44 protein-coding genes and 1 other RNA gene (2 of these 45 cut by a window edge) are annotated in these 57,671 nt (G+C 66.1%); 28 read left to right on the forward strand and 17 right to left on the reverse strand.

The window, feature by feature from the left end:
* Nucleotides 1–1,469: the 3' portion of a serine/threonine-protein kinase gene (locus AC1KVG_RS08805; RefSeq protein WP_481094151.1), read on the forward strand. 1,060 nt of this gene lie to the left of the window's left edge; only the last 1,469 of its 2,529 coding nucleotides appear in the window; its start codon lies off the left edge, out of view; the stop codon is at nt 1,467–1,469.
* A gap of 85 nt (nt 1,470–1,554) precedes the next feature.
* Here AC1KVG_RS08805 and AC1KVG_RS08810 read toward each other — a convergent pair whose 3' ends face one another.
* Nucleotides 1,555–1,836, reverse strand: coding sequence for a DUF2782 domain-containing protein (locus AC1KVG_RS08810; RefSeq protein ID WP_095575361.1), 282 nt, complete (start codon nt 1,834–1,836; stop codon nt 1,555–1,557).
* Nucleotides 1,837–1,913: 77 nt separating this feature from the next.
* Here AC1KVG_RS08810 and polA point away from each other — a divergent pair, with 77 nt between their 5' ends.
* Complete coding sequence (gene polA / locus AC1KVG_RS08815) at nt 1,914–4,715, forward strand: DNA polymerase I (protein WP_481094152.1); 2,802 nt, start codon at nt 1,914–1,916, stop codon at nt 4,713–4,715.
* 425 nt (nt 4,716–5,140) lie between these two features.
* On the opposite strand, the gene hemF is transcribed toward polA, so the two are convergent.
* From hemF to AC1KVG_RS08835, 4 genes are all read right to left on the reverse strand, one after another.
* On the reverse strand, nt 5,141–6,040 hold the full coding sequence (hemF, locus tag AC1KVG_RS08820) for an oxygen-dependent coproporphyrinogen oxidase (protein ID WP_481094153.1): 900 nt from the start codon (nt 6,038–6,040) through the stop codon (nt 5,141–5,143).
* A gap of 667 nt (nt 6,041–6,707) precedes the next feature.
* Nucleotides 6,708–7,283 carry a hypothetical protein gene (locus tag AC1KVG_RS08825; RefSeq protein ID WP_481094154.1) on the reverse strand — a complete coding sequence of 192 codons (576 nt, stop codon included), beginning with the start codon at nt 7,281–7,283 and terminating at the stop codon, nt 6,708–6,710.
* Nucleotides 7,280–7,996: a hypothetical protein gene (locus tag AC1KVG_RS08830; RefSeq protein WP_481094155.1), complete on the reverse strand. Its 717-nt coding sequence runs from the start codon at nt 7,994–7,996 to the stop codon at nt 7,280–7,282. The genes AC1KVG_RS08825 and AC1KVG_RS08830 overlap by 4 nt, the downstream gene beginning before the upstream one ends.
* A 311-nt stretch (nt 7,997–8,307) precedes the next feature.
* Nucleotides 8,308–10,668 carry a S9 family peptidase gene (locus AC1KVG_RS08835; protein ID WP_481094258.1) on the reverse strand — a complete coding sequence of 787 codons (2,361 nt, stop codon included), beginning with the start codon at nt 10,666–10,668 and terminating at the stop codon, nt 8,308–8,310.
* A gap of 407 nt (nt 10,669–11,075) precedes the next feature.
* Between AC1KVG_RS08835 and AC1KVG_RS08840 the strand changes: the two genes are divergently transcribed.
* Nucleotides 11,076–12,419, forward strand: coding sequence for an AMP-binding protein (locus AC1KVG_RS08840; protein ID WP_481094156.1), 1,344 nt, complete (start codon nt 11,076–11,078; stop codon nt 12,417–12,419).
* Between the two features lie 78 nt (nt 12,420–12,497).
* On the opposite strand, the gene AC1KVG_RS08845 is transcribed toward AC1KVG_RS08840, so the two are convergent.
* Together AC1KVG_RS08845 and AC1KVG_RS08850 are read right to left on the reverse strand one after the other, a co-directional pair.
* Nucleotides 12,498–13,505 carry a chorismate transformation FkbO/Hyg5 family protein gene (locus AC1KVG_RS08845; protein WP_481094157.1) on the reverse strand — a complete coding sequence of 336 codons (1,008 nt, stop codon included), beginning with the start codon at nt 13,503–13,505 and terminating at the stop codon, nt 12,498–12,500.
* Complete coding sequence (locus AC1KVG_RS08850) at nt 13,502–14,848, reverse strand: NAD(P)/FAD-dependent oxidoreductase (protein ID WP_074056421.1); 1,347 nt, start codon at nt 14,846–14,848, stop codon at nt 13,502–13,504. Before AC1KVG_RS08850 ends, AC1KVG_RS08845 begins: the two co-directional genes overlap by 4 nt.
* A 341-nt stretch (nt 14,849–15,189) precedes the next feature.
* Between AC1KVG_RS08850 and xanC the strand changes: the two genes are divergently transcribed.
* From xanC to fabG, 10 genes are all read left to right on the forward strand, one after another.
* Nucleotides 15,190–15,459 (forward strand): xanthomonadin biosynthesis acyl carrier protein XanC, encoded by a 270-nt coding sequence (xanC, locus tag AC1KVG_RS08855; protein ID WP_006451937.1) that lies wholly within the window; start codon nt 15,190–15,192, stop codon nt 15,457–15,459.
* Between the two features lie 37 nt (nt 15,460–15,496).
* Nucleotides 15,497–16,180, forward strand: a complete 684-nt coding sequence (locus tag AC1KVG_RS08860; protein ID WP_006451936.1) for a COG4648 family protein — start codon at nt 15,497–15,499, stop codon at nt 16,178–16,180.
* 53 nt (nt 16,181–16,233) lie between these two features.
* Nucleotides 16,234–16,983, forward strand: a complete 750-nt coding sequence (locus AC1KVG_RS08865) for a lysophospholipid acyltransferase family protein (RefSeq protein ID WP_481094158.1) — start codon at nt 16,234–16,236, stop codon at nt 16,981–16,983.
* 71 nt (nt 16,984–17,054) lie between these two features.
* Nucleotides 17,055–17,282, forward strand: coding sequence for an ApeI family dehydratase (locus AC1KVG_RS08870; RefSeq protein WP_225306916.1), 228 nt, complete (start codon nt 17,055–17,057; stop codon nt 17,280–17,282).
* Entirely contained in the window at nt 17,279–18,253 is a 975-nt protein-coding gene (locus tag AC1KVG_RS08875; RefSeq protein ID WP_481094159.1) for an LpxL/LpxP family acyltransferase, read from the forward strand. The genes AC1KVG_RS08870 and AC1KVG_RS08875 overlap by 4 nt, the downstream gene beginning before the upstream one ends.
* Nucleotides 18,177–18,824: a LolA-related protein gene (locus AC1KVG_RS08880; RefSeq protein ID WP_481094160.1), complete on the forward strand. Its 648-nt coding sequence runs from the start codon at nt 18,177–18,179 to the stop codon at nt 18,822–18,824. The genes AC1KVG_RS08875 and AC1KVG_RS08880 overlap by 77 nt, the downstream gene beginning before the upstream one ends.
* The gene (locus tag AC1KVG_RS08885; protein ID WP_481094161.1) at nt 18,821–19,048 is read left to right on the forward strand and encodes a hypothetical protein; all 228 of its coding nucleotides are present in this window, start codon (nt 18,821–18,823) and stop codon (nt 19,046–19,048) included. The genes AC1KVG_RS08880 and AC1KVG_RS08885 overlap by 4 nt, the downstream gene beginning before the upstream one ends.
* A complete protein-coding gene (locus AC1KVG_RS08890) occupies nt 19,038–21,404 on the forward strand; it encodes an MMPL family transporter (protein ID WP_481094162.1) in 2,367 nt (788 codons plus the stop codon). The genes AC1KVG_RS08885 and AC1KVG_RS08890 overlap by 11 nt, the downstream gene beginning before the upstream one ends.
* Nucleotides 21,391–21,831, forward strand: a complete 441-nt coding sequence (locus tag AC1KVG_RS08895; protein ID WP_481094163.1) for a hotdog family protein — start codon at nt 21,391–21,393, stop codon at nt 21,829–21,831. The genes AC1KVG_RS08890 and AC1KVG_RS08895 overlap by 14 nt, the downstream gene beginning before the upstream one ends.
* Before the next feature lie 170 nt (nt 21,832–22,001).
* Complete coding sequence (gene fabG, locus AC1KVG_RS08900; RefSeq protein ID WP_481094164.1) at nt 22,002–22,739, forward strand: 3-oxoacyl-ACP reductase FabG; 738 nt, start codon at nt 22,002–22,004, stop codon at nt 22,737–22,739.
* An 827-nt stretch (nt 22,740–23,566) separates the two neighbouring features.
* Here fabG and AC1KVG_RS08905 read toward each other — a convergent pair.
* From AC1KVG_RS08905 to AC1KVG_RS08920, 4 genes are read right to left on the reverse strand one after another with little or no spacing between them, the layout of a single operon-like run.
* Nucleotides 23,567–25,189 carry an NAD(P)/FAD-dependent oxidoreductase gene (locus tag AC1KVG_RS08905; RefSeq protein WP_481094165.1) on the reverse strand — a complete coding sequence of 541 codons (1,623 nt, stop codon included), beginning with the start codon at nt 25,187–25,189 and terminating at the stop codon, nt 23,567–23,569.
* Nucleotides 25,186–26,007, reverse strand: a complete 822-nt coding sequence (locus AC1KVG_RS08910; protein ID WP_481094166.1) for a glycosyltransferase family 2 protein — start codon at nt 26,005–26,007, stop codon at nt 25,186–25,188. The genes AC1KVG_RS08905 and AC1KVG_RS08910 overlap by 4 nt, the downstream gene beginning before the upstream one ends.
* On the reverse strand, nt 26,004–26,777 hold the full coding sequence (locus tag AC1KVG_RS08915; protein ID WP_481094167.1) for a beta-ketoacyl synthase chain length factor: 774 nt from the start codon (nt 26,775–26,777) through the stop codon (nt 26,004–26,006). Before AC1KVG_RS08915 ends, AC1KVG_RS08910 begins: the two co-directional genes overlap by 4 nt.
* Entirely contained in the window at nt 26,777–27,973 is a 1,197-nt protein-coding gene (locus tag AC1KVG_RS08920; protein WP_481094168.1) for a beta-ketoacyl-[acyl-carrier-protein] synthase family protein, read from the reverse strand. Before AC1KVG_RS08920 ends, AC1KVG_RS08915 begins: the two co-directional genes overlap by 1 nt.
* 218 nt (nt 27,974–28,191) lie before the next feature.
* Between AC1KVG_RS08920 and AC1KVG_RS08925 the strand changes: the two genes are divergently transcribed.
* The 5 genes from AC1KVG_RS08925 to zwf all read left to right on the forward strand — a co-directional run bounded on the left by AC1KVG_RS08925 (nt 28,192) and on the right by zwf (nt 35,807).
* Complete coding sequence (locus tag AC1KVG_RS08925; RefSeq protein WP_115040239.1) at nt 28,192–28,452, forward strand: YcgL domain-containing protein; 261 nt, start codon at nt 28,192–28,194, stop codon at nt 28,450–28,452.
* The gene (locus AC1KVG_RS08930; RefSeq protein WP_481094169.1) at nt 28,445–31,765 is read left to right on the forward strand and encodes an ankyrin repeat domain-containing protein; all 3,321 of its coding nucleotides are present in this window, start codon (nt 28,445–28,447) and stop codon (nt 31,763–31,765) included. The genes AC1KVG_RS08925 and AC1KVG_RS08930 overlap by 8 nt, the downstream gene beginning before the upstream one ends.
* 26 nt (nt 31,766–31,791) lie before the next feature.
* Nucleotides 31,792–32,121 carry a low molecular weight protein tyrosine phosphatase family protein gene (locus tag AC1KVG_RS08935; RefSeq protein WP_205394971.1) on the forward strand — a complete coding sequence of 110 codons (330 nt, stop codon included), beginning with the start codon at nt 31,792–31,794 and terminating at the stop codon, nt 32,119–32,121.
* A gap of 63 nt (nt 32,122–32,184) precedes the next feature.
* Nucleotides 32,185–33,984: a glycoside hydrolase family 15 protein gene (locus tag AC1KVG_RS08940; RefSeq protein WP_481094170.1), complete on the forward strand. Its 1,800-nt coding sequence runs from the start codon at nt 32,185–32,187 to the stop codon at nt 33,982–33,984.
* On the forward strand, nt 33,981–35,807 hold the full coding sequence (gene zwf, locus AC1KVG_RS08945; RefSeq protein ID WP_481094171.1) for a glucose-6-phosphate dehydrogenase: 1,827 nt from the start codon (nt 33,981–33,983) through the stop codon (nt 35,805–35,807). Before AC1KVG_RS08940 ends, zwf begins: the two co-directional genes overlap by 4 nt.
* Nucleotides 35,808–35,941: 134 nt before the next feature.
* On the opposite strand, the gene AC1KVG_RS08950 is transcribed toward zwf, so the two are convergent.
* The gene (locus tag AC1KVG_RS08950; protein ID WP_481094172.1) at nt 35,942–37,753 is read right to left on the reverse strand and encodes a monovalent cation:proton antiporter-2 (CPA2) family protein; all 1,812 of its coding nucleotides are present in this window, start codon (nt 37,751–37,753) and stop codon (nt 35,942–35,944) included.
* A 557-nt stretch (nt 37,754–38,310) separates the two neighbouring features.
* Here AC1KVG_RS08950 and mgtE point away from each other — a divergent pair.
* Nucleotides 38,311–39,678 carry a magnesium transporter gene (gene mgtE, locus AC1KVG_RS08955; RefSeq protein WP_481094173.1) on the forward strand — a complete coding sequence of 456 codons (1,368 nt, stop codon included), beginning with the start codon at nt 38,311–38,313 and terminating at the stop codon, nt 39,676–39,678.
* A 91-nt stretch (nt 39,679–39,769) separates the two neighbouring features.
* Here mgtE and AC1KVG_RS08960 read toward each other — a convergent pair whose 3' ends face one another.
* The 3 genes from AC1KVG_RS08960 to AC1KVG_RS08970 form a co-directional block, all read right to left on the reverse strand.
* On the reverse strand, nt 39,770–42,109 hold the full coding sequence (locus AC1KVG_RS08960; RefSeq protein WP_481094174.1) for a TonB-dependent hemoglobin/transferrin/lactoferrin family receptor: 2,340 nt from the start codon (nt 42,107–42,109) through the stop codon (nt 39,770–39,772).
* A 143-nt stretch (nt 42,110–42,252) separates the two neighbouring features.
* Nucleotides 42,253–43,164, reverse strand: coding sequence for an EF-hand domain-containing protein (locus tag AC1KVG_RS08965; protein ID WP_481094175.1), 912 nt, complete (start codon nt 43,162–43,164; stop codon nt 42,253–42,255).
* A 141-nt stretch (nt 43,165–43,305) separates the two neighbouring features.
* On the reverse strand, nt 43,306–44,091 hold the full coding sequence (locus tag AC1KVG_RS08970) for a DUF4198 domain-containing protein (protein WP_481094176.1): 786 nt from the start codon (nt 44,089–44,091) through the stop codon (nt 43,306–43,308).
* Between the two features lie 203 nt (nt 44,092–44,294).
* Here AC1KVG_RS08970 and AC1KVG_RS08975 point away from each other — a divergent pair, with 203 nt between their 5' ends.
* The 9 genes from AC1KVG_RS08975 to AC1KVG_RS09015 all read left to right on the forward strand — a co-directional run bounded on the left by AC1KVG_RS08975 (nt 44,295) and on the right by AC1KVG_RS09015 (nt 55,940).
* On the forward strand, nt 44,295–47,003 hold the full coding sequence (locus AC1KVG_RS08975) for a bifunctional acetate--CoA ligase family protein/GNAT family N-acetyltransferase (RefSeq protein ID WP_104552089.1): 2,709 nt from the start codon (nt 44,295–44,297) through the stop codon (nt 47,001–47,003).
* A 106-nt stretch (nt 47,004–47,109) separates the two neighbouring features.
* The gene (locus tag AC1KVG_RS08980) at nt 47,110–48,150 is read left to right on the forward strand and encodes a DUF475 domain-containing protein (RefSeq protein WP_006449433.1); all 1,041 of its coding nucleotides are present in this window, start codon (nt 47,110–47,112) and stop codon (nt 48,148–48,150) included.
* A 1,367-nt stretch (nt 48,151–49,517) separates the two neighbouring features.
* Entirely contained in the window at nt 49,518–52,019 is a 2,502-nt protein-coding gene (locus AC1KVG_RS08985) for a ribonucleoside-diphosphate reductase subunit alpha (RefSeq protein ID WP_481094177.1), read from the forward strand.
* 178 nt (nt 52,020–52,197) lie between these two features.
* Entirely contained in the window at nt 52,198–53,241 is a 1,044-nt protein-coding gene (locus AC1KVG_RS08990; RefSeq protein WP_006448529.1) for a ribonucleotide-diphosphate reductase subunit beta, read from the forward strand.
* A gap of 213 nt (nt 53,242–53,454) precedes the next feature.
* Nucleotides 53,455–53,940: a flavodoxin gene (locus AC1KVG_RS08995; RefSeq protein WP_104552092.1), complete on the forward strand. Its 486-nt coding sequence runs from the start codon at nt 53,455–53,457 to the stop codon at nt 53,938–53,940.
* Nucleotides 53,912–54,238: a thioredoxin family protein gene (locus AC1KVG_RS09000; RefSeq protein ID WP_104552093.1), complete on the forward strand. Its 327-nt coding sequence runs from the start codon at nt 53,912–53,914 to the stop codon at nt 54,236–54,238. Before AC1KVG_RS08995 ends, AC1KVG_RS09000 begins: the two co-directional genes overlap by 29 nt.
* A gap of 386 nt (nt 54,239–54,624) precedes the next feature.
* Nucleotides 54,625–55,032, forward strand: a complete 408-nt coding sequence (locus AC1KVG_RS09005; protein WP_481094178.1) for an acyl-CoA thioesterase — start codon at nt 54,625–54,627, stop codon at nt 55,030–55,032.
* Nucleotides 55,033–55,142: 110 nt separating this feature from the next.
* Nucleotides 55,143–55,799, forward strand: coding sequence for a single stranded DNA-binding domain-containing protein (locus AC1KVG_RS09010; RefSeq protein ID WP_481094179.1), 657 nt, complete (start codon nt 55,143–55,145; stop codon nt 55,797–55,799).
* 65 nt (nt 55,800–55,864) lie between these two features.
* Nucleotides 55,865–55,940: non-coding RNA, sX9 sRNA (locus AC1KVG_RS09015), on the forward strand.
* 66 nt (nt 55,941–56,006) lie between these two features.
* On the opposite strand, the gene AC1KVG_RS09020 is transcribed toward AC1KVG_RS09015, so the two are convergent.
* Nucleotides 56,007–56,522 carry a hypothetical protein gene (locus AC1KVG_RS09020; RefSeq protein WP_043889539.1) on the reverse strand — a complete coding sequence of 172 codons (516 nt, stop codon included), beginning with the start codon at nt 56,520–56,522 and terminating at the stop codon, nt 56,007–56,009.
* Between the two features lie 242 nt (nt 56,523–56,764).
* Nucleotides 56,765–57,671 carry the 3' portion of a 2-dehydropantoate 2-reductase gene (gene panE / locus AC1KVG_RS09025; protein WP_481094180.1) on the reverse strand. It continues 38 nt past the right edge of the window, so only the last 907 of its 945 coding nucleotides appear in the window; its start codon lies beyond the right edge, outside the window; the stop codon is at nt 56,765–56,767.

Genomic DNA, 57,671 nt, shown 5'->3' on the forward strand with positions numbered 1-57,671 from the left:
ATGCGTCGGTATCGGCCTTGCTGGACGAGTTGCAGCGTTGGCTCGACGGCTACCCGCCGCGCGCGTTGCAGGCGGGCCGGTGGTTGCGGTTGCGCAAGTTCGCCCAACGCCATCGCAGTGGCGTGCTGGCCGCCGGTCTTGTGTCGATCGCGCTGATGGGTGGTCTGGGCGCCACGCTGTGGTCGCTGCAGCAAGCCGCGCGCGATGCGCAACGCGCGCAGGTCACCGGCGATTTCATGAGCTCGGTGTTGTCCAGCGTGGACCCTGGCATCGCGCAGGATCTGGACAAGACATTGATGCTGCGCGTGCTGCAGCAGGCCTCGCAGCGCGCCGCGCGCGAGCTGGCCGATCAACCGGATGCACGCACCGAGGTGGAACTGACGCTGGGCCGCACGCTGATCGCCTTGTCGGACTATCCGCAGGCGGTCGCGCATCTGCGCACCGCGCAGGCGCTGGCGCAGCAGAGCACGGGTGCCGGTAGCACGCCTGCGCTGGAAGCGGCCTCCATGCTGGGCCAGGCGCTCAGTGGTGCTGGTCAATCGCGCGAGGCCGAGCGCGTGCTGCGCGCCGGCATGGCGCAGGCCGCGCGCGGCAATGCGAAGCAGCAGAGCCTGGGTAACGACATGCGTGCCCGGCTGGCATGGGCGCTGCGCGATCAAGGCCGCATGCTGGAGGCGCTGGCGGAAAGCCGGCATGCCTACGTCGCCGCATTGGCCAACGTGGCCACCACCGCAGAACGCCGCATCGATGCCGGCAACAGCTACGCCGGCATGCTGGCCGAGAATGGGCAGCTGGCACCGGCCATCGCCTTGCAGCGCAGCCTGCTGCGCGAGCGCATTGGCGTGCGTGGGCCAGAGCATCCGCTGGTGCTGTCAATGCGCAACAGCCTGGCGGTATTTTTGCTGATGCAGCGCGAGTTTGCCGCTGCTGAGGCCGAACTCGCCCCGCTGCTGCGCATTACCCGCAAGCTGTACGGCGACAACGCCGCCGATACCTTGATGGTGGAAGGCAATCTCGCCGACACCTTGCGTCAGCAAGGCAAGCTGGCCGAAGCCGGCCCGCACTACCGCGCTGCGATGGAGCGCGCACGCGCCGCCTTCGGCGACGATGCGCGGGCCACGATCACCTACCGCAGCAACCATGCCTTCTGGTTGCTGGATGCCGGGCAGGTGCAGGCATCATTGGTCGAACAGCGCGCTTGCCTGGCCTCGTCCTTGCGTGTGTTGGGCCGTGCGCATCCACAGACCGCCGAGATCCTGCGCGGCATGTCCGAGGCCGAGCGCAGGCTTGGCCAGATCGCCGCTGCGCGCGACCACGCGCAGCAAGCGCTGCAGATGTTGACCGGCATCTACGGCAATGCCGAAGAACCGCTGCTTGCCGCACGCCAGACCCTGGCGCTGGCCGCAGCGGCCAAGGCAGTGCCGGCCACCTCAAGCGCAGAGACCACCACCGCGGTTGCGCAACGCTGATACGAAGTTGGCACCGGCACCAGCGGCCAAAGAGCCGCTGCGCTTACGCTCTACGAATCCCGAATCCCGAATCCCGAATCCCGAATCACCAGCTATACAACTTCCAATACACCTTGTTGACCTTGTCCTTTTCCGCATCCGTATGGCCGTCGTGATCGCGGTCGTACAGGAAGTAGGGCGCACCGCGCGCGGGCGTCACCCGCACCATTTCCAGCTGGCCGTTGACCCGGTACTCGTCGACCTTGTCGCCGTTGCCCATGGTCTTGCTGGTGACATCCGCGCCGGCCGGCACGTTGCCGCTGGCGCCGCTGGTGGCGCAGCCGCCGAGCAGCAGTAACGGCAGCAGCAAAAGACTTGCTCTCATCATCGTCGTCATCCGTTCTAGGTCGTTGCTCAGTATGCGCTGGGCGGCGTGGGGTGAGCGTGCAGCGGTAGAATTGGCCGATGAGCAAATTAGTCCTGATCGACGGGTCCAGTTACCTGTATCGCGCGTTCCACGCGCTTCCGCCGCTGACCAATGCCCAGGGCGAGCCCACCGGTGCCTTGTTCGGTGTGGTCAACATGCTGCGCGCCACCTTGAAGGAACGCCCGGCCTATGTGGCGTTCGTGGTGGATGCGCCTGGCAAGACCTTCCGTGATGACTTGTATGCCGACTACAAAGCCAATCGCCCGTCGATGCCCGACGACCTGCGCGCACAGGTGCAGCCGATGTGCGACATCGTGCATGCGCTGGGCATCGACATCCTGCGCATCGACGGGGTGGAAGCCGACGATGTGATCGGCACCCTGGCCCTGCAGGCCGCTGCCGATGGCCTGAGCGTGACCATCTCCACCGGCGACAAGGACTTCGCGCAGCTGGTGCGCCCGGGCATCGAACTGGTCAACACCATGAGTGGCAGCCGCATGGATTCGGACGAGGCGGTGGTCGCCAAGTTCGGCGTGCGCCCGAATCAGATCGTCGACCTGCTGGCGCTGATGGGCGACACCGTCGACAACGTGCCCGGCGTGGACAAGTGCGGCCCCAAGACCGCCGCCAAATGGCTTGCCGAATACCACTCGCTCGATGGCGTGATCGCCAACGCCGACAAGATCAAGGGCAAGATCGGCGAGAACCTGCGCGCCGCATTGCCGCGGCTGCCGCTCAACCGCGAACTGGTCACCATCAAGACCGACGTGACCCTGGCCAGCGGCCCGCGCGCGCTGGACCTGCGCGAGCCCAACGCCGAAACGCTGGCGGTGCTGTACGCACGCTACGGCTTCACCCAGGCGCTGCGCGAACTCGGCGGCGCCGCTGCCCAGGCCGGCCTGCTGACCGAGCCGATGCCATTGGGGGCCGCTGCAGCCAGCGCCCGCACCGAACCCGGCCGCGCGCGCGGCACCGGCTTCGTGTCCGGCCCGGTCAGCGCCCCGGTGGAAGTGGACCCGGCGCTGTCGGCGCCCGGCCAGTACGACACCATCCTGACCCAGGACCAGCTCGACAACTGGATCACCCGCCTGCGCGCGGCCGGCCAGTTCGCCTTCGATACCGAAACCGACAGCCTGGATCCGCTGCAGGCCGACCTGATCGGCCTGAGCGTGGCCGCCGAGCCTGGCCAGGCGGCGTATCTGCCGTTCGGCCACAACTTCCCCGGCGCTCCGGCCCAGCTCGACCGCAGCCAGGCGTTGGCCCAACTGGCACCGCTGCTCACCGACCCCGCCGTGCGCAAGCTCGGCCAGCACGGCAAGTACGACCTGCACGTGATGCGCCGCCACGGCATCGCCCTGGCTGGCTACAGCGACGACACCTTGCTGGAGAGCTTCGTGCTCAATTCCGGCAGCGCCCGTCACGACATGGACAGCCTGGCCAAGCGCTACCTGGGCTACGACACCGTCAAGTACGAAGACGTCTGCGGCAAGGGCGCCAAGCAGATCCCGTTCGCCCAGATCAGCCTGGAAGACGCCACCCGCTACGCCGCCGAAGATGCCGACATCACCTTGCGCCTGCACCACGTGCTCGGCCCCAAGCTGGCCGCCGAGCCGGGCCTGGAGCGCGTCTACCGCGAGATCGAGATGCCGCTGGTGGAAGTGCTCGCCCGCATCGAAGCCAACGGCGTGTGCGTGGACGCGGCCGAACTGCGCCGCCAGAGCGCCGACCTGTCCAAGCGCATGCTCGCCGCCCAGCAAAAAGCCACCGAACTGGCCGGGCGCACCTTCAACCTGGATTCGCCCAAGCAGCTGCAGGCGCTGCTGTTCGACGAGCTCAAGCTGCCCGCCGTGGTCAAGACGCCCAAGGGCCAGCCCTCCACCAACGAAGAGGCGCTGGAGGCCATCGCCGACCAGCACGAGCTGCCGCGGGTGATCCTGGAATACCGCGGCCTGACCAAGCTGCGCAGCACCTACACCGACAAGCTGCCGGAGATGATCCACCCGCAGTCCGGGCGCGTGCACACCAGCTACCACCAGGCCGGCGCGGCCACCGGGCGGCTGTCTTCGTCCGATCCCAACCTGCAGAACATCCCGATCCGCACCGAAGACGGCCGCCGCATCCGCCGCGCCTTCGTCGCCCCGGCCGGGCGCAAGCTGATCGCCTGCGACTACTCGCAGATCGAGCTGCGCATCATGGCGCACCTGTCCGGCGACCCCGGCCTGGTCGGCGCGTTCGAGTCCGGCGCCGACGTCCACCGCGCCACCGCCGCCGAAGTCTTCGGCCGCACCATCGACACCGTCAGCAATGACGAGCGCCGCGCCGCCAAGGCGATCAACTTCGGCCTGATGTACGGCATGAGCGCGTTTGGCCTGGCCCGCCAGCTCGGCATCGGCCGTGGCGAGGCGCAGGACTACATCGCGCTGTACTTCAGCCGCTACCCGGGCGTGCGCGACTTCATGGAAACCACCCGCCAGCAGGCGCGCGACAAGGGCTACGTGGAAACGGTGTTCGGCCGCCGGCTATACCTGGACTTCATCAACGCCGGCAGCCAGGGCCAGCGTGCCGGCGCCGAGCGCGCCGCGATCAACGCACCGATGCAGGGCACCGCGGCGGACATCATCAAGCGCGCCATGGTCAGTGTGGACGGCTGGATCGCCGACCACGCCGAGCGCGCGCTGATGATCCTGCAGGTGCACGATGAACTGGTGTTCGAAGCCGATGCCGACTTCGTCGACACGCTGCTGGGCGAGGTCACCGCGCGCATGTCTGCCGCTGCAGAATTGCGCGTGCCGCTCGTGGTCGACTCCGGCGTCGGCGATAATTGGGATGAGGCGCACTGACCCAGCAGATAACGCTGATATGCTGAATGCGCAGACCAGACATTATGCGGATTAGGCCTGCGTCGATGGAATGAATAACCGCTAAATTCTACATATTTTTAACAGTTATCTTCACGATCCATCAATGTAGAAAATGTTGTTATATCCCTCGACGGGCGCAACGCCTGTCGGCAGATCTCTCCCATCCCCTGGAGCAGATCTCGGAGCGGAAACTACTCCCCAAGTTTCCGTTCCCTGGCCCCGCCGACCTCCCCCTGGTCTGCGGGGCTTTTTATTTTCAGGCTTGAATTTTGCTCCGCAACATAACCGGCTCATTGCGTAAGGCGAATGAGTCGGTTGCGCCGGCAATCACAAATTTAAACGGGCTTAATTAAATCAAGTAATCAACACAGCGTTTCATTCAACGCCGTGTTTAATCAGCCTGTTCAGCCTAGCCAATCGCGCGGCACCAGATAGTCCATCAGACGCGCCTCGGCACTGCCCGGTTCCGAGGTGAATCCGTATTCCCAACGCACCCGCGGGGGCAAGCTCATCAGGATGCTCTCGGCGCGCCCGCCGCTCTGCAGGCCGAACAGGGTGCCGCGGTCGTAGACCAGGTTGAATTCCACATAGCGGCCGCGACGGTAGAGCTGAAACTCGCGCTCTCGCTCGCCGTACGGCGTGTCCTTACGGCGCTCGACGATTGGCAGGTAGGCATCCAGAAAGCCGTCGCCAACCGCGCGCTGATAGGCAAAATCGCGTTCGAAGTCCTTGTCCAGGTCGTCGAAGAACAGCCCACCCACGCCACGCGTCTCGTTGCGGTGGCGCAGGAAGAAGTATTCGTCGCACCAGCGCTTGTGCGCGGCATAACGCTCTTCGCCAAATGGGGCGCACAGCGTCTGCGCGGTGCGGTGCCAATGCAGCACGTCTTCGTCGACGGGGTAGAACGGGGTGAGATCGAAGCCGCCACCGAACCAGGCCGCCACCACGTCGCCATCGCGCTCGGCGCGGAAGTAGCGCACGTTGGCGTGGGTGGTGGGAATGTGCGGATTGTGCGGATGGAACACCAGCGAGACACCGCAGGCGCGCCAGGTCGCCCCGGCCAGCTCGGGCCGATGCGCACTGGCCGAAGGCGGCAGGCGCGAGCCGGACACATCCGAAAAGCCGATGCCGGCCTGCTCGAACACTGCGCCATCGCGCAGGATGCGGGTGCGCCCACCACCGCCTTCTTCACGCTGCCAGAGGTCTTCGGCAAAACGCGCGCTGCCATCGATGGCTTCCACGGCAGCGCAGATACGGTCCTGCAAGCCGGTCAAATAATCGCGTACACGGTCGAATTCGTTCATGCCCCGATTCTAAGCGGTGCATCCTGGTTCGTGCATCGGGGCGAACGCGCCCGTTTGTCGCAGGGCGAGGCAATGCTTCGCTTGGGCAGCTAGCGGACGGGCACGGGGGCCGACCAACTAGGCTGCTGACCTGTGTTCTTGCACTCCATCTCAACGTCGTTACGACCCGAAATCTCGGTTGTCCTGGAGTGGTTGAGCAGCGCGGATAGATCAGTTGTATAGATCAGTTGTAGAGCGGCTGATCTGCCGATTTGCAGCAGGGCCCTTGCCCGCCCACCGTCGCGGGACACGCCGCAAGTACGTCCGTGTAGGCTCTTACGCGGCATCCATGCCGCGTAAGGTCCCGCGACGGTGGGCGGGCAAGGACCCGTCAAGATGGTCGGTGTGCATGGTGCAAGCAGTGCATGACTTGCGTCGTTTGAGTAACGGCGCGCCCGATCAGCTTTGCAACGCAGCGCGATCAGTAGGCAGGCTTTCAACAAAACAACCTACAAACGTTCTGGTGCGGTGCCCTTACCGATTGCGGGACCGTGTGGCGGCATGGATGCCGCCACCGAGCCTACATGGACGTACTTGCGGCGTGTCCCGCGAGCGGTGAGGGTATCGCGCCCTCGACGCGACTGGCACGCCCTCGAAGCTGTCCACGCAGATCAAACGCAGCGAACGATCAAACCTCGCGCGATGCAGCAAATTCAGCGCGCACGGCCGGCGTACACAGCCGCCACGCCAGCGCCGCGTGGATGCAGCCGAGTGCCAGGACGCCCGCGCCGGTCAGCAGCAATGCGAACTGGCGCGTCGCCTGCAGGCGCGCCTGCAACTGCGGCCACTCCGGGCTGTGCAGCACGTCGGCGGGCAGCATGGCCTGCACACCCTCGAACAACGGCCCGATCAGCGCCAAGCCGCCGAAACTGAGTAGCCCTGTCACCAGCAACACCGCCACAAACCCGACCCGCGCCCACTCGCGTCGCTGCAGCAACGCCCAGCTGAGCCACGCAAACGCGGCCGATAGCACTGCACCTGCAACCGACAACGACAGCGCATGATCGATCAGCCATTGCCACGACGCCGGCAGTGTCATGCCGTCGGGCAATCCCATCGACGTCGCGTCCGGCATGATCGCGATCATCATGATCTGCAGCAGATTGCCCATCGCGCTGACCAGCCCGAGCAGCAACGATACCCATGCCAGCGGTGTGACAAAGCCGCCATGCGACTGCGATGACGGTGGCAGCGGTGCGTTCATTGCAGCGAGGCGATATGTGCGGCTACCGCAGCCTGGCCATCAGGATCCAGCGACGGCTGCAGTTGCGCGTACCAACCCGGCAGCGCATCGGCCGGCAGGCACTCGCGCAACAACGGCGTGCTGCGCTCCAGGAATGCTTCGAAAAACGGTAGCCCGCGCACGTAGAGGAAATGGCTGTCGGTGATCGACATTCCTGCGTACGCCTCGCGCAACCACTCCAGATGCGGCAACGCGTGCGCACCATGGCCGGCGCGGGTCAGCGCGGTGAGGAAGCTGGTGCGTGCGGTGGCCGGTGAGGTGGAGCGCTCTTGCGCGTTCAAATCGTCGAAGGTCAGCAGCCACTGCTCGCCACGATCGATCTCGTTGCACATTACCGAGGTGGTCGCCAACTGCAGCGCGTTGTGTGCGGTGGGCTCCAGCTCGTACAGCGCCAGCCAGTGCGGGTACGCCTCGCGATAGCGGTCCAGCGCGCTCAATGCCAATGCACACAACCGCTGCGCATCGGCGCCCAGGTGCAGCTGCGCTTGTGCGGCGTTGTAGGCACCCACCTGATCGCCGCGCTGGAACAGGCTCAGCGCTGGCAACAATGCGGGGTCGATCTCGGCTTCGGTTTCCGTGTCGTCGGCTGCGGTGGCCGGCGCCACTGTCGGTTCGGCTCGTGGCGTCTTTGCCGCCGGGGTCTTGCGTCCAAACAATCGGTCCCACAGGCCCATCGCGATTACCTTCTGCGCGCCGGTCGGTGAATGGAAAGCCGCTGCGGTGCCGGCGGCGCTCCGGTCGGGCGGCAGACCGATGCAGAGGGGAGCGCGATGCGCCAGCGATCTGCCGATCCTGCGTCAAGCTTAGAGCCAGTTGCGTACGTGGAGGTGAGTGCCAGGCACGTTGTTGCGGGGCGATGCGTACGCGACACCAAGCGTGCAAGGCGCGCTACCCGCTGCTTGCCGCAAGAGCCGGATGCTGCCGCTGCATGACATGTCATCGGCCGGGCGACGCAGCACGCATCGCCCGGCCGCAATCGCATGCCTTACGGCTTCACCTGCTCATTGAACAGTTTGAGGATGCGCTTGTATTCGTCCAGCCACGAATCGGCACGCGTAAAGCCGTGGCGTTCCAGCGGATACGGTGCCACCTGCCAGTTGTCCTTGTGCAGCTCAACCAGTTTCTGGGTCATGTCGACCGAGTCCTTGAAGAACACGTTGTCGTCGATCATGCCGTGGGCGATCAGTAGATGGTCCTGCAGCCCGTCTGCGTAGTTGATCGGCGAGGAGATCTTGTAGGCCTGCGGATCGAGCTCGGGGGTGTTGAGGATGTTGGAGGTGTAGTCGTGGTTGTACTGCATCCAGTCGCCCACCGGCCGCAGCGCTGCGCCGGCCTTGAAGGTGCCGGGGCTGCGGAACAGCGCCATGTAGGTCATGAAGCCGCCGTACGAGCCGCCGTAGATGCCGGCGCGTGCACGGTCGCCCTGTTTGGTGGCGACCAGCCAGTCCAGGCCGTCCAGATAGTCTTCCAGCTCCGGATGTCCCATGTTGCGGTAGATCGCGGTGCGCCAGTCGCGGCCGTAGCCTTCCGAGGCGCGGTAATCCAGGTCCAGCACGATGTAGCCCTGCTGCACCAGCAGGTTGTGGAACATCTGCTCGCGGAAATACGGTGTGTAGCGTTGAGAGACGTTTTGCAGATAGCCGGCCCCGTGCACGAACATCACGATCGGATACTGCTTGCCGGGCTCGGGATTCTGCGGCCCGTAGTACTTGCCCCAGACCGTACCGGCGCCATGTTTGGACGGCACCTGCACATACTGCGGTGCGATCCACGGCTGCGCTTTGAAAGCGGGTGTACGCGTATCGGTGAGCACCGTGGCCTGACCGCCCGCCGCCGGCACCACCGCCAGCTGCGGCGGCAGATAGGCGCCGGAGTAGCGCACTAGCAACTGCTGCCCATTCGGCGACAGGCTGAAGCCTTCCACACCGTTCAAGGCTGTCACTTCGGTGAGCTGGTCGGTGCGCAGATCCAGCTTGCACACCTCGTAATCGCCCGGCCATTTCTGATTGCACAGGAAATACATGCCGCTGCCATCGGCGCTGGGCACCGGCATCGACACTTCCCACTTGCCACGGGTGCGCTGGCGCGGCTTGCCGTTGCCTTCCACCGTGTACAGCTGCGAATAGCCGGATTCTTCCGAGAGCAGCCACAGCGTGCGGTTGTCTGGCAGCCAGCCGAAATCGTTGAAGTCCCAATTGATCCAGGCGCTATCGCTCAGCCGATGACGCGGCTGCAGTTTGGCCGCATCCAGATCCACGCTGGCGATCCAGCGGTCCTTGTTGTCCACCGCGCGGATTTCCACCGCCACGTTGCGGCCATCGTCGCTCCAATGCACCGCCGGGCCGTTGCCGTCGCCATCGCTTTCCACGCGCACCGCGCGGTTGCCCTTGAGCGGGTCGCGCTTGGCGGCCTTGCGCAATGCGGCCAGTGGGTCGGTGGCGATGCCGGGCAGCGCGTCGAAAGACAGCTGGCGCGCGCTGCCTGCGATCACGTCGACCAGCCACAGCGTGTGTGCGGCTGGCATGTTGCGGCCGACGCGGGGGCGGGTTTCCTGGAATTCTTCGTAGCCGGATTCGGTCACGTACTTGGGCATCTTGCCGGCCTGGCCTTCGTCGGCATTCTTGGCCTGGGTCATCACCAGCAGATGGCGGCCGTCCGGCGACAACGCGCTGTCGACGATCTCCACCTCATCGCCCAGATACACCGGTGCAGTGGCACGCGTGGCGTCGGCGCGTCGCCAGGTGTCTTCCTGCGTGCGCAGCGCCTCGCGCTGCTCGCGGTCGCGGCGCAGCGTGGCCAGCATGGCAAGTTGCTGCTCGCGCAACACATCGGCCTTGGGCGCGGCATCGGGATCGCGTTCGGCCTTGACCACCGCCACCTGCGCGGTGCCGCCATCGGCGCGCCAGTGATACCAGTTGTTGCCCGCACGCCAGATCGCACCGCCATCGCTGGCAAATTGCGGACGCGATTCGACCTCGTTGCTGCGGGTCAGCTGGGTCAGCGCGCCCGAGCGCAGATCACGCAAAAAAATGTCGCCATTGCGCGCGAACAGCATGCGCTGGCGCGTCGCGTCGTAGCTGGGGTTGGCCGCATCCAGGCCGGCGCGGGCGTTATCGGCCACACGCTCACCCGCTGCACCGCCGGTGCCCTGGCGATAGGTGTCGCGCACCGGGCTGCCCTCGCGTTTGAGCAGGTATTGCACCTGTTTGCCATCCCACTGCCACCAGGCCTGATCCACCGATGGCCCGATCCAGTCCGGATCGGCCATCACCTGTTCGATGGTGAGCGGTGCGGCGGACTGCGCATGGGCAGTGGCAGCCAGCAAGAGAAGGCATAGCGGCAACAATCTGGGCATCGGGAACGACTGGACGCAACGAAAGAGCGGCCAAGCCTAGCAGCTCGCTTCGACCGGGGGCTTGGGCCACAGGTCATGCGCGGGGCGGGTGGTGGAGTGTGCCGTCGAAGCGGCGGGGTCTGTGCCAGTGGCGAGCTCGACCGGATGCGCCCTGTCGGTAAATGCGCAGTCCGCGCACGGCAGCACGCGCGACCTGGCCGATCTCCCCGCATCACTTTCAATATCAGTTTCAATGCATTCCACCTCGCGATGCGCAGCTGCCACAACGCCAAGGGTGCTCCACCACGCCAGCGGCGACGCTGCGAACATCCGGCAGTGCGGCGTAGCCACAAACCCTGCGACTTGCCAGCAGCCCAGGTGGCGCCCAAGCTAGCGCGCTTTTGCGACTGTCGGTTCACATGTCCAGCCTGCCCGCCTTTGTTGTTTCCCACCCGATGGCCGTTGGCGTGCCCGGCCGGCCGTTGGCCTGGCGGGCAGGGCAGTCGGTGGATCTGGCGACCTTCATCGCGCACGTGCACGGCCTGGCGCAGCAGCTGCCGGACGGCCGCCACGCGGTGAATCTGTGCGAAGACCGCTACCGTTTCATGGTCGCCTTCTACGCCTGCGCGCTGCGCGGCCAGGTGTCGCTGCTGCCGTCGTCGCGCGCACCGGCGGTGGTCGGTGAAGTGCAGGCACGCCACGCCGATGCGTATTGCCTGGGTGATCTTGCCTTGGAGCTGGCGCCGCCGCGCTATTGGCAATTGCCGGCCGAGTTGCCGCAGGCCGATGGCCCGATGCCGCACCTGGCGGACGATGCTCTGGTGGCGATTGGTTTTACCTCCGGCAGCACCGGCAGCCCGCAACCCAACCCCAAAACCTGGGGCAGTTTTTTGACCAGCACGCGCCAGGATCTGGTCGCATTGGAGAGCCTGTGGGCGCACACCGACGCGGTGCCGCACGTGGTGGCCACGGTGCCGCCGCAGCATATGTACGGCATGGAATTGTCGGTGCTGCTGCCGATGGTGACCACGCTGGCCGTGCATGCCGGGCGGCCGTTCTTCCCCGACGACGTGGCGCATGCACTGGCGGAAATCCCGGAGCCGCGCCTGTTGGTGACCACACCGGTGCACCTGCGTGCGCTGGTCGAATCGGGCGTGCAGTTGCCACCGCTGGCCGGCATCGTCTCGGCCACCGCACCGCTGGCGCAGGACATCGCCGCGGCGGCCGAAGCACGCTTTGGCGGTGAAGTGCGCGAGATGTTCGGTTCCACCGAAACCTGCGTCTTCGCCGTGCGGCGCACCGCACTGGAAGCGGCGTGGACACCGCTGCCCGGCGTACGCCTGGAAACACAGGCCGCCGGCACGCTGGTGCACGCACCGCATCTGGCAACGCCGGTGCTGCTGGCCGACATGATGGACGTGGCCGCAGACGGCCGCTTCCAGGTGCGCGGCCGTCAGGCCGATCTGCTGGAAATCGCCGGCAAACGCGCCTCGCTGGCCGACCTCACCCGCCGCCTGCTCGCCATTCCCGGCGTGATCGACGGCACCATCGTGCAGCTCACCCCGGACCCCGGACAGGCCGTCGGCCGCATCGCCGCACTGGTGGTGGCCCCGACCCTGGACGAAGCGCAGATCCTCGCCGCCCTGCGCATCAGCGTCGACCCGGTGTTCCTCCCACGCCGCCTGCGCAAACTCCCCGCATTGCCACGCAACGAAACCGGCAAGCTGCCGCGTGATGTGGTTTTAGGCTTGCTCAACGGCTGAGCGACGGCCGCACACGCAGCGTTACTGGCGCATCGCTGCATCGCTGCATCTGGCATCAGCACCGATGCCCGTAATGACTCACCCATGCACCCCATCGATCTCCACCGCCAACTCATCGCGGCAGATCACCGCGTGCAGCAGCAGGCGCGGCACCGCGTCGCCGAAGCGGGCGTCCAGTGCTTGCGCGACCTTGGGCAGATCGTCGTGTTCGCGCACGTAGACCTTCAAACGCGTGCCGGTGCCGAACTGCGCGGGCAGGGCGGGGGCGTGCTGGCGTGCGGCGCCGAGCAGGGCGTCGAAGTTGGCGAAGGTTTCTTCCAGCTGCGCAAGCAACTGACCGGTGTGCATTGAGGCATGCCCGACCACCGCGGCGGTGCCTGACAGCAGCAGCGGCATGTCGCTGCCGGCCGGCGGCAGCATGGCGCGCGCAAAACTCGGCGGCTGCGGACCGTATTGGCGCGGGTAGTTGTAGGCGCTGACCTGGCGCGGATTTTCCAGCGGTGTGCCGGCATCGGCGGCGGCCAGCCAGTAGATCTGGATGATGCGCTCGGCATCGCAACGGCCCACCGCGGTAGCGGCGGGCAGCTGTGCGGTATCGAACGCGCCCAGGCCGCGTGCACGCCCGATGCAGAATTGCCGATAGCGTTCGCGGTCGCCGCTGCCCAGGGTGATCGCATCCAGGTAATTCCAGATGCGCAGCAGGCGTGGAGTCTGGCTGCCGGTGACGAAGGCGGTGATTTCCGCATACGCCTTGGCGGCGGCTTCTTCGATGTCCACATCCTGCTCGTCTATCTCGATCACGCCGAACTGCAGGCGCCCGTCGCTGGACCAGGCGATGTTGCCGTCGCGCCCACTGCGCACCGGCGAGTCGCTGCGCCACACTTCCAACACGCTGGCCTGATACGGCTGCAGCGGCACGCGCAGGTAACGCGGGTCGTCCAGACGCGCCGCCGCAGTGCCAAAGCCGAACACGGCCAACACCTGCGGATCGGTGAGCAGGCCAGACGGGTCGGTCTGGTCGACATAGTCGACCTGCAGGCGGGGATGGCGCACGGCGTGCGTGGTCTGGGCCTGGGAAGCGGTCATTGCGTGTCTCGTTGTTGCGTATCGCGTTGCAAGGTGTCGCCGTCGAAGCCGAGCGTGGCCTGACGCCGGCGTTGCCGCCAGGAGTGCCAGGCGCGCGGCATCATCGACAAGGTGGTGATGGCGTAGATGGCGCGGAACGCGCGCAGACGCAGGCGGACCTTGGGGCTCTCGAACACGTCGCCGGCCAGCATCGCCACCACGGCTTCTTCGATCTGCCAGGTGTTCTGCGGTTGCGCGAACAGGGTGCGCATGGTCGGCGAGGTGAAGCGGTAGATGAACCACTTGAACTCATCCACGCCGCGCTTGAGCTCGCGCTGCAAGGCACGCTGCAGTTTTGCCTCGTGCTGCGGCGTGCGCAGGGCCTGGTCCACCATCGCCGCGCCGCGCTCGGCGCTGTGCATGGCCAGAAACACGCCCGAGGAAAACATCGGGTCGACGAAGGTGTAGGCATCGCCGAGCATCAGCCAGCGCGGGCCGGCCATGCGCGTGCATTCGTAGGCGTAGTTGCCGGTGGCGTGCACCGGTGCCACGCGCTCGGCGCCGTGCATGCGCGCGGTGACTTCGGCATTGAGCGCCAGCGTGCGCATCAAAAAGCCTTCGCTGTCGCCCTTGCGGGTCTTCATGTATTCCGGGTAGCAGACCGCGCCCACGCTCATGATGTCGTCCGGCAGCGGGATCAGCCACATCCAGCCGTGCGCATGCCGGTAGATGCTGATGTTGCCGGCATCCTCGCCCGGCCGGCGCGCCACGCCGCGGAAATGGCTGAACAGCGCGGCCGATTGATGCTTGGCATTGGCGCGTTTGAGCTTGAAGCGGTTGCCCAGAAAGGTGTCGCGGCCGCTGGCGTCGAGCAGATAGCGCGGGCGGAACTGCTGCTCGCCGTCCACGCCGCGTGCCTGCAATACCGGCTGTTCGCCATCGAAGCTGACCTGTTCGACCTTGACCTGCTCGCGCGCATCCACGCCAACCGCACGCGCACGCTCGAACAACACTTGGTCGAACTGCGCACGCGGCACCTGGAAGGCGAAATCGGCCTTGGCATCGAGCGCACGCGAGAAGCGAAAGGTGTTGTAGCCGCCGGCATCGTTGGGAAAGTCCGCGCCGCGCTTGAGCACGCCGATGTCGCGGACTTGTTCGAGTACGCCCAGCCGTTCGAGGATCGGTACGTTCATCGGCAGCAGCGATTCGCCGATATGGAAGCGCGGGTGCTGCTCCTTCTCCAGCAGGGTGACCTGCCAGCCCTGCTGCGCGAGCACGATGGCGGCGGCGCAGCCCGCTGGCCCGCCGCCGATGATCAACACATCCGGACACTCGGGTCCGGGGGCCGGCCCGGCTGCCGGCATGGCGGTCGGGGTGGGGCGAACAGCGGTGGAAGTCATCCTGGAACGAACCTGCAGCGGGCGAGCGTCATGCAGTCATGATAGCCTGACCGGCGGCCCGGACAGGTGCACCTGGGTTGCCGAACCACGCTCAACCGATCACCAACCAACCGACTGCGTGACCGCTCAATGGTCGTGGCCGGTACGCGGAAGCGGCAGCTGCGACAACGTACACTGCGGTTTCCAACGGCATTGCCCGCTTCGACCTGATGGTTGTTTGCGAGGCTGTGCTGGTTGTTCGAATTGATTGCCTTGATTGATTTTTCCGAATTTGTTGCCCGACCCTCACCTGTGGAAGCTTCTGGATGTCCCTGCAAACCGCTGCCGAACGTGAACTGGCCGAACTCCTGGTCGAAAGCCTGAACCTGGAAGACGTCCAACCCGCCGACATCGATCCGGAGGCGCCGTTGTTCAATACCGGCCTGGGACTGGATTCGATCGACGCGCTGGAACTGGCGCTCGCGATCAGCAAGCGCTATGGCTTCCAGCTGCGCTCTGACAACGACGAGAACCGTCGCATCTTTGCGTCGCTGCGCGCATTGTCGGCGCATGTCGAAACCAACAAGACCGTCTGATCTGCCCACTGTAGCGCCTGCCGATGCACCCCCGTGGGTGCTGGGGCTGGGCGTGCTGCTGGCGGTGGCGTACTCGCCGTTGGCGCACTGGGCCAACGCCAGTCATCGCCCGGACCTGGCGGTCATCGCCGGGGCCTTGCTGGTGCTGATGGTGTTGATCGAGCCGATGGTCGCGCGCCGGGCCTGGGCCTGGGCGCTGGCGGTGCTGACGCTGGCCGGCCTGAGCGCCTTGTGGCACTCGCCGTACGCGATGCTGCTGCTGGCCGCGCCGCCGGTGGTGTTCACCGGCTGGATCGCCTGGTTCTTCGGCCGCAGCCTGCGCCGCGGGCGCACGCCGTTGATCAGCCGCATTGTCGAAGGGTTGTATCGCCAGGCCGGCATGCCGATCACGCCCGAGCAGTACCGCTATACGCGTCGTCTCACTCTGGCCTGGGCGCTGCTGCTGTGCGCGCTGACGCTGGTGAATCTGGTGTTGGGCCTGTGCGCCGAGCCCAGTGGGGTGCTGGCGCAACTGGGCTACGCCTCGCCGCTGCCGATCAGCGACGCGCGTGCCTCGTTGTTTGCCAATCTGCTGGCGTATGGCGTGGTTGGCGGGTTCTTCGTGGGCGAATATCTATTGCGCGGCCGCTGGTTTCCACAGCGTCCCTATCGTAATCTGCCAGACTTCTTGCGCCAGATGGCGCGGCTCGGGCCGGAGTTCTGGCGCGATCTGCTGCGCTGAGTGCGTGGCCAGGGGCAGCGACGTACGTGCACATTTTCAGGGACAAGACAAAAATGCCGTTGGCAAGGATGCCGTCGCGCCTGGCGTGGGCCGTGTTCAACCTGTTGCAGCTGGCCTTTACGCTGATCTTCACCGCTGGCGGGATCGTGTATTGCCTGGTGTTGCTGGCGATCACCCGCGACCCCGATCGATTGCTGCGCATGGGCGGCTGGATGTGGTCGCCGGTGCTGTTTCGCGGCGCCGGTGCCCAGGTGATCGTGGAAGGCCGCGAGCGCGTGGACTGGTCCAAGAATTACCTGTTCGTCAGCAACCACCAGTCGGTCATCGACATCTGCGCGTTGTTCTATGCCTTGCCGGTGCCGCTGCGGTTTCTGCTCAAGGACGAAATGCTCAAGGTGCCGTTCGTGAACTGGTTCGCGCGTGGTACCGGCATGCTGTTCCTGGATCGCGACAGCCGGCGTGCCGGGGCGATGGTGCGGCGTCAGGCGGCCACGCTGCTGCGCGAGGGCAAACAGTTGTGTCTGTTTCCCGAAGGCACCCGCAGCCGTGGCGGCGCACTGCTGCCATTCAAGGCCGGGCTACTGCAGGCCGCTATCGATGCAGGTGTGCCGGTGGTGCCGGTGGCGCTGGATGGCTGCGGCAAGGTGCTGCCGGTGGAGGGTATGTTCAGGGTGCGCCCCGGCATCATCCGCGTGCGCATCGGCGCCCCGATCCCGGTAACCGGGCCGGATGCGCCGGACCGCCAGCAATTGACCGAGCAGGCACACGCCGCCGTGGCGGCCATGCTTCAACCCAGGATCTGAGTTACCCGCTTATGAATTTCGTCGTGCCACATGATCATCCCTGCCTGCCTGGGCACTTCCCGGGTCGCCCCGTGGTGCCCGGCGTGGTCGTCCTCGATCACGTGCTGCAGGCGGTGGAAGCCGCGCATGGCCCACGCGCCGCGATGCGCTTGCCGCAGGTGAAGTTCGTGCAGCCGTTGCTGCCCGGCCAGACTGCGTCGGTGACACTGGACGGTGCTGGCCCGCGTTGGCGCTTTCGCGTGCAGCGCGCCGACGACCTGCTGGTCAGCGGCGAGCTGGTCGCGGAGGCGGCGCCATGAACAGCCAGTGGAAACAACGCCCGGAAGGCGGCGGACGTTTTGCGTTGTGGCTGATCCGCGGCATCGCCCGGTACGCCGGGCGCTCGGTGGCACGCGCGCTGCTGTATCCGATCACGCTGTACTTCCTGCTGGTGCGTGCGCCCGAGCGCCGTGCCTCGCGTGCCTATCTGGTGCGTGTGCTCGATCGCCCGGCTACGCTGCGCGATGTGGCGCGGCATATCCATACCTTTGCTTCGACCATCCTGGACCGCGTGTACATGCTGTGCGGGCAGATGCAGCGCTTCCAGGTGGATATCACGGGGCTGGATCAGCTGCACACGCAGATGGATCGCGGCCGCGGCGTGCTGATCTTCGGCTCGCACCTGGGTAGCTTCGATGCGCTGCGCGTGTTGGCCACCGAGCGCCCCGACGTGCAGGTCAAGGTGGTGCTGGACAAGGCGCATAACCGCGCCATGACCGACCTGCTGGGCGCGCTGAATCCGCAGCTGGCCGCCAACATCATCGACGCCGGCATGGACGCGACCTCGATCGTCATGGCGATCAAGGACGCCACCGATGCCGGCGCGCTGGTGGCGTTGCTGATCGATCGCCCGCGCGAGGGCGACCCGGCATTGCCGGCGATGTTCCTCGGCCGCAACGCGATGTTCCCGACTTCGCCGTGGCTGATCGCTGCGGCGCTCAAGGTGCCGGTGGTGCTGGCGTTCGGCCTGTATCGCGGCGGCAATCATTACGAGCTGGCGTTCGAGACCTTCAGCGAAGGGCTGGATGTGCCGCGTCGCCAGCGCGCGCCAGTGCTGGCGGTACTCATGCGTGATTACGCGGCCAGGCTGGAACATTACACACGCTACGCGCCGTACAACTGGTTCAACTTCTACGATTTCTGGAACACCCACCATGCCGATGTGCCGCACCCTGCCGTGGATGCTGATACTGCTGTTCAGCGCCGCACCGCTATGCGCCGCACCGCCTGAGACGCTGGACGTCGGCCAGGTGCTGCAGCGCCTGGCACGCCCCGCACCGGTCAGTACCGAGTTCGTCGAACTGCGTGGCTCGGCCCTGCTGAAGACACCGTTGCGCGTGCAGGGCCATTACCGCCGCCCGGACGAACAGACCTTGGTGCGCGAGGTCAGCGCGCCATATCGCGAAACCACCACCTTGCGTGGTGACGAAGGCGTACTGGAGCGCGAAGGCAAATCGCCACGGCGTTTTTCGCTGAGCCGGGTGCCCGAACTGGCCGGCTTGAAATCCGGCTTCGGTGCATTGCTGGCCGGCGACCGCGCGCTGCTGGAGCAGCAGTACCGCGTCAGTGGGCAGGGCCAGCCGCAGGCCTGGCAACTGACGCTGCAGCCCAAGGACGCCGCCGTGGCAAAGCAGGTACGCGAGTTGCGTCTGTACGGGCGCAACGATGAGCTGCGCTGCATCGAGAGCCTGCCGGCCAAGGGCGATGCGCAGCGCACGCTGCTGGCTGGTGCGGCGCGTGATGCTGCAAGCGTGACCGATGCGGCGGCGCTGACCACGCTGTGCCATGGGTCGGGCGCGTGAGCCATCGCGTGTGGGTGTTGCGTGCGCAGTCGGGACACGCGCTTAGCAAGGAAAAAGCGACTGCCTTCGGCAAATTAGAGGCGCCGGTGCTGCACGCCTTCAACAGAAAGAACGCGTCACTGCAGCCCGCCCTCAGCAGAAAGAAAGCGTCACTGAAGCTGGATGCCGCGCGCGCGGCCGGTGGACGTTCCGCTGGCGCAGTGAGGCTTTCGCATGGCGCTTAAATTAAATGCAAACCGCCGCATCGGCCTTGCGCTGCTGTGGCTGGCCTTGCTGGCAGTCGCCGGCTTCTGGTTGAGCGAGACGCTGAAAGTCACCGGTGACTTGCGCAAATTCATGCCCGCCCCGCGCACGCCCGCGCAGAAACTGCTGATCGAAGAACTCGGCGAAGGCCCCGGCTCGCGCCTGTTGTTGATGTCGCTGTCCAACAGCGACCCGGCCACGCTGGCCGCGCAGTCGCAGGCACTGCAGCAGGCCTTGGCCGCACAGCCAGAGCTGTTCGAGCTGGTCGGCAATGGCGGCAATGCGGGGTTGGATGCGATTCCCGAGCGCTTGCTGCCGTATCGCTATCTGCTCAGCGACAGCTTCGATAAAACCCCGCTGGATGGGCAGACCTTGCAAGCGGCATTGCAGGCGCGCGTGCAGGATCTGGGCTCGCCTGCGGCTGCGATGGTGGAGCCGTTGCTGCCGCGCGATCCCACGCTGGAAATCCTGCATCTTGCCGAAACCCTGCAACCTGCCGCCGCGCCGCAGACGCGTAACGAGGTGTGGTTCGACCGCGCCGGCACCTCGGCCTTGCTGATCGTGCAGACGCGCGCAGCCGGCTTCGATCCCACCGGCCAGCAACTGGCGTACGACGCGGTGCAAGCGGCGTTTGCCAAGGTCAGCAAGGGCACCTCAACAACACTCGTTTTGACCGGCCCCGGCGCGTTTGCGGTGGAAATCACCGAGCGCACGCAGGGCGAGGCGCAATGGATCGGCACGCTGGATACGGTGGGGCTGGTGCTGTTGCTGCTGGTCGCCTATCGCAGCTGGAAGATTCCGGTGCTCGGCGTGCTGCCATTGGCGAGCGCGGGTCTGGCCGGCTTGGGCGCGGTGGCGTTGCTGTTCGATGGTGTGCACGGCATCACCGTGGCGTTCGGCTTCACCCTGATCGGCGTGGTGCAGGATTATCCGATTCACCTGTTCAGTCATCAGCGCCCGGGGCTGGATCCGCGCGACAACGCGCGCCATCTGTGGCCGACGCTGGCCACCGGCGTGGTCTCCACCTGCATTGCCTACGTGACCTTCCTGTTCTCCGGCGTGGACGGCTTGCGGCAGCTGGCAGTGTTCACCATCGCCGGCTTGGCCACCGCCGCGATCACCACACGTTGGCTGCTGCCATCATTGATCGACCCGGCGCCGCGCGACTATGCCGATTCGCGTGCCCTGGCTGCGCTATGGCGTGGCATCGCGCGCCTGCCGCGGCCGCGCATCAGTCTTGCGGCGATTGCCGTGATCGGCATTGCTGTGATCGCGTTCGCGCCGGGGCAGTTCTGGCAGAACGATCTGTCGAAATTGACCCCGGTGCCGCCCAAGGCATTGGCGCAGGACACGCAGTTGCGGCAGGAACTGGGTGCCCCCGATGTGCGTTACGTGCTCGCGCTGCCCGCAGCGAACGATGAGGCCGCGCTGCAGGCCAGCGAGCAGTTGCGCCCACGTCTGGATGCATTGATGCGCAACGGTGCATTGACCGGCTACGACATGGCCGCGCGCTATCTGCCCAGCGCCAAGACCCAGCGTGCGCGTCAGGCCGCATTGCCGGATGCCGCGCAAGCGCGCGCATTGACCGATAGTGCGGTGGCCGCCACACCGTTCCGCAGCGATGCGTTTGCGCCGTTCCTGCAGGATCTGGACGCTGCCAAGCAGGCCGCCCCGCTGTTGCCGAAGGACCTGGCCGGCTCGCCGCTGGCAACCTCGGTCGGGGGGCTGCTGCTGGGGCGTGGCGATCGCAGCACCGCCCTGGTGTCGTTGACCGGCTTGCGCGATCCGGCGGTGTTGGCCGCAGCCGTACGAGGTAGCGGCGCGCAGTTGCTGGATCTGAAAGATGCTTCCGAATCTCTGGTCGCCGCGTATCGCGGTCGTGTACTCGGTGCATTGGTGCTGGCTGCAGTGTTGTTGGCAGTGACTGTGGCCATCGCGCTGCGCAGCCCGCGCCGCATCGTGCGGGTGTTGTTGCCGATGGCGCTGACCACGGTGCTGATCCTGGCGATCCTGCGCGGCACCGGCGTCGAACTCAATCTGTTCCATCTGATTGCGCTGATCCTGGCGGCCGGTTTGGGCCTGGATTACGCGCTGTTCTTCGACCACGCCGGCGACGATCACGCCGACCAGCTGCGCACGTTGCATGCGCTGATCGTGTGCAGCCTGATGACCTTGCTGGTATTCGCGCTCTTGGCCGCGTCCAGCATTCCGGTATTGCGTGCGATCGGCAGCACGGTGGCGCTGGGCGTGTTGTTCAATTTCATCCTGGCCTTGCTGGTGTCGCGCGAGCCGGCGCTGGAACGCACAAAGAACGGAGAACCGCATGCAAGGACGTGAGGCGATTGCCGCATTGATTCCGCACCAGGGCAACATGTGCCTGTGGGAAGAAGTGGTGGAGTGGGACGCGCAGCGCATCGTGTTGCGCAGCCTTGCCCATCGTGGTGACACGCATCCGCTGCGTTCTAACGGCCGCCTGCGCGCGCTGCATCTATGCGAGTACGGCGCGCAAGCCATGGCCGTGCACGGCGGCTTGCTCGGTCGCGCATCGGGCAAGCCGGTGCGCCCGGGCATGTTGGTGGCGCTGCGCGCAGTGGAATTGCATGTGGCCTATCTGGACAAGCTGCCGGATGCGATCGTTTGCGAGGCGCAGGTGCTGATGCAGGGAGAGGACAGCCAGCAATACAGCTTCCGCTTGATGCATCAGGACCAGTTGCTCGCCGAAGGGCGTGCCACGGTGATGCTGGGTGCGGCGCAGGCCCCGTAGGAGCGCGCTTGCGCGCGATGAGGCGTTGTCGATAACGCTTCATCGCGCGCAAGCGCGCTCCTACGGAAGGTGGGCGATCAAAATGCGGGCGATCTATTCCTGCGCTTGCTGCCAGTCGTTAGGATGACGCTCTTTCCGCCGTCGTTTCTGCGGCTTCCATTGAGGCTTCCATGAGCACATCCGTTCCTCAGCGCCGCGCGCTCGTCACCGGCGGCAGCGGCGATCTTGGCGGTGCGATCTGCCGTCAGCTGGCTGCACAAGGTCGGCACGTGATCGTGCACGCCAATCGCAATATCGCCCGCGCCGATGAAGTGGTTGCAGCGATCGTGGCCGACGGCGGCAGTGCAGAGGCGGTGACGTTCGATGTAGCCGATGCGCAGGCCAGTGCTGCGGCGCTGGCAAGCCTGCTGGAGGTCGGCCCGATCCAGATCGTGGTCAATAACGCCGGCATCCACGACGATGCGCCGATGGCCGGCATGAGCGCCGAGCAATGGCACCGGGTCATCGATGTCTCGTTGCACGGGTTCTTCAACGTCACCCAGCCCTTGCTGCTGCCGATGGCGCGCACGCGCTGGGGCCGTATCGTCAGTGTGTCATCGGTTGCGGCGGTGCTGGGCAATCGCGGGCAGACCAACTACGCCGCTGCCAAGGCCGCGCTGCACGGCGCCAGCAAATCGCTGTCGCGCGAAATGGCCAGCCGCGGCATTGCAGTCAACGTGGTCGCGCCGGGTGTGATCGAAAGCGAGATGGTCGGCGAGAGTTTCGCGCCGGAGGTGATCAAGCAACTGGTGCCGGCAGGGCGCGTCGGCAAGCCCGACGAAGTCGCAGCATTGGTCGCATTCCTGTGTTCGGAAGCGGCCGGTTACATCAACGGCCAGGTCATCGGCATCAATGGCGGGATGGGCTGAGAGCGGCTACAAAACGACTGCGCTCGCCGCCCAGCGGGCGCGGCCTGCCTTGTAGTTCCCGTCAGCACTCGACCAAGTTGGCAGGTGCGATGCCCTTACCGCCTGCGGGACCGTGTGGCGGCATGGATGCCGCCACCGAGCCTCCAGGGATGGATTCACGGCGTGTCCCGCAGGCGGTGAGGGCATCGCGCCCTCGACCCGCTCGGCTTGGAACATCCAGATTGCGCTGAAGTTCAATATCTCGTTCGCCTTGAGAGGTAATTGAACGGTGCGGATACGTCAGGTGTAAAGCGGCTGATCTGCGGCCTGGTTGCAGGGCCCTTGCCCGCCCACCCTCGCGGGACACGCCGCAAGTACGTCCATGTAGGCTCTTACGCGGCATCCATGCCGCGTAAGGTCCCGCGACGGTGGGCGGGCAAGGACCAGTCGAGTTGATCGGTGTGCGGAGTTTTCAACAAGCATCCCGCAAACTGGCTGGCCCCGTGTCCTGTGCTCAATAAAGCAATCAGCAAACTGTCTGGTGCGGTGAGGGCATCGCGCCCTCGACTTCTTCGAGTTTGCTGCAGGGCCCTTGCCCACCCACCGTCGCGGGACACGCCGCAAGTACGTCCATGTAGGCTCTTACGCGGCATCCATGCCGCGTAAGGTCCCGCGACGGTGGGCGGGCAAGGACCCGTCGAGATGGTCGGTGTGCAAGGTTGCGAGCAGTGCATGCCGTGCAGCCATCCACTGAGGTGCGGTCTGATCGGCTCCTTCGCGTGCACCACGCGAAGGTCAAGAACGCGCGTATCAAGCAAAACGGCCGTTGCCGGCGCGTTCGAGCAGGCTCACGCTGCGTCGGCGTACCAGGCGGCGGTGAGGATCGGCTCGCCGATGGCGTTGGTGGTCAATGCATCCAGGCCGTGATCCGGCAGTGTGGGATGGCGTTGACGCGCCTGCAGCAGAATCTCGCGCGCCAGTACCGCCATGCGCCCGATGTTGCTGTGGATGCGTGCGGCGAAGGCGTCGTCGTCCAGCGTGTCGTGCAAGGCGCCATTGAGTTCGTTGAACCAACCGATCAGATACTGATCCAGCAGTCGTCCATCGCCGGTGGCCACACCTTGTTCGCTGTTGTGCTGACCCCAGTCGTGCAGCACGCGTTGCATCGCCAGATTGATGTCGCGCGCGTACAGGAAGTCGGTCTTCATGCGTGCGAGCAAGCTCAGATGCGCGATGCGTCCGCTGCAGAACAACGGCGCCAGCAGCGACCAGTAATAGGTGTAATCCCAGATCACCTTGACCGGCATCACCTGCGCATCGCCGAACAACGCGTACTGATCCTGATACAGGGTCAAGGTGTTTTCGTAGAACGAGAAATACAGTTGCTGATACAGCTCCGCGTACGGGCTGAGCGCCTTGCCGGCGCGATCGCGGCCGATCAGTTCGCAGATGTAGGTATTGGAGATCGCAATGAAGTCGCTACCGGGCGAATAGAACGGGTCCAGGAACAAGCCTGCTTCGCCGGTCAGTGCCCAGCGCTGCGGCGAGAACACCTGCTTGCAGCCATACGAGAAGTTGCGCAGGAACAGGAAGTCCTGCAGCCGGTAGTCGGCCTTGTCGAGCGTGGCGGCGACCTGCGGCTGATGCGTGCGCAGCCAGGTCATCGCCTTCTCGTGGGTGTTCATGGTCTCCAGCGGGTGCATGGCCGCATCACAGACGATGCCCAGCGAATGCGCACCGGAGGAGAGCGGAATCAGCCAGAACCAGTAGCCCGGCCCGCACATGTGATTGGTCGAGCGCCAGCGGTCCGGCGGCGTGCAGCGCTGCAGCCAGCTGCTGTCCTGCGACCAGCCATTGGGATCAATCAGGCCTTCCACGCGCCACCACACCGCATTGGCGTCGTGCGCGTTGTCCTGCGCCAGGCCGAGCTTGCGCTTGAGCAGGCCGGCGCGGCCGCTGGCATCCACCACCCAGCGTGCGTTCAGTGTGCCGGGCTCGCCGGCGCGCTCGTAGCGCACGGCGTGGTCGCTGTCGTCATCTGCCAGATCCACGCCCTTGACGCTGCAACTGTCGACAAAGGTGATGCCCTGCGCGCGTGCGCGCTCGCCGAGGAAATTTTCGAAGCGGCCGCGATCGATCTGCCACGACGGCGTTGGCAGGATCTGGCTGACGCCCAGCTCGGTGCAGCGGTCGATGTCCTGGCGCTTGTCGGAAAAGAAAAAGCGGAAGCCGAACTTGCGGATCTGCTCGGTCTCCAGATGCTCGCGCAGGCCCAGCACGTCGGCGAAATAATGCGCGCCGATTTCCACCGTGGATTCGCCGACCTTGAACGCGGCTTCGCGCACGGGGTGGGCGCGCCGTTCCAGCACGGTGATCGCCAGCGCGGGATCGCGTTGGCGCAACTGCAGCGCCAGACTCAGGCCGGCCAGGCCACCACCGGTGATCACGACATCTGCGCGCTGTGCATTCATGGGGAGTGCTTGCTCTTGGTGACCGATGGAACAGTAGCAAACTCGCCGTCAGCGTCGTCGATCAGCACCGGGTTGGCGCGCACGCGGCGGTATTCGCGCCAGATATGTCCGTAGTTCCAGGCCTGGGCGACCACATGCGAGGTGATTTCCCAAAGGTCGCGCACCAGACGGAAGTGGCTCTTGCGAAACGTGCCTGGCGAGGTGCCGGCGTAGCGGGTTTCGATCGGCACCGCGACCACGCGCGCACCGGCCTGGCGTGCGGCGGAAATCAGCAATTGCGCTTCGAACACGAAGCCTTCGCCGGGCACGTTGGGCAGGGTGAACACCGAGGCTGGGTAAAGACGTTGGCCGCTCTGGCTATCGACCAGCTGGAAGCCGCAGGCCCAGGCGATGCCCCAGTCGCCGAAGTCGTTGCCGATGCGGCGGATGGTGGGCTGGGTGGCGCGCTTGCGCATGCGTGCGCCGACGATCACGCAACCGGGATGGCGGTTGGCCGCGGCCAACAGACGTGGGAAATCTGCCGCCTTGTGCTGCCCATCGCCGTCCATGGTCATCACCGCGCGCATGCCCAGGCGCTGGGCTTGCGCAAAACCGCTACGCAACGCGGCGCCCTTGCCCATGCGCTGCGGATGCCGGATCAAGGTGATCGGCAGGTCGGCGATGCAATCGGCGGTGCCATCGTCGGAGCCGTCATCGATCACGATCACGTTGGAGCAATAGGTGAGCGCATCGTTGACCACTTCGCGGATGCGCAGCGATTCGTTCAAGGCCGGCACCAGGATCGCGGTGTCTTCGCGGCTCAATGGCTGCCGGCTCATCGCTGGATCTCCACGCGCAGCACACGGCCCGGGCCGGCGTACAGCGCCACGCTGTCGCCGTCAGCGGCCAGCAGGTCGAACAGCGGCAGCATCGGCGCCATCGCGTTGTTGGCGACATGCCGCGACAGCGGACCCTCGCCCGCGGAAGGCGTGCCGTCGTCCAGCCGCGCCCGCAGCTGCAGCTTGCCGGCCTGGCCGGGCGCGCCCAGCACCAATGCACCGCCAAGCAGACCCTGGCTGGGTGCGACCCGGCCCAGCGGCCCGACCGAGCGGGCGTCGTAGCCGGCCAGCAGCACCGCGTCCATGCCGGCGGCGCGCTGTACCAGCGCTTCCAGCAGGCCCTGCGCGAAGCTGGCCCGGCTGGCGCTGATCGCCGTGGTCGGAGTCATCGCCCCGGCGCCGATGGTCCAGTAGCCGGCCGCGGCGTTGTGCACCGAGTTGTGGAACTTGGTCGGCGAGATCGCCGATGGGTCGCTGGCCAGGGTGGTGCACATGTAATCGGAGATGGCCAGATCGCCGTACGTGGAGGTGAAGATCGACGGCAGGCTGGCTGGATCGCGGCCGGCGGCGGTGCAGGCGGCCAGTGCGGCTTCCAGCGAGACCGCCACCGTGTCCGGTGCGCGGCGGCGCTCGTTGGCGGCCAGCAACTGCGGCGCCGGGCGTGCCGTGGTCTCCTGCAGCGCGCCGCCGTGCACAAGGGCAATGGCGGCCTCCCAGGTGGGCAGCCCCTGGGTCCAGAAACCGATGCCTTCGATGGTGGCAGCCAGCATCAGCGGGCCCGCCCGAACAGCAGGGAGCAGTTGTTGCCGCCAAAACCGAAGGAGTTGTTCATGGCGTAATCGATCTTGGAATGGGCGTTGTCGAAACGGATCTGCGGGCCGCAGGCGGGGTCGGGCACGGCGCTGTTGAGCGTGCCCGGCAGTACGCCATCGCGCAGCGCCAGCAGCGCGATCACCGATTCGACGATGCCGGCCGCGCCCAGGGTGTGGCCGGTCCAGGCCTTGGTCGAGCTGGCGTGCAGGGTGGCGGGGAAGATCGCCGCCACCGCGGCCGCTTCCACGCTGTCGTTGGCCGGCGTGGCGGTACCGTGCAGATTCAGATAGCCCACCGCTGCCGGTTCCAGGCTGGCGCGTTCGAGCGCGCCGCGCATCGCCAGCTGCGCGCCCAGGCCCTGCGGATGCGGGGCGGACATATGATGCGCGTCGCTGGATTCGCCATAGCCGTACAGCCACAACGCCGCGTCCGGTGCGGCGGCGGGGCGTTCGAGCATGGCAAAGCCGCCGGCCTCGCCCAGGCTCAGGCCGACCCGGCGCGCATCGAACGGTTGGCACAGCTCCGGCGCCACCACCTGCAGCGAGTTGAAGCCGAACAGCACGCTGCCGCACAAGGTGTCCACACCGCCGACCAAGGCTGCGTCGACCACTCCGGCGTCGATCAGGCGCGCGGCCTGGGCGAACACCTTGGCGCTGGACGAGCACGCCGTGGCCACGGTCATGCAGGGGCCGCGCAGGCCGGTGGCGTGCTGCACGAAGTCGCCCAGCGAATGCGGGGTGTGCACGATCGGGCGATCCAGATCGTCGGGAAAGCGCGCACCGTCGGCATCTTCGACCAGACGCGTATAGGCCTCTTCGCTGGCACCGATGCTGGAGGTGGAGGTGCCGATGATCACCGCCACGCGTTCGGCGCCGTAGCGCTGCGCGGCCGCCTGCACGGCAGCGGCCATGCCGTCCTGCTGCAGGGCCAGCCAGGCCAGGCGATTGTTGCGGCAGTCCCAGCCTTGCAGGGATTCGGGCAGTACCACGGCTTCCACGCCGTCGACGCGGCCGATCCAGCACGGCAGCGGTTGCGGGCCGAAATCGTTGCGGCGCATACCGCTGCGGCGGGCTGTCAGGGCGGCGGCCTGGGCGTGGAGCCCGGCGCCGAGCGCGGTGGTGGAAGTGAAAGCGGTGACGGCGACCGGGGCCATCTGGGACGAATGCTGCGCGTGGCTCACGGTGGTCTGGCTGGCAAAAAGTGTGCTCAGTATATCGATGGTGTGTCCGCGGCCCGTCGATGGCGCAACTGAACGTGCCGGTCATGTCGCTGACGCTGCTGGGATTTTTCGCAACGGCCGCGCTTTCGCCATGGGCGCAATTGGGACACAATCCTGCGACACACTTCTAAAACGAGCGCGACCACGCGCGCATGCACGCCTACGTCTATAAAAGCCAACGCAAGCAGGACACCTTCGTCTATCTCGCCATGCGTGACGACTTCTCCGGTCTTCCCGCCGCCGTGCACGCGCAACTGGCGCCGTTCGCGTTCGTGCTGGAGGTGGCGTTGACGCCGCAGCGCCGCCTGGCGCAAGCCGACGTGACCACGGTGCGCGAAGCGCTCAGCAAGCACGGCTTCTACCTGCAACTGCCCAAGACGGTGGTGCTGGCGGGCGAGTGCGACTATGACTGAGGCCACGCGTGCCGCGCGATGGCGCGCCGCAGCGCTGGCCGGCGCGGCCGGTGTGGTGTTGTCGTTGCTGGGCGGCGTTGGCGGCAGCGTTGCGGCGGTGACGCTGTGGCTGGCGCAGCCGGCCTTCGCGCTGGCGGTGTCGTGGGCACGTGGCACGCGCGCATTGCCGAGCCAGCCGCGTGCGATCGCGCAGGCGCTGCCGCCGTTGCTGGCGATCTGGGGCGTCGGTCTATTGGCTCTGGCGGCCTTGATCACCTGGCCGCTGACTGCGTTGCGCGACAGCGGCAGCCTGGCCGCTGCGTTGGCGCTGAGCGTTGCGGTCAGCGCCGCGCTGCTCGGGCTATGGCGCACCTGGCCGCTGTGGGGCGAGGTCGAGCGCGATGGCGGCGCCCTGGCGCCGCGGTGGCACGCGCTGGCCACGCAGGAATTGCATGCCTGGCGTGGCCTGCTGGCCGCCGCATTGGTGCTGGCGATGTGCACGCTGGCCGTGGCGGTGGCCTGGCCGGGCTGGTTGTCGAACAGCTTGCGCTGGAGTCTGGCGATCGCCGCCAGCGTGCTGTTGCCGGCGGCCCATCTGCTGCTGCAACGCACCGCCGCGCCGGCACGCAGCGACACCCCGGTGGCCCGGCAGGCCGCCGATTTCTTCTCCGAAGCCGCGGCCGAACCGCGCCCGTTGGAGCCGGTGGCCCAGCATCAGCTGGTGCCCGAACTATTTGAAGCCGCGCGCAGTGGACGCGTGGACCGCGCGCTGCAATTGCTGGAAGCCGGCGCCGACCCGCAGGCGATGCCGCTGCCGGAATGGCGCGATCAACGTAGCCTGCCTGCGCTGGCTGCGGTATTGCCGGATCTGCGCCTGCTGCGCGAGCTGATCGTGCGCCGCGTCGATGTCAACCAACCGCATCGCGGCATGACCCCGCTGCTGGCCGCCACGCGCGACAGCTGGCATGGCCGCCCCGACGCGGTGATGACGTTGCTGGCCAACGGCGCCGACCCGCGTTCCACCGACAACGACGGCAACACGCCGCTGCATCACGCCGTGCGCAGTTCCGACCCGGGCGTGGCCGCGCTGTTGCGCGATGCCGCCGCCGAGCTCGACGCGCTCAACAACGAAGGTCATTCGCCGCTGGCGATGGCCTGCCAGGTCGGCAACTGGCGGCTGGCCAAGTTTCTGCTGGAACGCGGCGCGCTTTCCGAACCGGAAGGCGGCGCGCCGGTGCTGCTGGCCGCCGCCGGCACCGAGGAAGACGACCCGGCCGGCGTGCAGTTGCTGCTCAAGCACAAGGCGCGCGTGGATGCGCGCGACCGCCAGCGCCGCAGCGCCTTGCACGAAGCCGCGTTGGCCGGCCACGGCGACATCGTCGAGGCGCTGTTGTCGGCCGGTGCCAATCTGGAAGCGCGCGATCTGCTCGGCCGCACGCCGTGGCTGGACGCAGCGCGGCAGGCACGCAGCGGCGTGCTGGAACGGCTGGTCGCACGCAAGGCCGATGTGCTGGCCATCGATGGCGACGGCCGCAATGCGGTGATGCTGGCCTGCGCCGCCGACCGCGTGTCGCCAGCCTTGATCCGGCGCCTGCTCGATCTGCAGGTGCCGGCCGACAGCGCCGATGCGCACGGCCGCCGCGCAGTGGATGTCGCCGCCGAAGCCGGGCGCTGGGCGATCGTGCAATTGCTCGATCCTGCGTATCCGCTGCCGGCCGCAGTCAGCGATGGACACGGCGATACCCCCGGCGTTGCGGTGCTGCCCGATCGCCCGCCCTTGGTGCTGTTGCGCGAAGGCCTGCAGTTCGGTCAACGCGACGGCCTGGACGCATTGGCCAGGCTGTGCGGCCCGGAAGAACTCGGCGGCCTGTTGCACGATGCGCATCTGGCCTTGAACGCCGAGGCCGTGGACTGGCTGCTCCGCCACGGCGCCGACGCCGACGTACGTGGTGCCTGCGGCGATGTACCGATGTTTGCGCTGCTCTCGCGCGGCGTGGAGGCAGTGCCGGCATTGCAGGCGCTGCTGCGGCATGGCGTCTCGCCGGCCGGCGCCGGCGGCCTGACCCGCCTGCTCAGCGCCTGCGTGCAGCACGATGCGGCATCGCGCGGGCTGGAGCAGTTCGCGCTGGAATTGCTCGAACGCGGCGCCGACCCGTTCGCCCCGTCGGCGGCCGGCGATCCGCCGTTGTCGCTGGCGGTGCGGCTGGGCTGGCTGCGCCTGCAGCAGTGGTTGCTGGAACACGGCGTGGACCGCGAGGCACGCGACAGCCACGGCATGACTGCGCTGCATCTGGCCACCGCGCTGGGCCGCGAAGCCTCGCTGAAATTGCTGGTCAAACAAGGCGCCTCGCCGGAAGCGCGCGCGGCCGACGGGCAGACCCCACTGGGCGTGGCGCTGTCGATCGGCCGCCGCGATCTGGCCGATTGGCTGGACTGGCGCATCTGGTCGCTGCCGCACCGCACGTTACGCGAAGCCGACGTGCCGGCTGCGGCCATGACCGGCGACACCGATGCGGTGCGGCGCCTGATCGATCTCGGCCTGCCGGTCGATGCGATCGACGCGCAAGGCTGCACTGCGCTGTTGCGCGCCGCCGGTGGCGGCCATCTCGGCGTGGTGGCGCATCTGCTCGGGCGCGGCGCCGATCCGCAACGCGCGGCCAATAGCGGCGCCACGCCGTTGTCGGCGGCGGTAAGCATGCGTCAGACCGAGATCGTGGCCGCGTTGCTGCAGGCCGGCGCGCAGATCGAGCATCGCCTGCCCGGCGGCGTCACCGTGCTGATGCTGGCCTGTGCGCTGGGCCTGCCGGATATCGTGGCGCGCCTGCTCACCGCGGCGGCCGATGTGCACGCCAACGACGACCAAGGCCTGGCGCCGCTGCATTGCGCCGCGCTGTATGGCTTCACCGCGCGCGACAAGAGCCGCCTGCTGGCCTTGCTGGATACCCTGCTGCTGGCCGGCGCGGATCCCGAGTATCTGGCCGGTGGCCGGGTCAGCCCTTTGCTGCTGTTGCTGGGCGCGCGCGCCGAACCGGGTACCGCCTGCGACGAACAAGTGGTACTGGCCGGCGTCGAACGCCTGCTCGACGAAGACGTCTCGCTGGATGTGGCCGATCAACGCGGCTTCGGCCCGCTGCATCTGGCTGCGTTGCACGGTTTGCCATTGCTGGTGCAGCGCCTGTTGCGTGCCGGCGCCGATGGCGACCGCCGCGACGCGCTCAACCGCACCCCGCGCGAGATCGCGATCATGCGCGGCTTCATCGATGTGGCCGGGCAGTTCGAGCCCGCCTTGCCGGGTGTGTCCTCGATGGCGCGCTTCCTGCGCGAAGGCCGCTGAGCCAGCGCGGCGGCGCACCGTTGCAGGTGCTGTTCGTGTGCAGCCGCAACCGCCTGCGCAGCCCCACCGCCGAACGCGTGTTCGCCGACTGGCCGGGTGTGCAAACGCAATCGGCCGGGCTGGCCGCAGATGCGGACGTGCAGGTCACACCGGAGCTGTTGCATGAAGCGCAGCTGGTGCTGGTGATGGAACGCCGGCACCTGCAGCTGTTGCGCAAACGTTTCGCCGCGCAGTTGCGCCATTGCCGGGTGATCTGCCTGCACATTCCCGACGACTACGCCTATATGGATCCGGCACTGATCCGCCGGCTGGAACACACGGTGCCACCGTTGCTGCGTCTGCCGGCGCAGTCGTAACCCGATCCCGACACTGCACGTGCAAGACTGGGCGTTCCCTCGCACGAAGGAAGCGCCTCTACGATGAGCGTGCGTATCGAAGACCACGCCATGCTGGGCAATTGCCACAGCGCGGCCCTGGTCGACCACTGCGGCACCATCGACTGGCTGTGTCTGCCACGTTTCGATTCCGATGCGTTTTTTGCATCCCTGCTGGGCGATGAGCAACACGGGCAATGGGCGTTATCGCCGGTCGCCGCATTTCGCAGCGAACGCGCCTACGAAGACGACAGTCTGGTGCTGTGCACGCGCATGCGTACCGACACCGGCACGGTGGAACTGGTCGACTTCATGGTCGCCAGCGATGAGAGCGACAGTCACCAGCATCTGGTGCGGATCGTGCGTTGCGTGCAGGGCGACGTGCCGATGCACATGCGGCTGACGTTTCGCTTCAACTATGGCCGTACGGTGCCGTGGGTTACCGGTATCGAGGGTGGCATTCGCGCCATCGCCGGTCCCGACCAACTCGCGTTGCGCTCGCCGCAGCAGCTGCACGGCGAGGACCTGGGCACCGAGGCCGACTTCACGCTGCGTGCGGGCGAAAGCACCTGGTTTCTGCTCAGTCATGGGTTATCGCATCAGCCCACGCCGGCGGCGATCGATCCGGAACAGGCGCTGCAACGGACCACCGCGTTCTGGCATGGCTGGGCACGTCGCTGTACCGATGTCGGTCCGTGGACCGAGCAGGTGCGGCGTTCGCTGGTGGTATTGAAGGGGCTGAGTTACCTGCCCACCGGCGGCATTGTCGCCGCGCCCACCGCCTCGCTGCCCGAGCATCTGGGCGGCACCCGTAACTGGGATTATCGCTACTGCTGGCTGCGCGATTCGGTGTTCACGCTGATTGCGTTGTTGCAGGCCGGGTATCGCGATGAAGCCGCAGCGTTTCGCGATTGGGTGCAACGCACCATCGCCGGTTCGCCGGACCAACTGCAGGCGTTGTACGGCATCGCCGGCGAACGCCGGCTGCAGGAATGGGAAGCGGATTGGTTGCCCGGCTACGAAAACTCCGGCCCGGTACGCATCGGCAACGGTGCAGTGGATCAGTTCCAGCTCGATGTGTATGGCGAGTTGATCGGCGCCTTTCATTACGCGCGCGAGAAGGGCGTGGCGCCGCCATCCGACGACGATGGCTCGTCGGCATCGCTGCTGGAAAAGATCCTGGATACGCTCGAAGACCTGTGGCGCCTGCCCGATGAAGGCATCTGGGAGATTCGCGACGAGCGCCGTCATTTCGTGCATTCCAAAGTGATGGCCTGGCTGGCGTTCGATTGCGGCGCGCGCGATGGCATCACCAATGCCGATGCAGAAAAACGCGCACATTGGGGCCGGCTTGCCGAGGAAATCCGCGCCGAAGTGCTGGAAAACGGCGTGCATCCGGATGGCCACTTCGTGCAGAGCTATGGCTCCGACCGCCTGGACGCCTCGCTGCTGCTGATTCCGATCGTGGGATTTTTGCCGCCGGAGGATCCGCGCATCGCCGCCACCGCCGATGCCATCGCACGCGATCTGACCATCGATGGATTGGTCGAACGCTATCGCGCCGACGACAGCGCCGATGGCCTTCCGGCCGGCGAGGGCACCTTTCTTGCCTGCAGCTTCTGGCTGGTGGAAAACTACGCCTTGCTCGGGCGCACCGAGCAGGCGCGCGTATTGCTCGAGCGCCTGCTCGGATTGTGCAACGACGTGGGCCTGCTCGCCGAAGAGTACGACCCGCGCAGCAAGCGCATGCTTGGCAACTTCCCGCAAGGGTATTCCCACGTGGCCCTGGTCAATGCGGCATTGCGCCTGCACGGACGCATGGGCGAAAAGGAAACACGTCCATGAATGAGCAAGAGACCACCCCGCCGTGCATCATCGTGGTGCTGGGCGCACGCGGCGATCTAACCAAGCGCCTGGTGATGCCGGCGCTGTACAACCTGCGCCGGGCCGGTGCGTTGGGCGAGCAGTTCGCCATCGTCGGCATGGACCACGGCGATATCAGCGAGCGTTCGTGGCGCACGATGATGGGTCAGTCGATGACCGAGCTGCTCAGCAGTCGCGATGCCGAATTCCAGACCGACGAGTTCGACACCGACACCTGGGAGTGGCTGCGCGAGCGCATGCATTATCTGCGCGGCGATTTTACTGATTTAGGTGCCTATCAAACGCTGGATGGCGTGCTGGAGAAACTGCACAAGCGCTACGGCACCCAGGGCAATGTGCTGTTCTATCTGGCCACCGCCGCACGTTTCTTCGAACCGGTACTGCTCAACCTGGGCGAAGCCGGGCTGGTCAAACAGCGCGAGGGGCAGGGCTGGCGGCGGGTGATCGTGGAAAAACCGTTCGGCCACGATCTGCCCAGCGCCGTCGCGCTCAACGCCACCGTCGCCCGCGTCTTGCACGAGGATCAGGTGTTCCGCATCGACCATTTCCTCGGCAAGGAAACCGTGCAGAACATTCTGGCGTTCCGTTTTGCCAATGGCTTGTTCGAGCCGGTGTGGAATCGCGACCGCATCGATCATGTGCAGATCACCGCCGCCGAAACCATCGGTGTGGAAGGCCGTGGACGTTTCTACGATCCCACCGGCTGTTTGCGCGACATGGTCCCGAACCATCTGTTCCAGTTGCTGGCGATGATTGCGATGGAACCGCCGGCCGCCTTCACCACCGAAGCGATGCATCGTCGCCGCGCGGAAGTGATCGAAGCAGTACGCCCGATCAAACCCGAAGACGTGGTACGCGGCCAATATGCCTCCGGCGCGGTGAGCCGCAGCGCGGTGCCGGGCTATCGCGAAGAAGACACCGTGCCGGAGGATTCGGAAACCGAAACCTATGTGGCGATGAAACTGCAGGTCGACACCTGGCGCTGGGCCGGCGTGCCGTTCTACCTGCGCACCGGCAAGCGGCTGCGCGAGCGCACCACCGAGATCGCGATCCGCTTCAAGCCTGCGCCGCTGGCACCGTTCCGCAGCACCGAAGTGGGCGGTTATGGCCCCGACTGGCTGGTGCTGCACATTCAACCTGATGAGGGCATCTCGCTGCAGTTCGACGTCAAGCGCCCGGGCGCGCAGGTCGCGCTGGCACCGGTGCGCATGGACTTCCGCTACCGCGACTGGTTTCCCAAGGAATACACGGTGGGCTACGAGCGCCTGCTGCAGGACTGCATGAAGGGCGAGGCCGGCCTGTTCCAGGATGCGGCCATGGTGGAAGCCGCCTGGCGTATCGTGCAGCCGATCCTGGATGCCTGGAAACAACCGCCAAGCGACTTCCCCAATTACGCCGCAGGCAGCGCTGGCCCGTCGGCCGCCGATGCCTTGCTGGCGATGAATGGCGGGCACGCCTGGCGCGCGCTCACTCCGGGGCGCAAGCCACCGCCGCGCCGCGCACCGGAAGCACGCAGCAGCGCTGCAACGCCGGTCAAGAAAGCCACCAAAAAGATCGCGAAGAAAGCGAGCAAGGCGACACCCAAACGTGCCGCCGCACCTGCTGCAAAATCCGCTCAAGGCGCAGCCGGTTCGCCCGGCAAGGTGGCAAAGACATCCGTCACCAAGCGCGCGACGAAGAAGGTCGCAAAAGCCGCAGCGAAGACCGTGAGCAAAGCTGCGGCTGGCAAAAGCACAGCGAAGAAGTCGGCCAGCAAGACCGCAGGTCGCACACCGCGCAGCTGAGTGATGCGATCGACATGCAGCCGCTGCGATCGTGCGGCGGCTGTGTGTGCAGAAATCCCGTAGGAGCGCGCTCGCGCGCGATGAGGCGTTACCGATAACGCCTCATCGCGCGCGAGCGCGCTCCTACGCAAAGCTCAGCGATCGGGCGTTACCGGTGCGGGTTCGGCATCCACATCCGCCTTGACGTCGGCTTCGAACAGATTCATCAGATCTGCGCGTGCATCGCGCGAGGTCTGGATCACCTTGGCTTCGTCGTCATAGACCAGGTGCTGGCGATGCAGCAACTCTTCGTCGTGCTGGCGGAACCGTTTGACGTGATCCTTGGCAACCGCTTCGCCCAGGCCGAGCGAGGTGAGCACGCGTTCGCTCAGCTCCAGGCTGGAGGCGAATACCTCGCGGAACGGTTCGGCGCCCAGATCCATCAGTTTCCAGGCGTGCTGGCGATTGCGTGCACGTGCCAGCACCGTGGCCTGCGGGTACAGGCGGCGGATCAGCCGCACCGCCTTGATGTTGGTTTCCGGGTCGTCCACCGCGATCACGAACACCTTGATGCGGTCGGCACCGGCGGCGCGCAGCAGTTCCGGGCGGGTGGGGTCGCCGTAGTACAACTGGCTGCCGAAGCGGCGCAAATCTTCCACGGTGTCCGGATTGTGTTCCAGCGCCACGAACGGCACATGCCGCGCGGTGAGCAGACGCGCGACCACCTGACCGAAGCGGCCCATGCCGGCGACCAGCACCTTGGGCGTTTGCGCATCGATGGTGTCGAACGGGCGTTCGGACTTGGGCGCATGCAGCCGCAGCGGCCCGTTGAGGATGCGCTGCATGCCCAGCAGCAACACCGGCGTCAGCGCCATCGACACGCCGACAATGGCCACCAGGCGGTCGTGGTTGGCGCGCTCCAGCAAGCCGACGCGATCGGCTTCGTTGAACACCACAAAGGCGAATTCGCCGCCCAGCCACAACACGCTGCCCAGCATCAGGCTACTGCGCAGCGGCAGCTTGGCCACGCTTCCGATACCGACCAGCAGCGAGAACTTCACCACCAGCAGGATCGCCACGCCGCTGGCGATCAGCCATGGCTCGGCGACCACCCGGTTCAGATCGATGCCCATGCCGACCGAGATGAAGAACAGCCCCAGCAGCAGGCCTTCGAATGGCTCGATCTGCGATTCGAGCTCGTGGCGGAATTCCGAATCGGCCAGCAGCACACCAGCCAAAAACGCGCCCAGGCTGGCGCTCAATCCGGCTTCCTGCATGATCCAGGCGGTGCCCAGCACCACCAGCAAGGCGCTGGCGGTGAACACTTCCGGCATGCGCGTGCGCGCCACCATATTGAACAGATAGCGCAGCACGAAGCGCCCGCACAGGATCACCAGCGCCAATGCCGCGACCGCCTTGGCCACATCCGGCCATGCCAGCGTGGCGTTCTTGCTGCCACCGAGCAGCGGAATGGCGGCCAGCAATGGAATGGCGATCAGATCCTGAAACAGCAAAATGGCGAACGCCAGGCGCCCGTAGTCGCTGCCCAGCGCCTTGCGTTCAGCCAGCAGCTGCAGGCCCACCGCAGTGGACGACAACGCCAGCGCCACGCCGACGATCAACGCGCTCTTCCAGCCCAGATTGCCGAGCATCAGCAAGCCGCCCAGGATCAGCGTGGTCACCACCACCTGGGTGGCGCCGGCGCCGAACACCGAATGGCGCATCACCTTCAAACGTGACGGCGACAGTTCCAGGCCGATCACGAACAGCAGCATCACCACACCGATTTCGGCTGCGCCGCTGATGCGTTCGGCGTCCTGCACCACGCCCACGCCGTCGGGCCCGAGCACCACACCGGCGACCAGATAGGCCAATACCGCGCCCAGCCCGAAGCGCTTGAACACCGGCACCGCCACGATGGCGGCCAGCATCAGCACCAGAGCCAGTTCCAGACCGCCGCTATGCATGCGCACTCTCCGTTGAGGTGCGCATTATGCCGCGCACTGCCGCTGACCAGCTGGCACCGACGTGCCAGAGTCGCCGGCAATGCGCAGCGGCCACGGGTTTGCGATAGCCGGTTTGCTGCTTCCGATCAGCGCGTCGGTGGCAGCGTGTCTGGAGCCAAGCGTGGCCCTCGGCAGCGCTGGCCGGCAAGCGTGTTCAAGGCCGCGGCCAGCGCACCGGTGTCGCAACCACAGCACGCATGTGCGCCGTCGGCCCACGCTCGCTGCCATCTCGATGAGACGCATCCTCCTGCGCATGCTGCGCATGCTGCGCATCGGCAAGATCGGCGGACTGCACGCTCGCTTAAACGTGCTTTGTGCGAGCCATTGACCAAGCCGGCTCAGGCGCGCAGACTGCGCCCCGCCGCCGCCCGGATCACCGGTTCGGTAGGCACTTCTCGGAGCCTTTCTCATGTCCAGCGACAGTCACCCTAGACCCGGGTCGATGACCCAGCTGGCGCGCGCCTGAGGCTTTGGGTTCGCCGGCTGTCATCGACGACGGTCGTCACCAGGCGAACCCCATGTACAACGAAACCCTGCGCCTTGCCCAAGGCGTCAACGCCTTGATCGCACCCCTGGCCGAGCGCAACACGGCCGATGCGGTGGAATATCTCAACACCCTCGACCGCGACGATGCGGCCCAGGTGCTGGCCGCGCTGCCGCAACCGCGTGCGGTGAAACTGCTCGAACAACCCGAGCTGCACGATGCCAGTGCATTGGTGGCGCAACTGCCGGCCGAACAGGCTGCCTCCTTGCTCGGGCAAATGGCCGACGACCGCGCCACCGACATCTTCCACGGCCTGGACGCCGAGCAGCGCGCGCCGCTGCTGTGGCTGCTCAGTGCCGAGGCGCGGCTGTCGATCCAGGCCTTGATGCGCTACCCGCCCAACACCGCCGGCGCGCTGATGACCACCGAGTTCGTGGCGGTGCCGGCCGATTGGACGGTAGGCCGCACCCTGCAGCACATCCGCGAGGTGGAGCGCAGCCGCGAGACGGTCTATGCGATCTATCTGTTGGACCCGCACAGCCGCGTGCTGACCCAGGTGGTCACCATGCGCCGGCTGATCACCGGCGCAGACGACGCACCGATCCTGGACGTGGCGCAGGTCAACCCGCCGGTCACGGTGGACCCGGCGCTGGACCAGGAGGAAGTCGCACGGCTGATCCGTCGCCACGACTTGCTCGCGATCCCGGTGGTGGATGCGCACGGCCACATGCTCGGCATCGTCACCGTGGACGATGTGCTGGATGCACTGATCGCCGAATCCACCGAGGACGTGCACAAGTTCGGCGGCATGGAGGCGCTGGACAAGCCCTACATGCAGATTGGCTTTGGCCAGATGATCAAGAAGCGCGCCGGTTGGCTGAGCGTGCTGTTCCTGGGCGAAATGCTCACCGCCAGCGCGATGCAGCACTTCGAGGACGAGCTGTCCAAGGCGGTGGTGCTGACCCTGTTCATTCCGCTGATCATGAGCTCGGGCGGCAACTCCGGCTCGCAGGCCACCTCGCTGCTGATCCGCTCGCTTGCGTTGCGCGAAATCCGCCTGGGCGACTGGTGGAAAGTGGCCCTACGCGAGCTGCCCACCGGGCTGACCCTGGGCACGATCCTGGGCCTGCTGGCGATCGTGCGCATCACCATCTGGCAGACCGCCGGCCTGTACGACTATGGCCCGCACTGGCAGATGGTGGCGCTGACCATCGGCGCGGCCCTGATCGGCATCGTCACCTTCGGTTCGCTGTCCGGCTCGATGCTGCCATTCGTGCTGCAACGGCTCGGCTTCGACCCGGCAAGTGCCTCGGCACCGTTCGTGGCCACGCTGGTGGATGTCACCGGCTTGGTGATCTATTTCAGCATCGCTGCGGCGATTCTCAGCGGCACGTTGTTGTAGCGCGGAGAGGTGATGGCCAGGCCGTATTGCCTGGTCCACTCCGCATCGCTGCACGGCGTGCCGTGCAGCGATGCGGGGCGGCGAGCGCCGGTCAGAAGTTCACGTACAACGTGGCGCGCACATTGCGGCCAGGTTCGCTGTAGCGGCCGATGCCGTCGTCGGTGGCATAGCCGTACAGATAGAAATCGCCACGGGTGACGTTGCGGATGCGCGCCCACTGCGAATAGCGCTCGTCGAACAGGTTGTACACGCCCAGATTGACCCGCACATGCGCGTTGAAGCGGTAGCTGCCGAACAGATCGACCACGCTGTAGGCGTCGCTGAGGAACGGCTCGGCCGGGACGCCGAAGATATCGTTCTCCACATTGACGTCCTTGGCCTTCTTGGCCAGCGCATGGGTGATGTTGGCGGTGACGCGCAGGCGCTCGTCCAACCCCTGCCAGCTGAGGCCGAGCACGCCGCGATCGGGATTGATGCTGTCCAGCGGGCGGCCGTCTTCCAGCTCGCCCTGGTTGTGGGTCCATGCCGCGCGCAGCAGCCAGGCGTCGCCGAGCTTGAATTGCGCATCCAGTTCCACGCCCTTGACCTCGACCTGGCCGACATTGAGCAGCGTGGTGTAGGCGTAGCCGTTGCGCACGGTGCACACGCCGCGGGTACAGGTCTGGTAGAGCGTGCCGGCGTTGGCGGTGACGGTCTCGCTCTGGATGAAATCGTCGTAGCGGTCGCGGAACACCGACAGGCCCACGCGCGCCCACTCGCTCTCCCAGCGCCAGCCCAGTTCCAGATTGAGGCTGCGCTCGGCTTCGAGCGCGGGATTGGCGGCCACGGTAGGCACATTGACGGTGTTGCCGGTCGCAACTTCAGTCAGCGCGGTGATGCTGGTGGGGGCGTACATCTCGGCGGTGCTCGGCGCCCGGAAGCCGCGCCCGGCCTGGAACCACAGCGTCTGCTGCGGGGTGACGGCGTAGCTGATGCCGGCCTGCCAGGTCGGTGCGGCGAAGCTCACTTCGCGCACCGTGCCGGTGGTGTCGATAAAGGTAGGCGACAGCGTCGGTGCGTAGCGGTAATGGTCGTAGCGCGCACCCAGGGTGAGCTGCAGGCGGTCGTCGAGCAGGCCGATGCGGTCGCGCAGGTACACGCTCCAGGTGTCGGCATCGGTCTTGGGCACCTGCGCCGGGTCGACGGTGGCGGTGTCCAGCGTGCCGGTGTTGTTCCAGCGGTAGTCGATCGCACTGAAATCGATGCTGCGGCGTTGCCAGGCGGCGCCATACAGCAGTGATTGCGACCAGCCGTTGCCATGCACCAGCTTGTCGAAGTCGACCGCGAGGCGGTCCAGGGTCTGCTCGGTGTCGCGGTCTTCGGCACGCCGGCAGGGCAGCGCCACCGTGCAGCGGGTGGTGGCGGCCGTGGCCGGGGTGCTCGAGCTGCCGCTCTGGGTAAGAATGCGAGTGGTGCCGCGGCTCTCGGTCTGCTGGCGGTCCAGCTGCGCTTCGAGGGTGTCGAACAGCGCGTTGTTCGCGTTCCAGATGTAGCGCAGGCCGTAGCGGTCACGGTCGTTGCTGTCCTCGCCGATGCGTTCGGCGTAGCTGGGCGCGCTGACGCGGCTCAGGTTGTCGACCCGGTTCTGCGAGCGGTTGCGTTCGTAGACCACGCCGACGCGGTGTTGCGCGTTGGGCACCACGTCGAGCTTGGCCAGCACGTTGTCGCTTTCACTGTCGATCGGGTCGGGCGTGCGCCGCGCGCTGCCGGTGTCGATCTCGGCGCTGGAATACCAGCCCTCCGATTCGTGGCCCTCGCGGCGGGTGTAGGTCAGCATCGATTCGACGATGCCTGTGCGGTTGGCCACGGTGATATTGCCGAGCAGTTGGTCGTTGTGGCCGGTGTAGCCGGTCTTCAGGCCGACATAGCTGTCGTTGCCCTGCGCCTTGAGGTAGTCGTAGGGATCCTTGGTGGTGAACACCACCGCGCCGCCGAGCGCGCCGCTGCCTGCACTGATGGAGTCGGCGCCCTTGACGATGTCCACGCTCTTGAGCGAGTCCACATCCACGCCGCCGCGGCCCGCGCGGAAGAACTCGTAGTCGCGCGCGGTCTCCACACCTTCGGCCATCGACAGGCCGTCGATGGTCATCGCCACGCGGTCGCCTTCCAGGCCGCGGATGTTGAAGCCGTTTTCGCCGAAGCGGCCCATGTCGGCGATGCTCACGCCGGGGATGTAACGCACCAGGTCTTCCATGCTTTCCGCCTGTTCGTGCTGCAACTGCGCGGTGTCGAGGGTGGTGACGTTCTGGTTGGTGGAGGCGCGCTTGTCGCGTGCGGCCTTCACTTCCACCGGGTCGAAGGTGGTGGCGTCGGCGGGTGCCTGTTCGGCATGCAGCGGGAAGGCCAGGCCGGCGGCGATCGCCAGGGCCAGCAGGGTCGGTGTCGAGGTCATCGTGGAGTCCACAGTCAGGAAAGAGGAATGGGCGCCGGAGGGCGCAGACCTGGCTGTGGGCGGCAGGGGACGGCCGCGTGGCTGGGTGGGGCCCGCCAGTGGCGGGCCGGGCGCTGCGGGCAGCGAAGCCCGCGGCGGGAAAGTCAGTCGGCGCGAGCCGGTGTGGCGGCCGGCGCTGGCGCAATTGCAGTTGCAGTTGCAGGAGCAGGCAACGCGGCATCGCTGGCATCGACCACGCCGTCGTGATTGCGGTCGACGCGGGCGAAGGTGCGCAGGCCCGAGGCCTGGTACTCGGCGAAGCTCATGCGCTGGTCCTTGTCGGTGTCGAGCACCTTGAAGCGCACATGCACCTGGCGGTCGTCAGCCAGTTCGAGCGCGGTGAGGCGGCGGTTGAGGCGGTCTTCGAATTCGACTCTGTACTCGTCCAACGACAGCGTACCGTTGCGGTCGCCGTCGGCGCCGGCAAACTGCGCCTTGCGCAGGTCTGCGTATTCCGCCTCGCCTACCTTTCCGTCGCCGTTCTCGTCGTACAGCGCGAGAAAGCCCTCGGCCGAGCCGCTGTCGGGCATGCCGGGGCGGCCGCCATCGCGGTCGAAGGCGGCCGTTGTGTCGCCCGACGCAGCCTTGGCAGCGGCCTTCAACGCCGCCTGTCCGCGCGCCCAGTCCTGCGCACCGGCCGCATCGAATTCGGCACGCGACACCTGCCCGTTGCCATCGGCATCCAGTGCCGCAAAGCGGGTCTTGCCCTGTGCGGCCTGTGCGCTGCGTTCCTGCTCCAGCGCACGCTGGCGGCGCTCGCGGAACTCGCCCACGTATTCGTCCTCGTCGACCGTGCCGTCGTGGTTGCGGTCGGTGGCATCGAAGCGGCTGCGGCGAAAGTTCGCAAAATCGGCGGTGGTAATGCGGCCGTCGCGAGCGTCGTCATGCTGGGTGATGAAGGCCTGCACGTTGTTGCCGTGGCCGCCGAGCAGCGGGCGCGGCTCGGATTGGGCGAGAGCGGTAGCAGGAAGCAGCAGCGCGCACAGGCACGCGCCGGCCAGGGAGCCAGTGTTCATGGATTGCCTCTTGATGGGGAAAACGATGCCGGGCCGTGGCGTTGGCTGGGCCTGCAGGTGGATCGCGATGCCGGGCGGAGGGATCGCGCCGGTGGAGTCATGCCGCCAGGGCGACGTAACCGCCGCAGCGGTTGCGCGGCGCTATTGTTCGAGTACCTGAAACGTCAGCGTGGTGCTGTTGCTGTACTCGCGCACCGGGGCGTCGGCCGGCGCCGGGGTGCGGTGGCGGGTCAGCGCCAACCAGGTGCCGGCGCGGTCCAGCTTCAAGGTTGCACGGCCGGCCGCGTCGGTGGTCACGCTGATCGACGTCGGCTTGCGATCGGAGGTCCACACCGCCTCGCTGATGTCCACGGTCTGCTTGGCCAGCGGCACGCCGTCGTATTGCACCGTGAAGACGAAGTTCTCGCCGACATACAGGTCGTTGGGATGCGTCACCGGCACCAGTTCCAGGCCCTGGTTGCGTGGCGCCAGCGCGCTGCGATCGGGTTTGCCGACGCTCAGATAGGTTTCCGCCAGGGTGCGCGACTGGAAGCTGGCGATCAGCGTGGCGCCCTTGGGCATGGCCACTTTCGGGTCGCGCACGGTCTCGCGCTTGCCGTCCAGTTCCCAGGTGCGGAATTGAGCACCCACACGCAGGCCGGTGCTGACCCGGTAGGTGCCGGGCTGTTTGCCCAGGGTGTGTTCGACGACGGTGCGGGTGTCGAGCGCCTGCACGCGGAGCGGTGCGACGTCGCGCCCATCGGGTCCGGTGATGCTGAAGCGGCTCTGGTCGAAGGCCGCTTCCGGGACGAAGAAGGTCTCGGCAAAGGCCGCGTCCAGGGTCACCGTCTGACCGGGCTGGGGGGCGAAGGTGTTGGGTGCCAGATAAGGCGTGTGCGCAGAGGCAGAGGCGGCAAGCAGCAGCGCCGACAAGGTCAGCAGTTTCATGGGGGGCCCTGTTCCGAATGAGTCGCTGGCGGCATGGGCGCGGGGCGGCGCTGAAAGCTGGCTGACCACGCAATATTAACGAAAATGCGAATCGTTCACAACAAGTGTGTGGACGCGGTCGCTATCCTGCAGCCCTCGGGTCGATGACGTCGGCTTGGGCCGACGTGTACCGTGTCCGCTTCCCCCGTCGTCGTCGTTGCCCCATGAGCACCTATCACCTGCAGCAGGTCTTTCGTCCCACCACCGTGGCGGTGGTGGGCGGCAGTCCGCGCGATCGCTCGGCCGGACGCGCGGTGGTGCGCAACCTGCGCGCGGCCGGGTTTCCCGGGCAGATCGGCTGGGTGAGCCCGCGTTACAGCGAGATCGACGGCGTGCGTACGGTGGCGCGGCTGACCGATCTGGCCTGGGTGCCGGACCTGGTGGTGATCACCGCGCCGGCGCGCATCGTGCCGCGCATCGTCTCGATTGCCGCACGGCGCGGGGTGGCCGCGGCGATCATCCTGACTGCAGGTCTCGGCAGCGGCCCCGGCTCGCCGGCCGCGCGCATGGAAGCCTCGGCGCGGGCCAAGGGCATGCGCATTCTCGGCCCGCACTGCCTGGGTGTGATCGCCCCGCATGCACGGCTCAATGCCAGCATCGCCGCGCATTGCCCGCAGGCCGGCGACCTGGCGCTGATTTCCGAATCCAGCGCGATTGCCGCCGCGCTGGTGGAATGGGGCGTGGCGCGCTCGGTCGGGTTCTCGGCGGTGGTGTCGCTGGGCGATACGCTGGATGTGGACTTCGGCGATCTGCTCGACTACTTCGCCACCGACTACCGCACCCGCGCGATCCTGCTGTATGTCGAACGCATCGGCGATGCGCGCAAGTTCATGTCGGCCGCACGCGCCGCCGCGCGCGCCAAGCCGGTGGTGGTGGTCAAGTCCGGCCGCCAGTTCCGCATCAATCCCAATGCCGATACCCACGCACAGGCGCTGGCCGGCTCGGATGCGGTGTATGGCGCCGCGTTCGCGCGTGCCGGCCTGTTGCGGGTGGGCGCGCTGGACGAGTTGTTCGCCGCCGCCGAAACGCTGGGCCGGCTCGGCAGTTTTCCCGGCCGGCGCCTGGCCATCCTCAGCAATGGCGGCGGGGTGGGGCAACTGGCGGTGGACCAGTTGGTGCTGCGCGGCGGCACCCTGGCCGAGCTGTCGGCCAAGACCCTGGAGCGGCTCGATCAATCGCTCCCCGAAGGCTGGTCGCGCAGCAATCCGGTGGACATCATCGTCGACGCCGATGGGCCGCGTTACGCCGCCGCGATCGAAGCGCTGCTGGACGACCCCGAGAACGACGCGCTGCTGGTGGTCAACGTGCCGACCGCGTTCACCTCCTCGGCCGATGCGGCCAAGGCGTTGACCCGCGCGCTGGACCAACGCGACCGCTATCAGCGCGAAAAACCGGTGTTTGCGGTGTGGCTGGGCCAGGACGATGCGGCGATCGCCGCGCTCAATGCCGCGCGCGTGCCCACCTACGCCACCGAATCGGATGCGGTGCGCGGCTTCACCCACCTGGTGCGCTATCGCGAGGCGCAGGCGGCGTTGATGGAAACCCCACCCAGCCTGCCGGAAGACTTCGTGGTGGATGCCGGCATCGCCCGCGCGGTGGTCGATGAAGCCTTGGCCGCCGGCCGCCGTTGGCTGGATCCGGTCGCCACCAACCGGCTGCTGGCCGCCTACGGCATCCCGATCGTGCCGCTGCAGGTGGCCGCCACCGCCAACGAAGCCGCATTGCTGGCCGACCCGCTGCTAGCTGTCGGCCGCACGGTGACCTTGAAGGTGTTGTCCAACGACATCGCGCACAAGTCCGATGTCGACGGCGTGCGCCTGAATCTGTCCAGCGTGGCGGCGGTACGCGAAGCGGCGGCCGGTATCCTGGCGCGCGCGCGCGCCGCGCAGCCCGATGCGGTCATCGATGGGGTGATCGTGCAGCCCACCGTGCTGCGGCCCAAGGCGCGCGAACTGATCGCCGGCATTGCCGACGACCCGGTGTTCGGCCCGGCGATCGTGTTCGGGCGCGGCGGCACCGCGGTGGAAGTGATCAACGACCGCGAGCTGGCGCTGCCGCCGCTGGACCTGCGTCTGGCGCACGAGTTGATCGGGCGCACGCGGGTCTCGCGCATCCTCAAGGCCTACCGCGATGTGCCGGCCGCCGACGAGCGCGCGGTGGCGCTGGTGTTGGTCAAGCTGGCGCAGCTGGCCGCCGACATCCCTGAAATCACCGAGCTGGATATCAATCCGCTGCTGGCCGACCGCGATGGCGTGATCGCGCTGGACGCGCGCGTGGCGGTGGCGCCGGCGCGCAAGCTGCATAAAGGCCGCGGCCATCCGCGCTTTGCGATCTTTCCGTATCCGAAGGAATGGGAGCGCCAGATCGCGCTCGGCGATGGAACCCACGCGTTGGTGCGCCCGGTCCGCCCGGAAGACGACGCGCTGTTTCGCGCCTTCTTCGCGCGGGTCACCGACGAAGACCTGCGGTTGCGGTTCTTCCAGTCGGTCAAGCATTTCAGCCACGAATTCATCGCGCGGCTGACCCAGCTCGATTACGCGCGCTCGATCGCACTGGTGGCCATCGATCCCAAGAGCGGCGACATGCTCGGCGCGGTGCGCCTGCATGCCGACGCCGATTACGAAGGCGGCGAGTACGGCATCCTGATCCGCTCCGACCTCAAGGGCCACGGCATCGGCTGGCAGCTGATGCGCATCATGATCGAGTACGCGCGCTGGCTGGGCCTCAAACAGATCGAAGGCCAGGTGCTGCGCGAGAACCGCACCATGCTGGCGATGTGCCAGAGCCTGGGCTTCGGGGTCCGCCCGGATCCCGACGATGCGACCCTGATGGCGGTGACACTCCCTATAATGGGCGAGCCGCGCCCGGCCTGACCCTAGCGTCACGCCGCGGTTCCCCCTCCTCACCGCATGCCGGATCTGCCGGGCCTTGCCCTGGCCCGTTGCTCCGGCTGTCGTCTCGGCCCGCCTGGGAGTGTCAATGTTTCGCGATTTCAGAATGTCGTTCTTGGTTACAGCCGTCTGCCTGGGCGTTGCTGCCTGGTGGGGCCACACCACCTCGATGGGCCTGTGGCAGGCGCTTTGGCTATGCCTGGTGCTGAGCGTGCTGGAAGTGTCGTTGTCGTTCGACAACGCAGTGGTCAACGCCGGTGTGCTCAAGCACATGAACGCGTTCTGGCAGAAGCTGTTCCTGACCGTGGGCATCCTGATCGCGGTGTTCGGCATGCGCCTGGTGTTTCCGATCGTGATCGTGTCGGTGGCCACCGGCATGGGCCTGGTGCCGGTGATGCAGATGGCGCTGAAGGAGCCGGACCGCTACAGCCAGGTGTTGACCGACAACTACCCGTCCATCGCTGCCTTCGGTGGCATGTTCCTGTTGCTGGTGTTCCTCAACTTCCTGTTCGACCAGGAGCGCAAGCTGCACTGGCTCGGGCCGGTGGAGCGGTTGGTCGGCAAGCTGGGCAAAGCCGATGCGATGTCGGTGATCGTGGCGGTGACGGTCCTGCTGTGCACCAAGCTGTTCCTGCCCGATGCGGTCTTCCAGAGCGTGCTGTTCGCCGGCCTGGGCGGCATCCTGCTGTATCTGCTGGTGGGCAGCGTGGATGCCTTGTTCGAGTCCGAAGAGAGCGAAGACGGCATGGGCCCGGCCAAGCGCTCGGGCATCGCCGCGTTTTTGTATCTGGAAGTGCTGGACGCTTCGTTCTCGTTCGATGGGGTGATCGGTGCGTTCGCGATCACCCGCGATGTGGTCATCATCATGCTGGGCCTGGCGATCGGCGCGATGTTCGTGCGCTCGATGACGGTCTACCTGGTGCACAAGGGCACGTTGGACGAATTCGTGTTCCTGGAGCACGGCGCGCATTACGCCATCGGCGTGCTGGCGATCATCATGCTGGTCGGCACCGTGTACCACGTGCCGGAAGTGCTGACCGGCCTGATCGGGGTGGCCTTCATTGCCGCCTCGGTGTGGTCGTCGATCCGCTACCGCAAGCGCCACCACGTCGGCCCGACCGAGATCTGATGCCGCTCACGGGCCGCGCTCAGGGCGTAATGCTGTTCACTTAAGATCGGCTCGCAAGCGTTTTCGTGGTCATTGGGTAGGTGCCGCTGGATCTGTGGCTTGGCTGCAGGGCCCTTGCCCGCCCACCATCGCGGGACACGCCGCAAGTACGTCCGTGTAGGCTCTTACGCGGCATCCATGCCGCGTAAGGTCCCGCGACGGTGGGCGGACAAGGACCAGTCGAGTTGGTCGGTGTGCGCGGTTTTCGATAAAGCAACCGACTAACTTTCTGGTGCAGTGTCCTCGCCGCGCCCTCGACGCTGTGAGTTTGCTGCAGGGCCCTTGCCCGCCCACCCTCGCGGGACACGCCGCAAGTACGTCCATGTAGGCTCTTACGCGGCATCCATGCCGCGTAAGGTCCCGCGACGGAGGGCGGGCAAGGACCAGTCGAGTTGATCGGTGTGCATAGCTTTCAATAAAACAGTCAGCAAACTGTCTGGTGCGGTGTCCTCGCCGATTGCCGGACCGTGTGGCGGCATGGATGCCGCCACCGAGCATCCAGGGATGGATTCACGGCGTGTCCCGCGAGCGGTGAGGGCACCGCGCCCTCGACCTAGATTCGGCAATGGCGAGCTCCTCGCGTTGCCGGGGGGCCGCGTGACATCGCTCCGCGTCGGTCAATCGCCCGGGCGATGCCTGGTTGTAGGGCTCCGCGCTGATGAAGGGCATTGGCGCGTGTTGCGGATATGCCGCCGTCAGACCAGGCGCGCCAAGCGTGCGGTGCCGCCTGAGGCAGTCACGGCCAACTGTGACCGGCTTCAGCATCGATGCGTGTCGGAGCCAACCCAACCGGACCCAACTGGTCGATAGAAATGCCGGTTTAGGCCTTGACTGCGCAGTCCACTTGGACAGGTTCGCAGCCTCCCGCCGACCGTTCGTCAGACAGTGCTTTGTGCCACAAGGGTTTGCGGGTTTTTCCCACATTTGGTGTTGACCCCTCCCTAGCACCCCACTATCTTGGGGGAGTCGGTGGTTGGTCGCCCCAAGGCGTCCGGACCAGTGAGAGCATGATTTGCAGCAGGTTGCCAATCAAAAGCCTCTCCGCGGCGGCAGCAATGAACGATCACAGCCATCCGGGCGTCGCCTGGAGCAGGCGGCGTGGTCTCGTTGCGCCGCTGTTGTTTCGCCACCGACCACTGCGCGACAGCACACCGCGCGGTGGCGGCCGTGGAATCTCCGGTAAGGAGATGGCTGGTGGTGTCGATGCCGCCGCAGACCTTGGGTCTTGCGTGCTGGTCGTCGCCCACCGTCATCGCTGTCCAGGGAGTCCGGAGAATCGGCCGCAGCCCGTCCCCAGCCGGGTTCGTGTGCCTACGCATGGAGGACGCATGACCACCAACGACACCCTTGCCGCGATCGCCGCCGGTACCTTAGCCACCACCCCCAGCGTTCCGGCCAGTGTCGGTGCACCTGGTTGCGGCGCGCCTGAATTGACCGACCCGTCGGATGTTGTGCCGCCCCCCCGCCAAGCCATTGCAATGCACGCACAGACCATCGAAGAACAAACCGTCTCCACCTGGATCACCAAGGAAGCCGGCAACCGCAAGATTCCGTTCGAGCCGGAGCGCCTGGAGCGCGCCATCGACCAGATCCATGCCGAATTCCCGCAGCTGGACGTGGCCGACTACAAGCGTTCGGTGTTCGGCTTTGTCGACCGCAAGGACAGCGTCAACGCCGACGACCTGGTCGACCATCTAATCCGCGAGGCCGAGGCCCGCGTCGATCTGACCACCCCGGAGTGGGAGCACTTCGCTGCGCGTCTGTACCTGCGCCGCCTGTACAAGCGCGCCAGCCGCAACCGGTTCTACGACGCCAGCCAGAAGTACGGCTCGTTCGTCGGCCTGCAGGAGAGCCTGGCCGACCGCAATGTCTATTCCAACGACATCCTGCGCCGCTACTCCAAGGACGAGCTGATCGAAGCCGGCAAGATGATCGAGCCGGAGCGCGACAAGCTGTTTGCCTACAATGGCCTGTACCTGCTGGCCACCCGTTACCTGGCCACCGACAACTCGCGCGGCGTGTTCGAGCTGCCGCAGGAGCGTTGGCTGACGATTGCGCTGTATCTGATGCAGGACGAGATCGGCACCGGCAAGGGCAGCCGCGAGCGCCGCATGCAGCTGGTGGGCGAGGCCTACTGGGCGCTGTCCAACCTGTACATGACCGTGGCCACGCCCACGCTGGCCAATGCCGGCAAGGTCGGCGGCCAGCTGTCGAGCTGCTTCATCGACACCGTCGACGACAGCCTGCAGGGCATCTATGACTCCAACACCGATGTGGCGCGCGTGTCCAAGCACGGCGGCGGCGTCGGCGCGTACCTGGGCTATGTGCGTTCGTCCGGTTCGGCGATCCGCGGCGTGTCCAATTCGTCCGGCGGCGTGGTGCCGTGGATCAAGCAGCTCAACAACACTGCGGTGTCGGTGGATCAGCTGGGCCAGCGCAAGGGCGCCATCGCGGTCTATCTGGATATCTTCCACCGCGACATCGAGTCGTTCCTGGATCTGCGCCTGAACAACGGCGACCAGCGCCTGCGCGCGCACGACGTGTTCACCTCGGTGTGCATCCCGGACCTGTTCATGGAAGCGGTCGAGCGTCGCGGCGACTGGTACCTGTTCGATCCGCACGAAGTGAAGCGCATCAAGGGCTGGTACCTGCAGGACTTCTACGACGAGAAGAAGGGCGACGCCAACAGCAGCTTCCGTCGCAAGTATGAAGAAGTCGTCGCCGACGAGCGCATCACGCGCAAGACCGTCAAGGCGATCGAAATCTTCAAGCGCATCATGGTCAGCCAGCTGGAAACCGGCAACCCGTTCATGTTCTATCGCGATGAAGTCAATCGCAAGAACCCGAACAAGCACGAGGGCATGGTCTATTCGTCCAACCTGTGCACCGAGATCCTGCAGAACATGAGTCCGACGCGGATGATGCAGGAGATCATCAGCGGCAATCAGATCGTCACCACCAAGAAGGCGGGCGACTTCGTCGTGTGCAACCTGTCCTCGATCAACCTGGGCCGCGCGATCATCGCGCAGGACGACCAGGCCGATCTGCTGGGCGCCGACGTGCTGGAGCGCTTGATCCCGATCCAGGTGCGCATGCTCGACAACGTGATCGATCTGAATCAGCTGCCGGTGCCGCAGGCCACCATCACCAACCAGAAGTACCGCGCCATCGGTCTGGGCACCTTCGGCTGGCACCATCTGCTGGCGCAGAAGTCCATCCATTGGAACGCCAAGGAAGCCGAGGATTACAGCGACGAGCTGTACGAGCGCATCAACTATCTGACTGTCCAGGCGAGCATGGAGCTGGCCAAGGAAAAGGGCACCTACAGCGTGTTCCGCGGCAGCGACTGGCACACCGGCGAGTACTTCCGTGCGCGCGACTACAACAGCCCGCAGTGGCTGGAGTTGTCCGCACAGGTGGCCGTCAATGGCGTGCGTAACGCCTGGATGCTGGCGGTTGCGCCGAACATGAGCACCGCGCAGATCGCCGGTTCCACCGCCTCGATCGACCCGATCTACAGCGCGTTCTACTACGAAGAGAAGAAGGACTTCCGTCGTCCGGTCGCCGCGCCGGGCCTGTCGCTGGAAACCTGGCCGTACTACGAAAAGGGCGCCTACAAGGTCGACCAGTTCGCCAGCGTGCGCCAGAACGCGCGTCGTCAGCGCCACATCGACCAGTCGATCAGCTTCAACTTCTACGTGCCCAGCACCATCCGTGCGAGCACGTTGCTGGATCTGCACATGACCGCCTGGCGCGAAGGCCTGAAGACCACGTACTACGTGCGCTCCAACGATATCGACATCAGCGAATGCGAGTGGTGTTCGAGCTAAAGCGCATTCGCGCTTCAGCTCCCCACGGTTCGCTTGCGAACCGTGGGCCCCGGCTCATCAGCTCCCACACCCCGCGCCTTTGGCGCGCCCCCTGACTCAGGGGGCTTTCCTCCAGAACGATTGCTGCCGTCGTCCCTGTTGCACATGTGGGCGACGCCTGAAACACGAGTAGAGACCCATGTCCGCAACACCGCTTGAGCGCATCAAGATCCTGGAGCCGCGTCACCCCAATCGCTCCACCGCCATCATCAATGGCCAGACCTCCGGCATCCTCAACTGGAACGACATCCCGTACCCGTCCTTCTATCGGGCCTACAAGGAGCTGTCGACCAACTTCTGGATCCCCGACGAGGTGGACATGAAGGGCGACGCGCGCCAGTACAACGAGCTGTCGGCGCGCGAAAAGAACGCCTACGATTCGATCATCGGCTTGCTGGCCACGCTGGATTCGCCGCAGACGCGCTTCATCTACAACGTTGCCGAATACATCACCGACCCGGCCGCGCATGCCAATGCCGCGATCATCGGCCAGCAGGAAGTGATCCATAACGAGAGCTACAGCTACGTGCTGGCCTCGATCACCGGCCTGGCCGATCAGAACCGCGTGTTCGAGCTTGCCCGCACGCACCCGACCATCATCAAGCGCAACGCGCCGATCATGGGTGCCTACGACGACTTCCTGCGCGACAAGACGGCCGAAACGCTGATCCGCGCGCTGATCCAGTCCTCGATCCTGGAAGGCATCAACTTCTATTCCGGCTTTGCGTATTTCTACAATCTGGTGCGCCAGAACCGCATGACCGGCACCGGCAAGATCATCAGCTTCATCAACCGCGACGAGCTGGCCCATTCCAAGTTCATCAGCGAACTGATCCGCGCCATCATCGGCGAGAACCAGGCGCTGCAGGGCGACCAGCTCACCGACTACGTGCACAAGGCCTTCGAGCACGCGATCGACCTGGAAACGGTGTGGACGGCCGAAGTGCTGGACGGCATCGACGGCATCGACGTGGACGAGATGATCCGCTACGTGAAGTACCGCGCCAACAAGATGGCCGGCATGCTCGGCATCGAGAAGCTGTACGAAGGCGCCAACGACAACGTGATGCCGTGGATCAAGGCCTACGCCGACAACTTCACCGAGACCAAGACCGACTTCTTCGAAATGCGGAATGCCTCGTACAAGAAGACCAATTCGGATAACGGCTTCGACGATCTGTGAGGAGCCGGGATTCGGGATTTGAGATTTGTTGAAAAAGCAGGGATTCGAGATTTGGGATTCGTCACGGCAGCATCGAAGCGCCTATACGGATCCTGGATTAAAGACTGGGACTTAGACATCTGCAACAAGCACTTGATGCGCTCTTGCGAATCCCCAATCCCGACTCTCAGCGCTTCAACGAATCCCCAATCCCGACTCCCCAATCCCCGCCCCATGAACATCCTGCTTGCACTCGCATCGCTCAGCGGCAACACGCGTGATGTTGCACGCAGTGTGGCCTTGCGCTGCGAAGCCGCTGGTCATGCGGTGACCTGGGTGGAAACCGATGTGCAGACGCTGGCGCAAGTGCCGCACGCGCCGGGACAGTACGAACTGGTTCTGCTCGGTAGCTGGACCGACAACGGTGGCCGTACACCGGCAGAGATGAAACGCTTCATCGTCGAGCTGGTCGAAACGCTGGGCAAGCCACCGCAGGTGGCGGTGTTCGGCACCGGCGAAACGCAGTGGGGCGAAGACTATTTCTGCGGCGCGGTGCACCGTATGGCACAGTTCTTCGCCAGCCCGTTTCCACGTTTGACCATCGAACAGATGCCCCACGGCGTGCGCGATGCGCAGGCCATCGCTACCTGGACCGATGCGGTCCTGGCCCAATGCAAGAATCAATTCCATGATGCAGACCATTACCGTCACCTCGCCTGAGCACTACACCGCCGCCTTGGCTGCGCATCCACGCGCGCTGGTGGATTTCTACAAGGACAACTGCCCGGGCTGCCGCATGCTCGATATGTCGCTGGACAAGTTCGCCGTCAGCGCTGCGGCCGACGGTGTGGCCTTGTTGAAAGTGAAGCTGGAAGTGGTGGGCGAAGAATTTTTCCGCGACCTCGGCCTGCGCCAGACGCCGACGCTGGCGCTGTATCGCGATGGCAGCGAAGTGGCGCGCCTGCCGGGCTTCCAGTCGCCGGCGCAGGTGGAAACCGCGGTCAAGAGCAGCCTCTGAGTCGTCGATGTAACCTATCTTCGATGCGCGTCATCGAAGATCTCGGTACACGCCGCCGTATCGACAAGCGAACGATGACGTGAACTCAGCGCTCTCGTAGGAGCGGCCCCGGCCGCGACCGCATTCCCGATAAAAAACATATCGCGCGCAACGCAGTGCGCGGGCATGCGCCACGCAGACTGCCAGCCATCGACCAATGCAGTTGAGCCAGCAGCATTTCCTCCAACGCGTATCTGCGCCAGCGTAGGCACGACGGACAGCGACACAGCAGCGGCGCTGCGTTCCGGCGGACGCCGCTGCGGCCTGAAGGCATCTCCGGCGCGCGTTCGGCTGTTGCAATCGCTTTGGCACGCAATGGCCGCACATCCCCCTCTTTGGAAACCCGCATGTCAGACAGCCCGCAGACGCCTCCCCCGACCGAAGTGCGCATGGTCGAGATCGTATTCCCCAACCACACCAACCACATGGGCACGTTGTTCGGCGGCCAGGCATTGGCGTGGATGGACAAGGCCGCGTTTCTGGCAGCCTCGCGCTATGCGCGGCGTGCGGTGGTGACCGCGCGTTCGGATCAGGTGGATTTCAAATTGCCGATCCGGCAGGGCCAGATGGTGGAAACCATCGCGCGCGTGGTGTCGGTGGGGCGCAGCTCGATCAAGGTGGAAGTGGAGCTGATCGCCGAGGATCTGCTCAGCGGCGCGCGCGAGCTGTGCACGCGCGGCCACTTCGTGATGATTGCGCTCGGCGCCGATGGCAAGCCGACCACGGTGACGCCGTTGCCCGCACCGCAGGCCTGAACCGCTTGCGGTAGGCGGCAGTGGTGCGCGCGGTAGACTCGGTCTCTTTACTCACAGGAAGTCATGCGATGCGAAGGATCCGCGCACCGCGCTGGATGGCGGTGCTGATGATGACCGCGCTGCTCGGCGCGTGCCGCGCGCCGCTGCCGGCCCAGAGTGACAAGGCCGTTGCGCCGATGGATCCGGATCGCGTGCTGATCGGTCGCATCCAGGGCAGCGCCGACATCAGTCCGCTGCTTGGGAAAAAAGTGGCCATTGAAGGCATCGTGACCCGCAGCCTGGCGGGCGATAGCGACGAGATGGGCCAGGAGCTTGCCGAAACCCTGGGCAATGGCCATCGCGGCAAGGTGGTGGGCTGGTTTGTACAGGACGAAGGCGATGGCGTGGATGCGACCTCCGACGCCGTGTTCGTGCTCGATCAGGGCTATGACACCGGAATCGGTGTACCCGGTGAGAGCGAGTACACGATGCGGATGGGCACGCGCGTACGCACGGGCGACCGGATCAAGGTGCGTGGTGTGGTCGCCGAGGTCGGGCAGGACATCGCGGCCGACCAGCCGCGCAGCAGTGGGCATCAGGTCGGTCGCGGCGACCCGGCGGGCAGCATCACCACGATCGAGGCCGGCTGGATCACCCTGCTGTCGCGCCGTGAGCGCCGGCCGGCGATCGCGTTGGTCGACACGGATCCGGAGCGCAGCGCGGAAGAATCCGCCGAGGCGATGCGTCTACGTGCTCCAGGGTCAGCGGCTGCCATTGCACGACCCTGAGTAAGAGCGGCTATCAAAACTACTGCGCGACAACCAGGCGGGCTAGGCCGGTGCTCGGAATCGGCATGTACCACCCGTACACTCCGGTTCCTCCGCGCCGTCCGCATCCATCTGACGACCACTCGCTACGCTTTGTTAGCCACTGAAAAATAATGACGGCTCTGTCGACCGCTATAGCGCAACGCCATGCGGCCGCGCGCGAAGTGCTTACTCCTCGACTTCGCGGTCCTCGCGCTTGGTTTCTTCCATCGCCTCGGGCTCCAGCTCTTCGGCGCTGCGGTTGAGTTTGACGAATACGCCCCAGGCGATCAGCAGCAGCGCCGCGCACAGGCCAACCGCCGCCGCATACGGCAGCTTGGCCGGGTCGTCGTGCATCAGCTCGAAGATGGACACCAGGGTTTCGATCGCCAGCGCAATCACGATCACCACGAAAAAGCGCGACAGATAGCGCCGCACCCGTGTGGGGCCGCTGACTTTGACATCGCGCAGGATTTCTTCTTCGAAGATGGTCTGGCCCAGTTCCAGCGTGACCAGCGCCACGGTGAGCAGGCCGATCGCCTCCAGCACCACGTTGAAGCGATCGCGCACCACCATGTCGCCGCCGGGGGTAAACCCGTGCCACAGCTCCAGCCCGGCCATCGCCACCAGACCCGCCGCGCACAGCACGAAAAACGCCAGGATCACGAAGTGACCGGCACGGAACAGGTGGCTGAGCAGTTTCATGGCGAGCACGACGGGCGAGGGGATGCAGAGCATCGTGTGCAACGCGTCGTTGCAGCGCGAAGGCAGTGGCAATGCCGATTTCTATCGCGCGCGGCGCGCGGCATCGCATGACATGCAGCGATACGCCGTGCCACCTCGACGTATCGACATCAACCCTTCCCCCAACGGGTGAAGGTGCCCGCAGGGCGGATGGGGGTACGGTTTACACGCAGCCCAACAACCGCCCGCACACCCCAACAGCATCAGCTATGCCGCAACACCTGATACGCCTGCAGATGCACATTCGCCGCCATCAGCAGCGGCGCGTTGCGTCCGGTTTCGCGCACGCGCTTCAGCATGTCGCCAACGATCTGCGCCGCTTCCACGTCCTGGCCGGCTTCCAGATCGCGCAGCATCGAGGCCTTGAGCGGCGAATCCACCTGCAACAAGGTCTGCAGCGCCTTGGCGCGCGCAGCTTCCGGAATCGGCTGCCCGGCCGCATCGGCGGCCCACAGGCATTCGTTGTACAAGCCGTTGATCAACGCGCGGCCATCGTCGGTGGCCACGATCGCACCGACCGGCGCACGCATCAGGCAGGTGGCCGCCGCCAGTGCGGTGAGGAAGCTGTACTTGATCCACTGCTCCTGCGCGATCTGCTCGCTGGCCACATGGGTGATGCCTGCCTGCGCGCATACCGCAGCAAACGCCTGCACCCGCGCTGAGCTGGCACTGCCACTGCGCTCACCGAAGGTCATCGCCGCCGGCTTGCCCAGGTGCAGAATCTCGCCGTGCTCGCCCTTGGTCGCACTGATGAAGCACAGCCCGCCCAACACCCGCGCTGCACCGAAGCGCTCGTCCAGCGCTGCGTAGTGCCGCAGACCGTTGAGGATCGGCAGCACCGTGGTGTGCTCGCCCACCGCCGGCGCAATCGCCTCGATCGCGCTGTCCAAGTCGTAGGCCTTGCAGCTGAGGATCACCAGATCGAACGGCCGCTGCGCCACCAGCGCCGGCAGGTCCTGCGCGGTGACATGCACCACCGGCAGATCCGCATCACCGAGCGGGCTGCGGATGCGCAGGCCATCGGCCTGCAACTGCGCCGCACGCGCATCGCGCACCAGGAAGGTGACATCGACCCCGGCCTGCGCCAGACGTCCACCAAAATAACCGCCG

This window comes from Xanthomonas sp. NCPPB 3959, from assembly GCF_056675575.1.

Excerpts from the sequence above, each read along its gene's own strand:
- AC1KVG_RS08810 (WP_095575361.1), bottom strand. The coding sequence starts at position 1,836 with ATGATGAGAGCAAGTCTTTTGCTGCTGCCGTTACTGCTGCTCGGCGGC.
- polA (WP_481094152.1), top strand. The coding sequence starts at position 1,914 with ATGAGCAAATTAGTCCTGATCGACGGGTCCAGTTACCTGTATCGCGCG.
- hemF (WP_481094153.1), bottom strand. The coding sequence starts at position 6,040 with ATGAACGAATTCGACCGTGTACGCGATTATTTGACCGGCTTGCAGGAC.
- AC1KVG_RS08825 (WP_481094154.1), bottom strand. The coding sequence starts at position 7,283 with ATGAACGCACCGCTGCCACCGTCATCGCAGTCGCATGGCGGCTTTGTC.
- AC1KVG_RS08830 (WP_481094155.1), bottom strand. The coding sequence starts at position 7,996 with ATGGGCCTGTGGGACCGATTGTTTGGACGCAAGACCCCGGCGGCAAAG.
- AC1KVG_RS08840 (WP_481094156.1), top strand. The coding sequence starts at position 11,076 with ATGTCCAGCCTGCCCGCCTTTGTTGTTTCCCACCCGATGGCCGTTGGC.
- AC1KVG_RS08845 (WP_481094157.1), bottom strand. The coding sequence starts at position 13,505 with ATGACCGCTTCCCAGGCCCAGACCACGCACGCCGTGCGCCATCCCCGC.
- AC1KVG_RS08850 (WP_074056421.1), bottom strand. The coding sequence starts at position 14,848 with ATGCCGGCAGCCGGGCCGGCCCCCGGACCCGAGTGTCCGGATGTGTTG.
- xanC (WP_006451937.1), top strand. The coding sequence starts at position 15,190 with ATGTCCCTGCAAACCGCTGCCGAACGTGAACTGGCCGAACTCCTGGTC.
- AC1KVG_RS08865 (WP_481094158.1), top strand. The coding sequence starts at position 16,234 with ATGCCGTTGGCAAGGATGCCGTCGCGCCTGGCGTGGGCCGTGTTCAAC.
- AC1KVG_RS08875 (WP_481094159.1), top strand. The coding sequence starts at position 17,279 with ATGAACAGCCAGTGGAAACAACGCCCGGAAGGCGGCGGACGTTTTGCG.
- AC1KVG_RS08880 (WP_481094160.1), top strand. The coding sequence starts at position 18,177 with ATGCCGATGTGCCGCACCCTGCCGTGGATGCTGATACTGCTGTTCAGC.
- AC1KVG_RS08890 (WP_481094162.1), top strand. The coding sequence starts at position 19,038 with ATGGCGCTTAAATTAAATGCAAACCGCCGCATCGGCCTTGCGCTGCTG.
- AC1KVG_RS08895 (WP_481094163.1), top strand. The coding sequence starts at position 21,391 with ATGCAAGGACGTGAGGCGATTGCCGCATTGATTCCGCACCAGGGCAAC.
- fabG (WP_481094164.1), top strand. The coding sequence starts at position 22,002 with ATGAGCACATCCGTTCCTCAGCGCCGCGCGCTCGTCACCGGCGGCAGC.
- AC1KVG_RS08905 (WP_481094165.1), bottom strand. The coding sequence starts at position 25,189 with ATGAATGCACAGCGCGCAGATGTCGTGATCACCGGTGGTGGCCTGGCC.
- AC1KVG_RS08910 (WP_481094166.1), bottom strand. The coding sequence starts at position 26,007 with ATGAGCCGGCAGCCATTGAGCCGCGAAGACACCGCGATCCTGGTGCCG.
- AC1KVG_RS08915 (WP_481094167.1), bottom strand. The coding sequence starts at position 26,777 with ATGCTGGCTGCCACCATCGAAGGCATCGGTTTCTGGACCCAGGGGCTG.
- AC1KVG_RS08920 (WP_481094168.1), bottom strand. The coding sequence starts at position 27,973 with ATGGCCCCGGTCGCCGTCACCGCTTTCACTTCCACCACCGCGCTCGGC.
- AC1KVG_RS08925 (WP_115040239.1), top strand. The coding sequence starts at position 28,192 with ATGCACGCCTACGTCTATAAAAGCCAACGCAAGCAGGACACCTTCGTC.
- AC1KVG_RS08930 (WP_481094169.1), top strand. The coding sequence starts at position 28,445 with ATGACTGAGGCCACGCGTGCCGCGCGATGGCGCGCCGCAGCGCTGGCC.
- AC1KVG_RS08940 (WP_481094170.1), top strand. The coding sequence starts at position 32,185 with ATGAGCGTGCGTATCGAAGACCACGCCATGCTGGGCAATTGCCACAGC.
- zwf (WP_481094171.1), top strand. The coding sequence starts at position 33,981 with ATGAATGAGCAAGAGACCACCCCGCCGTGCATCATCGTGGTGCTGGGC.
- AC1KVG_RS08950 (WP_481094172.1), bottom strand. The coding sequence starts at position 37,753 with ATGCATAGCGGCGGTCTGGAACTGGCTCTGGTGCTGATGCTGGCCGCC.
- mgtE (WP_481094173.1), top strand. The coding sequence starts at position 38,311 with ATGTACAACGAAACCCTGCGCCTTGCCCAAGGCGTCAACGCCTTGATC.
- AC1KVG_RS08960 (WP_481094174.1), bottom strand. The coding sequence starts at position 42,109 with ATGACCTCGACACCGACCCTGCTGGCCCTGGCGATCGCCGCCGGCCTG.
- AC1KVG_RS08965 (WP_481094175.1), bottom strand. The coding sequence starts at position 43,164 with ATGAACACTGGCTCCCTGGCCGGCGCGTGCCTGTGCGCGCTGCTGCTT.
- AC1KVG_RS08970 (WP_481094176.1), bottom strand. The coding sequence starts at position 44,091 with ATGAAACTGCTGACCTTGTCGGCGCTGCTGCTTGCCGCCTCTGCCTCT.
- AC1KVG_RS08975 (WP_104552089.1), top strand. The coding sequence starts at position 44,295 with ATGAGCACCTATCACCTGCAGCAGGTCTTTCGTCCCACCACCGTGGCG.
- AC1KVG_RS08980 (WP_006449433.1), top strand. The coding sequence starts at position 47,110 with ATGTTTCGCGATTTCAGAATGTCGTTCTTGGTTACAGCCGTCTGCCTG.
- AC1KVG_RS08985 (WP_481094177.1), top strand. The coding sequence starts at position 49,518 with ATGACCACCAACGACACCCTTGCCGCGATCGCCGCCGGTACCTTAGCC.
- AC1KVG_RS08990 (WP_006448529.1), top strand. The coding sequence starts at position 52,198 with ATGTCCGCAACACCGCTTGAGCGCATCAAGATCCTGGAGCCGCGTCAC.
- AC1KVG_RS08995 (WP_104552092.1), top strand. The coding sequence starts at position 53,455 with ATGAACATCCTGCTTGCACTCGCATCGCTCAGCGGCAACACGCGTGAT.
- AC1KVG_RS09000 (WP_104552093.1), top strand. The coding sequence starts at position 53,912 with ATGCAGACCATTACCGTCACCTCGCCTGAGCACTACACCGCCGCCTTG.
- AC1KVG_RS09005 (WP_481094178.1), top strand. The coding sequence starts at position 54,625 with ATGTCAGACAGCCCGCAGACGCCTCCCCCGACCGAAGTGCGCATGGTC.
- AC1KVG_RS09010 (WP_481094179.1), top strand. The coding sequence starts at position 55,143 with ATGACCGCGCTGCTCGGCGCGTGCCGCGCGCCGCTGCCGGCCCAGAGT.
- AC1KVG_RS09020 (WP_043889539.1), bottom strand. The coding sequence starts at position 56,522 with ATGAAACTGCTCAGCCACCTGTTCCGTGCCGGTCACTTCGTGATCCTG.